The sequence below is a fragment of the Streptomyces sp. NPDC101393 genome, from assembly GCF_044767385.1.
In the GTDB taxonomy this organism is placed as follows: domain Bacteria; phylum Actinomycetota; class Actinomycetes; order Streptomycetales; family Streptomycetaceae; genus Streptomyces.
In genome coordinates, this window is the sequence record NZ_JBIWNU010000009.1 from 396,921 (window position 1) to 454,591 (window position 57,671).

Annotated in this window: 46 protein-coding genes and 1 tRNA gene (2 of these 47 cut by a window edge); 25 read left to right on the forward strand and 22 right to left on the reverse strand. The window is 71.5% G+C overall.

Annotation, left to right across the window (positions count from 1 at the left end):
- The 3 genes from ACIRQ7_RS28825 to ACIRQ7_RS28835 form a co-directional block, all read left to right on the forward strand.
- Nucleotides 1-662, forward strand: partial view of a carbohydrate ABC transporter permease gene (locus ACIRQ7_RS28825; RefSeq protein WP_404265553.1) — the 3' portion only. It extends 340 nt beyond the left edge of the window; 662 of the gene's 1,002 nt are visible here — the last part of the coding sequence; its start codon lies off the left edge, out of view; the stop codon is at nt 660-662.
- A 2-nt stretch (nt 663-664) separates the two neighbouring features.
- Nucleotides 665-1,549: a carbohydrate ABC transporter permease gene (locus ACIRQ7_RS28830; RefSeq protein WP_404265632.1), complete on the forward strand. Its 885-nt coding sequence runs from the start codon at nt 665-667 to the stop codon at nt 1,547-1,549.
- A 134-nt stretch (nt 1,550-1,683) separates the two neighbouring features.
- Nucleotides 1,684-2,781 (forward strand): radical SAM/SPASM domain-containing protein, encoded by a 1,098-nt coding sequence (locus tag ACIRQ7_RS28835; protein WP_404265554.1) that lies wholly within the window; start codon nt 1,684-1,686, stop codon nt 2,779-2,781.
- Here the strand turns inward: ACIRQ7_RS28835 and ACIRQ7_RS28840 are convergent.
- From ACIRQ7_RS28840 to ACIRQ7_RS28850, 3 genes are all read right to left on the reverse strand, one after another.
- Nucleotides 2,778-3,566, reverse strand: coding sequence for a mevalonate kinase (locus ACIRQ7_RS28840; protein WP_404265555.1), 789 nt, complete (start codon nt 3,564-3,566; stop codon nt 2,778-2,780). The genes ACIRQ7_RS28835 and ACIRQ7_RS28840 overlap by 4 nt on opposite strands.
- Before the next feature lie 245 nt (nt 3,567-3,811).
- Nucleotides 3,812-4,306: an NUDIX domain-containing protein gene (locus tag ACIRQ7_RS28845; protein WP_404265556.1), complete on the reverse strand. Its 495-nt coding sequence runs from the start codon at nt 4,304-4,306 to the stop codon at nt 3,812-3,814.
- 50 nt (nt 4,307-4,356) lie between these two features.
- Nucleotides 4,357-5,427, reverse strand: a complete 1,071-nt coding sequence (locus ACIRQ7_RS28850) for an NAD-dependent epimerase/dehydratase family protein (protein ID WP_404265557.1) — start codon at nt 5,425-5,427, stop codon at nt 4,357-4,359.
- Between the two features lie 175 nt (nt 5,428-5,602).
- On the opposite strand from ACIRQ7_RS28850, the gene ACIRQ7_RS28855 reads away from it, so the two are divergent.
- Nucleotides 5,603-7,390, forward strand: coding sequence for a hypothetical protein (locus ACIRQ7_RS28855; RefSeq protein ID WP_404265558.1), 1,788 nt, complete (start codon nt 5,603-5,605; stop codon nt 7,388-7,390).
- A 99-nt stretch (nt 7,391-7,489) separates the two neighbouring features.
- Here ACIRQ7_RS28855 and ACIRQ7_RS28860 read toward each other — a convergent pair whose 3' ends face one another.
- The 3 genes from ACIRQ7_RS28860 to ACIRQ7_RS28870 all read right to left on the reverse strand — a co-directional run bounded on the left by ACIRQ7_RS28860 (nt 7,490) and on the right by ACIRQ7_RS28870 (nt 9,841).
- Nucleotides 7,490-8,365 (reverse strand): glycosyltransferase family 2 protein, encoded by an 876-nt coding sequence (locus ACIRQ7_RS28860; protein WP_404265559.1) that lies wholly within the window; start codon nt 8,363-8,365, stop codon nt 7,490-7,492.
- A gap of 34 nt (nt 8,366-8,399) precedes the next feature.
- Nucleotides 8,400-9,230 carry an MFS transporter gene (locus ACIRQ7_RS28865; protein WP_404265560.1) on the reverse strand — a complete coding sequence of 277 codons (831 nt, stop codon included), beginning with the start codon at nt 9,228-9,230 and terminating at the stop codon, nt 8,400-8,402.
- 538 nt (nt 9,231-9,768) lie between these two features.
- A tRNA-Arg gene (locus ACIRQ7_RS28870) sits at nt 9,769-9,841 on the reverse strand.
- Between the two features lie 303 nt (nt 9,842-10,144).
- Between ACIRQ7_RS28870 and ACIRQ7_RS28875 the strand changes: the two genes are divergently transcribed.
- The 7 genes from ACIRQ7_RS28875 (at nt 10,145) to ACIRQ7_RS28905 (ending at nt 20,482) form a co-directional block, all read left to right on the forward strand.
- On the forward strand, nt 10,145-12,160 hold the full coding sequence (locus tag ACIRQ7_RS28875) for an ATP-binding protein (protein ID WP_404265561.1): 2,016 nt from the start codon (nt 10,145-10,147) through the stop codon (nt 12,158-12,160).
- A gap of 791 nt (nt 12,161-12,951) precedes the next feature.
- On the forward strand, nt 12,952-14,727 hold the full coding sequence (locus ACIRQ7_RS28880) for a GTPase (protein ID WP_404265633.1): 1,776 nt from the start codon (nt 12,952-12,954) through the stop codon (nt 14,725-14,727).
- A gap of 341 nt (nt 14,728-15,068) precedes the next feature.
- Entirely contained in the window at nt 15,069-15,725 is a 657-nt protein-coding gene (locus tag ACIRQ7_RS28885; protein ID WP_404265562.1) for a single-stranded DNA-binding protein, read from the forward strand.
- Between the two features lie 237 nt (nt 15,726-15,962).
- A complete protein-coding gene (locus tag ACIRQ7_RS28890; protein ID WP_401470105.1) occupies nt 15,963-17,360 on the forward strand; it encodes an LAETG motif-containing sortase-dependent surface protein in 1,398 nt (465 codons plus the stop codon).
- 301 nt (nt 17,361-17,661) lie between these two features.
- A complete protein-coding gene (gene ettA / locus ACIRQ7_RS28895; RefSeq protein WP_404265563.1) occupies nt 17,662-19,326 on the forward strand; it encodes an energy-dependent translational throttle protein EttA in 1,665 nt (554 codons plus the stop codon).
- A 5-nt stretch (nt 19,327-19,331) separates the two neighbouring features.
- Nucleotides 19,332-19,766, forward strand: coding sequence for an acyl-CoA thioesterase (locus tag ACIRQ7_RS28900; RefSeq protein ID WP_401470111.1), 435 nt, complete (start codon nt 19,332-19,334; stop codon nt 19,764-19,766).
- Nucleotides 19,763-20,482: a hypothetical protein gene (locus ACIRQ7_RS28905; RefSeq protein ID WP_404265564.1), complete on the forward strand. Its 720-nt coding sequence runs from the start codon at nt 19,763-19,765 to the stop codon at nt 20,480-20,482. Before ACIRQ7_RS28900 ends, ACIRQ7_RS28905 begins: the two co-directional genes overlap by 4 nt.
- Before the next feature lie 69 nt (nt 20,483-20,551).
- On the opposite strand, the gene ACIRQ7_RS28910 is transcribed toward ACIRQ7_RS28905, so the two are convergent.
- On the reverse strand, nt 20,552-20,956 hold the full coding sequence (locus ACIRQ7_RS28910; protein ID WP_401470117.1) for a globin: 405 nt from the start codon (nt 20,954-20,956) through the stop codon (nt 20,552-20,554).
- Between the two features lie 272 nt (nt 20,957-21,228).
- Here ACIRQ7_RS28910 and ACIRQ7_RS28915 point away from each other — a divergent pair, with 272 nt between their 5' ends.
- Complete coding sequence (locus ACIRQ7_RS28915) at nt 21,229-22,242, forward strand: methyltransferase domain-containing protein (RefSeq protein ID WP_404265565.1); 1,014 nt, start codon at nt 21,229-21,231, stop codon at nt 22,240-22,242.
- Between the two features lie 47 nt (nt 22,243-22,289).
- On the opposite strand, the gene ACIRQ7_RS28920 is transcribed toward ACIRQ7_RS28915, so the two are convergent.
- From ACIRQ7_RS28920 to ACIRQ7_RS28950, 7 genes are all read right to left on the reverse strand, one after another.
- Nucleotides 22,290-23,738 (reverse strand): FHA domain-containing protein, encoded by a 1,449-nt coding sequence (locus tag ACIRQ7_RS28920; protein WP_404265566.1) that lies wholly within the window; start codon nt 23,736-23,738, stop codon nt 22,290-22,292.
- Between the two features lie 60 nt (nt 23,739-23,798).
- The gene (locus ACIRQ7_RS28925; protein ID WP_404265567.1) at nt 23,799-25,121 is read right to left on the reverse strand and encodes a VWA domain-containing protein; all 1,323 of its coding nucleotides are present in this window, start codon (nt 25,119-25,121) and stop codon (nt 23,799-23,801) included.
- Nucleotides 25,122-25,342: 221 nt separating this feature from the next.
- Entirely contained in the window at nt 25,343-26,971 is a 1,629-nt protein-coding gene (locus tag ACIRQ7_RS28930) for a PP2C family serine/threonine-protein phosphatase (RefSeq protein ID WP_404265568.1), read from the reverse strand.
- A 1-nt stretch (nt 26,972) separates the two neighbouring features.
- Entirely contained in the window at nt 26,973-29,609 is a 2,637-nt protein-coding gene (locus tag ACIRQ7_RS28935) for a tetratricopeptide repeat protein (RefSeq protein ID WP_404265569.1), read from the reverse strand.
- Complete coding sequence (locus ACIRQ7_RS28940; protein WP_404265570.1) at nt 29,606-30,931, reverse strand: hypothetical protein; 1,326 nt, start codon at nt 30,929-30,931, stop codon at nt 29,606-29,608. Before ACIRQ7_RS28940 ends, ACIRQ7_RS28935 begins: the two co-directional genes overlap by 4 nt.
- Before the next feature lie 131 nt (nt 30,932-31,062).
- Nucleotides 31,063-32,070, reverse strand: a complete 1,008-nt coding sequence (locus tag ACIRQ7_RS28945; RefSeq protein ID WP_404265571.1) for a glutamate ABC transporter substrate-binding protein — start codon at nt 32,068-32,070, stop codon at nt 31,063-31,065.
- Nucleotides 32,071-32,095: 25 nt separating this feature from the next.
- Entirely contained in the window at nt 32,096-33,448 is a 1,353-nt protein-coding gene (locus ACIRQ7_RS28950; protein ID WP_404265572.1) for a hypothetical protein, read from the reverse strand.
- A 310-nt stretch (nt 33,449-33,758) separates the two neighbouring features.
- Between ACIRQ7_RS28950 and ACIRQ7_RS28955 the strand changes: the two genes are divergently transcribed.
- On the forward strand, nt 33,759-34,451 hold the full coding sequence (locus tag ACIRQ7_RS28955; protein ID WP_404265573.1) for a FadR/GntR family transcriptional regulator: 693 nt from the start codon (nt 33,759-33,761) through the stop codon (nt 34,449-34,451).
- Nucleotides 34,452-34,499: 48 nt separating this feature from the next.
- On the opposite strand, the gene ACIRQ7_RS28960 is transcribed toward ACIRQ7_RS28955, so the two are convergent.
- The 6 genes from ACIRQ7_RS28960 to ACIRQ7_RS28985 all read right to left on the reverse strand — a co-directional run bounded on the left by ACIRQ7_RS28960 (nt 34,500) and on the right by ACIRQ7_RS28985 (nt 41,223).
- Entirely contained in the window at nt 34,500-35,492 is a 993-nt protein-coding gene (locus tag ACIRQ7_RS28960) for an N-acetylglucosamine kinase (protein ID WP_404265574.1), read from the reverse strand.
- Nucleotides 35,483-36,736, reverse strand: coding sequence for a 6-phospho-beta-glucosidase (locus ACIRQ7_RS28965; RefSeq protein ID WP_404265575.1), 1,254 nt, complete (start codon nt 36,734-36,736; stop codon nt 35,483-35,485). The genes ACIRQ7_RS28960 and ACIRQ7_RS28965 overlap by 10 nt, the downstream gene beginning before the upstream one ends.
- 8 nt (nt 36,737-36,744) lie before the next feature.
- Nucleotides 36,745-37,647 (reverse strand): carbohydrate ABC transporter permease, encoded by a 903-nt coding sequence (locus ACIRQ7_RS28970; protein ID WP_404265576.1) that lies wholly within the window; start codon nt 37,645-37,647, stop codon nt 36,745-36,747.
- A 6-nt stretch (nt 37,648-37,653) separates the two neighbouring features.
- Entirely contained in the window at nt 37,654-38,607 is a 954-nt protein-coding gene (locus ACIRQ7_RS28975; RefSeq protein WP_404265577.1) for a carbohydrate ABC transporter permease, read from the reverse strand.
- Nucleotides 38,608-38,619: 12 nt separating this feature from the next.
- Nucleotides 38,620-39,960 carry an ABC transporter substrate-binding protein gene (locus ACIRQ7_RS28980; RefSeq protein ID WP_404265578.1) on the reverse strand — a complete coding sequence of 447 codons (1,341 nt, stop codon included), beginning with the start codon at nt 39,958-39,960 and terminating at the stop codon, nt 38,620-38,622.
- Nucleotides 39,961-40,026: 66 nt separating this feature from the next.
- Nucleotides 40,027-41,223: an ROK family transcriptional regulator gene (locus tag ACIRQ7_RS28985; RefSeq protein WP_404265579.1), complete on the reverse strand. Its 1,197-nt coding sequence runs from the start codon at nt 41,221-41,223 to the stop codon at nt 40,027-40,029.
- Nucleotides 41,224-41,594: 371 nt separating this feature from the next.
- On the opposite strand from ACIRQ7_RS28985, the gene ACIRQ7_RS28990 reads away from it, so the two are divergent.
- From ACIRQ7_RS28990 to ACIRQ7_RS29005, 4 genes are read left to right on the forward strand one after another with little or no spacing between them, the layout of a single operon-like run.
- Nucleotides 41,595-43,433 carry a YwqJ-related putative deaminase gene (locus tag ACIRQ7_RS28990; RefSeq protein ID WP_404265580.1) on the forward strand — a complete coding sequence of 613 codons (1,839 nt, stop codon included), beginning with the start codon at nt 41,595-41,597 and terminating at the stop codon, nt 43,431-43,433.
- Between the two features lie 29 nt (nt 43,434-43,462).
- The gene (locus tag ACIRQ7_RS28995; protein WP_404265581.1) at nt 43,463-43,909 is read left to right on the forward strand and encodes an SUKH-3 domain-containing protein; all 447 of its coding nucleotides are present in this window, start codon (nt 43,463-43,465) and stop codon (nt 43,907-43,909) included.
- A 16-nt stretch (nt 43,910-43,925) separates the two neighbouring features.
- Nucleotides 43,926-44,306 carry a YwqJ-related putative deaminase gene (locus ACIRQ7_RS29000; protein WP_404265634.1) on the forward strand — a complete coding sequence of 127 codons (381 nt, stop codon included), beginning with the start codon at nt 43,926-43,928 and terminating at the stop codon, nt 44,304-44,306.
- A gap of 6 nt (nt 44,307-44,312) precedes the next feature.
- On the forward strand, nt 44,313-44,912 hold the full coding sequence (locus ACIRQ7_RS29005) for an SUKH-3 domain-containing protein (protein ID WP_404265582.1): 600 nt from the start codon (nt 44,313-44,315) through the stop codon (nt 44,910-44,912).
- Between the two features lie 129 nt (nt 44,913-45,041).
- Here ACIRQ7_RS29005 and ACIRQ7_RS29010 read toward each other — a convergent pair whose 3' ends face one another.
- On the reverse strand, nt 45,042-46,130 hold the full coding sequence (locus tag ACIRQ7_RS29010) for a mechanosensitive ion channel family protein (RefSeq protein ID WP_401470170.1): 1,089 nt from the start codon (nt 46,128-46,130) through the stop codon (nt 45,042-45,044).
- A 298-nt stretch (nt 46,131-46,428) separates the two neighbouring features.
- Between ACIRQ7_RS29010 and ACIRQ7_RS29015 the strand changes: the two genes are divergently transcribed.
- The gene (locus ACIRQ7_RS29015; protein ID WP_401470173.1) at nt 46,429-46,974 is read left to right on the forward strand and encodes an HNH endonuclease; all 546 of its coding nucleotides are present in this window, start codon (nt 46,429-46,431) and stop codon (nt 46,972-46,974) included.
- Nucleotides 46,975-47,055: 81 nt separating this feature from the next.
- Here ACIRQ7_RS29015 and ACIRQ7_RS29020 read toward each other — a convergent pair whose 3' ends face one another.
- A complete protein-coding gene (locus ACIRQ7_RS29020) occupies nt 47,056-50,082 on the reverse strand; it encodes a beta-N-acetylglucosaminidase domain-containing protein (protein ID WP_404265635.1) in 3,027 nt (1,008 codons plus the stop codon).
- Between the two features lie 601 nt (nt 50,083-50,683).
- Between ACIRQ7_RS29020 and ACIRQ7_RS29025 the strand changes: the two genes are divergently transcribed.
- The 7 genes from ACIRQ7_RS29025 to ACIRQ7_RS29055 all read left to right on the forward strand — a co-directional run.
- Complete coding sequence (locus ACIRQ7_RS29025) at nt 50,684-50,953, forward strand: hypothetical protein (protein WP_401470176.1); 270 nt, start codon at nt 50,684-50,686, stop codon at nt 50,951-50,953.
- Between the two features lie 6 nt (nt 50,954-50,959).
- Nucleotides 50,960-53,083: a 4-alpha-glucanotransferase gene (gene malQ, locus ACIRQ7_RS29030; RefSeq protein ID WP_404265583.1), complete on the forward strand. Its 2,124-nt coding sequence runs from the start codon at nt 50,960-50,962 to the stop codon at nt 53,081-53,083.
- A 113-nt stretch (nt 53,084-53,196) separates the two neighbouring features.
- Entirely contained in the window at nt 53,197-54,933 is a 1,737-nt protein-coding gene (locus ACIRQ7_RS29035; protein ID WP_404265584.1) for an alpha-L-fucosidase, read from the forward strand.
- Nucleotides 54,934-55,005: 72 nt separating this feature from the next.
- Nucleotides 55,006-55,248: a hypothetical protein gene (locus tag ACIRQ7_RS29040; RefSeq protein ID WP_404265585.1), complete on the forward strand. Its 243-nt coding sequence runs from the start codon at nt 55,006-55,008 to the stop codon at nt 55,246-55,248.
- Nucleotides 55,249-55,502: 254 nt separating this feature from the next.
- Nucleotides 55,503-56,483: an acyl-ACP desaturase gene (locus ACIRQ7_RS29045; protein ID WP_404265586.1), complete on the forward strand. Its 981-nt coding sequence runs from the start codon at nt 55,503-55,505 to the stop codon at nt 56,481-56,483.
- Nucleotides 56,484-56,653: 170 nt separating this feature from the next.
- Nucleotides 56,654-57,619 (forward strand): DMT family transporter, encoded by a 966-nt coding sequence (locus ACIRQ7_RS29050; RefSeq protein WP_404265587.1) that lies wholly within the window; start codon nt 56,654-56,656, stop codon nt 57,617-57,619.
- A gap of 29 nt (nt 57,620-57,648) precedes the next feature.
- Nucleotides 57,649-57,671 carry the 5' portion of a LysR family transcriptional regulator gene (locus ACIRQ7_RS29055; protein WP_404265588.1) on the forward strand. It continues 964 nt past the right edge of the window, so 23 of the gene's 987 nt are visible here — the first part of the coding sequence; it begins with the start codon at nt 57,649-57,651; its stop codon lies off the right edge, out of view.

The following is a 57,671-nucleotide window of genomic DNA, read 5'->3' on the forward strand; positions in this document are numbered from 1 at the left end:
TCGTCTGCGTCGCCGCCACCATGACGTTGGCAATGTTCGCCGCCCTGCTGATGCGCCGGGTTTCGCCTTGGGTGCGGATGATGATGGCCGGTGTGCTGGTGGCCGTATGGGCCATGCCGATCATGGTCGCGGCGTCGATCTTCCGGTGGCTGACCGACGCGGACTACGGCATCGTCAACTGGCTGCTCGGACTGCTGCCGGGGCTGGACTTCAGCAAACACAACTGGTTCAGCAACCCCTGGGAAGGCTTCGCGGTCATCGCATGTGTGGTCGTCTGGGGTGCCGTCCCGTTCGCCGCCATCACCCTTCAGGCCGCGCTCAGCCAGATCCCTCCGGAGCTGGAGGAGGCAGCCATGGTCGATGGCGCACGCGGTCTGCAGCTGTTCCGTCATGTCACCTTCCCGGTCATCAAACCGGCGCTCGTGCTGGTCACTTCGCTCTCCGCGATCTGGGACTTCGGCGTGTTCAACCAGATCTGGCTGATGCGCGGCGGCCAGCCCGAGAAGGAGTACTACCTGCTGGGCGTCTACTCCTTCATCGAGTCCTTCGCCGTCAACCGCTACAGCACGGGGGCGGCCATCGCGGTGATCACGGTGCTGCTGTTGCTGGCCGGCGCCGTCGTCTACGTACGCCAGATCCTGAAAATGGGAGAGGCCGAGTGAACATCGCCCCCGGCCCCCGGACGCAGGGCCGACCGGGACACGGCCCCCTGGCGCGCGGTCCGCGCTCACGGCGCCGCCGTCTCGGCGCCAACCTGCTCGGACTGCTCTTCACCGCCGTGATGGCGTTCCCGATCTACTGGATGCTGCTGACCGCCTTCCGGCCCGCCGAGGAGATCCACCGCACCCCACCGACGTTCTGGCCGCAGGAGCTGACGCTGGCACACTTCCGCAGGGCGATCGGCACACCCACCTTCTGGGACAACGTGGGCGCGAGCGTCTTCGTGGGCGTGGGCACCGTGCTGGTCTCCCTGATCATCGGCACCCTCGCCGCCTTCGCCCTCGCGCGATTGCGCTTCGCCGGGCGAAAGGTCTTCGTTCTGGTGATCCTGGGCATCCAGATGATCCCCCTCGCCGGGCTGATCATTCCCCTCTACCTGCTGCTCAGCGAAGCCGGGCTGACCGACAGCCTGGTCGGCGTGATCCTCACCTACCTGGTGTTCATGCTGCCGTTCACGGTCTGGCTGATGCGCGGGTTCATCGCCGGTATCCCGGTGGAGCTGGAGGAAGCGGCGATGACCGACGGGTGCTCCCGCTTGGGCTCCTTCCGGCGGGTCACTCTTCCTCTGCTGGCCCCGGGGCTCGTGGCCACATCCATCTACGCCCTGGTGCAGGCGTGGAACGAGTACGTCCTCGCCTATGTGCTGCTCTCCAGTAACGACAAGCAGACACTCAGCATCTGGCTGGTGTCCTTCCAGACCAGCTTCGGTACGGACTACGGCGGACTGATGGCGGGCGCCACCCTCACTGCGCTCCCCGTCGCGGTCTTCTTCGCACTCGTCCAGCGCCGGGTCGCCGCGGGGCTCGCGGCCGGGGCCGTCAAGGGATGACCGCGAGGACCACGCTCGGCGGCCCCCACAAGGGGCCCCCGTCGTCCGGGGTCGATGCTGCCCGAGGGCCCCCACCAGGCCGGCCCGGGCCCGCGCGGACAAGCTCCCCATTCCCGAACCCGCAGGAGATCACCGTGACATACGACCGTCTGGACCTGGTGTCCAAGCTGTACCAGCCGTCGGGCTGGCCCCGGATCCTCGAAGCGGCTTCCGGCTCGCCGTCCAGCGGACCATTGGTGGTAGATCTCGACCCCACGACCTTCTGCGACTTGGCGTGCCCCGAGTGCATCAGCGGGAAGTTACTCAATCAGGGACGCTTCACACCGGAGCGGTTGGCCGAACTGGCCCGGGAACTGGTGGACATGTCCGTCCACGGGGTAGTGCTCATCGGCGGCGGTGAGCCGCTGGCGCACCGCGGCACCCGTACGGTGCTCCGTGTCCTCGGCGAGGCCGGTATAGCCATCGGCGTGGTAACCAACGGAACCCTGATCCGGCAGAACCTGCCCGAACTGGCCGAATTCGCTTCCTGGGTACGGGTGTCCATGGACGCCGGAACGAGTGAAACGTACCGGCTCTTCCGCCCGGACCGTAAGGGCCACAGCGTTTTCGACAAGGTGGTCAGCAATATGCGGCTGCTGGCCGAGCACAAGAAGGGCGCGCTCGGATATTCCTTCCTCGTGATGACCCGGAAGGAGGGGGACGGTGGTGTCGTGAGCAACCACCAGGAGGTGTTGCGTGCTGCCGAACTCGCCCATGACATTGGGTGCGACTACTTCGAGACCAAGGCGATGTTCGACGACGGCCACCACGTGGTGCAGGTTCCGGCGGAGATCATCGCCTCCGTCGAGGAACAGCTCCATGAGGCAGCGAAGTGGGAGAGCGAGTCATTCCAGATCGTCAACTCCTCGACCCTGACCTCACTGCGGTCCCGGGTCGGCCCCGTCCAGGAAAAGGACTACCACCGCTGCCGGGTGGCGGAACTGCGCACCCTCGTCACCCCGTCAGGCGTGTACGTGTGCTCCTACCACCGCGGCAACGACGGTGCCAAGATCGGCGACGCGGTGACCGACAGCCTGGCGGAGATCTGGCAGAACTCCGACCGCGGCATCGTCGACCCGAGCCGGGACTGCCGATTCCACTGCGCGCGCCACCGCTCCAACCTCGCACTCGGAGAGATCGGCGCGGGAACGGTGGCGCCGGAGCCCGGCAGCGACTACGACCCGTTCATCTAGTACGAGCCACTGACCCCGTCAGCGTTCGCCGCCACCCGGCCGGTCCTACCGGCCCGTTGCTCCTCCGCGATCTCTGGAGCGAGCCCCTCAGCGGCCCGGGTGGGAATCACCCGGGCCGTCGTGTGCCCGCGGCGAAGCGCGTGGCGGAGGTCCCTGACCATCGCCTCTTGATCTGACACCTGGCAGACCCCGACGAGGGCGCCGCCTCCGCCGGCCCCGCTCAGTTTCAGCGGCAGGCCGACGGAGTGCAGGGCCACCTCCCGCAACTCCTCCAAGAGCGGCGTCGACATCCCCTGCAGATCCCGCATCGCAGCATGGGCGTTGCTCATCGCGGCACCGAGGCCGGCGAGATCGTGGCCGCGGATGGCCTCCCACACCGCCGCAGACGCCACATCGGCTCGCACCAGGTACTGCGCGAGCCGCCGGTCGCCGACCGCCAGTTGCTCACGCACGGAGCGAATATGGTCACTTGTGTCCTTCCGGGTGTCCGAGTCGACGACCACGATGGCCCAGTCCGACGGGAACTCCACCCGGCTGCCGATCTCCGGAAGCCCGGTCGCTCGGCCTTCCAGCAGCAGGGCGCCGCCCGCGATGACCGCGAGATGATCCATCCCGCCGCCGTTGAAGATCGCGAATTCGAACTCGTAGGACCATTGCGCCAGCGTGCGCGCACTCACCCGGGCCCCTGGGGCGCAGGCGTCGGTGAACGCCCGGAACAGCGCCACGATCAGCGCGGTGGAGGACGAAAGCCCGCTCGCGGCGGGAGCGGTACTGCGTACGGCCACCGCCGGTGCCTGCGGGGCGAGCCCCGGAAGCCGCTGCCGCAGGAACGCCCACACCTCGTCCGGCCAGCCCCCCGGCCCGCCGGCGCGCTCTGCGGCACCGGAAGGCCGAGAGACGGGAGGGCGTATGGCGACCGACGTCGTCAGCTCCAGGGCAAGGCTGACCGATCTGCCGCCCAGCCAGTCGAGATCCTCACCCGACAGGCAAGCCCGGCACGGCACTACCGCGTGTCCTGCGCTCTCCGTCATCACCTGGCCTGGAACCTTCCGGTCGAGTGGAACGCCTGGAACATCTCCAGGACCACGGTGGTGGGCGGGTGCAGTGGGGCGGGCGGGTTCGCCAGATCACGGAATTCGGCCTGAGTCACCTCGTCCAGGCCCAAGGAGAGCTCGCCCGACCAGTGGCGCGCAAGGAAGCACAACGCGAAGCAGTGGGTGACGTCCCCATTGGGGTAGGTGAGCGTGTGGACCTGCGGATCGGAGAGCGAACCGAAGGCGACCAAGTCGGTCCGCTCGACGCGCAGGCCGGTCTCCTCCGCGAGTTCGCGCGCCGCCGTACCGGCGAAATCGCTGCCTTCCTCGCAGGCCCCGGCCGGCAGCTCCCACACACCGGTGTCGGCGCGCCGCTGGAACAGGCCACGGCCGGACTCGTCCAGTACAAGGACCTGGGCGCCGGGGACGAGCAGCAACCGGCTGCCCACGTGTTGACGCACGGACCAGAGGTAGGAGCCGACATAACTCACCTGAGTGTCACCCTTCGTGGTGCCCTGTCCCGATTTCCAGGAGCAGGCTGTCATGCGACTGCCCCGGTCAGCCAGCCCGGCACCGCCTCCGGTGTGGCCGTCAGCCAGCGCACATATCGCTCCACGCCTTCCCGCACAGCGATCCGCGGCGTCCACCGCAGCAACTCACGGCACCGCTCCGTCGCGGCGAAACCGCCCAGCGGATCACCCTCGGGCCGGGGGGTGGTGATGAAGTGGGATCGCGGGAAGTGAGGGGCGATGAGCTCACCCACCTCACGCACCGAAGTGGGCACTCCTGTGCCCACGTTGACGGTCTGACCGGCCATTTTTTCTTCGACCAGCGCCAGCGCGGTGGCAGCGGCGATGTCCTCGACATGGACCAGATCCCGCACCTGCACCCCGCCGCCGTTCAGCTGCATCGGGCGGCCGAGCCTGGCCTGCATCGACAGCCAGGCCACCATCCACGAATGGCTGCCGGGCTTGGGGATCTGCGGGTCGCCGTATACGGAGAAGTAACGCAGCACCGCGTACTCGGTGCTCTGCGCGGAACCGAGCAGAAGCCGCGTCTGATGCTCCGCCCAGAGTTTGGAGTTCGCGTAGACGGAAACCGGAAGCAGTTGCTGTTCCTCGCGGAATTCCTGGGGCCCACGTACGCCGGGGTCGCCGTCGCCGTAAACGGCGGCCGACGACACCAGCACAAGTCGGCGGACCGCGGAAGCAGCGGTTTCCTCAAGAACCACCTGAGTTCCCTGTACGTTCGCCCGGAAGGCGATGTCAGGTCGCCGGGTACACGCGGCGACGTCCGCATAGGCCGCGGCGTGCACGACGTAGTCAGCATTCGAAACCACTCGGCGCACGGTGTCCCGGTCGCAGATATCCCCGACCACCACATCGGCGCCCAGTGTCTCCACACCGAACAAGCTGTGCGCCGATTCCGGATAGGCGTCCAGGCGGTCCAGCACCGTCACCTCGGCAGCGGAAGCGCGTAATAAGGCCACCAGCCTGCTTCCCACCAGGCCGGCGCCGCCGGTGACCACCACCCGGGCGTCACGCAGCTTTTCCAGCCGTTTGGCGACGGCTTCCTGACTCTGCGTTCCGACGCCATTTGCTGTCTCGGACATGGAAATCCTCTCCTCGCAGATGAGCGCGCCCGATCGTCCGGGTCAGCATGCCGTTCCCGGAATGTCGGAACCAGAGCACCATTTCGGCGGTCTTGCGGTGCTCATGTCGACGGTCGTACTGTCCAAAACCACCTGGTGCTGCATTGACGGTGCCGTTGAAATGGCCGGAGGAATGATGACGCGATATCGCTTGAGCGGCGCCGTGATGACCCACCCGAAACGTCTCGCGGCTGCGGAGGATCTGGCCCGTGCGGCGCCGCCCGGCGCGTTACGGGTCGTCATGGACCCGGACCCGGGCGGCAAGCCGTCCGTGCTGCGCACGGCGTTGTCCGCATGGTCGGCGATCGAGGACGGCGCCACACACCAACTCGTCGTCCAGGACGACATGATCCTTTCCGACGCCTTCTTCGACCGGGCACGGCTGGCGATCGAGGAGATGCCCGATGCCGCACTCGCACTTTTCGCGCTGTGGGATTCGCGTAACGGAGCAGCGGTGCGGTTCGGAGCCATGGCGGGAGCGCGCTGGGTGGGCGCGGTCAATGAGTACTTCCCGTGTGTGGCCATCATCCTGCCCAGGCAGGTGGCCTCCGGCTTCGTGGACTACGGCAGGCGCCGGCTTGACGCCTGGCCGGATGACATCCTGATGTACCGGTACTTGCGCGCCAACGGCATCCCGTCGTACGTCTCGGTCCCGAACCTCGCTGAGCACGAGGACCACGGAAGCATCTCCGGCAACGCGTTCCGCGGGCCGCGCCGTTCGGCGTGCTTTCTGCCCGATGGCGCCCCAGGCCGGGCCGGGGGCCTGCTGACGGGTCTGACGGTGCTCCCGTTCTTCAAACATGGTGTGGCGCAATGTGCGGTGCGCGTTGAAGATCCCGGGCCACGGCGATGGCTTCATCTCAACTGCGAGCAGTACCTCGAAGGCTCCGGCGTGCGGGTGGAAAGGTATCTGTCGGCCAACCTCCGAATGTCCGAAGCCGTCACCTCACGCGACGCCAAGGGCGCCTGGCTCACCGCCTTCACCATGGGATTCGTGCATCGGCGCAAGGCGCACCGATGCGATCCCTCGGATGCCGGAGGCGGAGCGCCCGACCCGGCCGTACTCGCCGAGGCGATGGCGACAGTGGGACCCGGAGGCATCAGCTACGCCCAGAGCGAGGATCACATCACCGAGGTGCGGGAGGAGTTGGCACGCATCACCGAATCCGCTGCCGAGGCGGGCATGGCCGCGGCTGCCCGGCCGGGAGCAGCGCGGAGCGCCGTCCGCCCCATCCGGGTCGGGGTGCGCGGCTCCGCGACGCCTGTGGGCGAACACCTTCTCCGGGGCCTCGCGGACCGTGGCCACCAGGTCACGGTCCTGAACCCGGCCCGCGGCACGGCACCTCCGGCGGACACGCCGGCCCTCGACGCGCTGATCGACCTGAGCTCGCTGAGCGGCAGTGGGGGGCAGCCAGGAGCACCGAGCGGCGGCGGCATCGCCGTCGACATCCGCGCCGGGAGCGTCGGCGCGGGGACCCATGACCTGTACGTGGGCGACCTGTACGGTCCGGGCTGCTCGCCGTACTCGCGGATCGGCCGCATGGTGTGGGACGCCCTGCGCAGTCAGCCGCTGACCATCGACGGCAGCCCCGGTGATCTGCTGAGTCCCCTGCACATCAGCGACCTCGCCGACGCGCTGTCACTGATCCTCCGCGTGCCCCCCGAGCACCGTGCGCTCTCACTTGTCGGTGGCAACGCCTACACGGTCGCCGAGATGGCCGAGGCGGTCCGCAAGGCTGTCCGGCCGGTGCCGCTGGCCGGCGGGCAGTCGGTACCGGCCGACGCGCCCCGTCGCAGACCGGAAGCGGCGGCGGACCGGCCCGCCCCTCCGGGATGGGAGCCCACGACCGGACTGATCTACGGCCTGCACACTTTTGCCCAATGGCTGGCCTACGAGGGAGGCCAGCTCGTCCCGGACGTGTAGCGGCCCCACGTCGCGCCTCTCCTGGCCCGGTCCCACCGCGGCCACCCGCTGCATCCGGCCCACGGGCGGCGGGCCGGGTACAGCGCGGCGGGGGTGTCTTCAGATGATCGGCGGACGCCCCAGCTTCGTCATCCGCCATACCGTGGCCCACCGCATCGGTTTGCGGCTTCCGCACGGGTTACGCACGCCCTCGATGAATCCGCCGGCCCATGCCCGCAGCCCTGCCACCGACCGGCTCCGGGCGGCTGTGAGCAGCGCCCATACCCCCAGGTAGATGGGGACCAGCAGGGCCGGGAGATGCCGCTTCGCCAGCCACACGCGATTTCTGGCCACCATGCGGTGATAGACGGCGTGCCGTGTCGGTGAGGTCCAGGGGTGCTGCAGGACGACCTCCGGCGCATAGCGGACCCGCCAGCCGTCGTCCAGGGCCCGCCATGCCAGGTCGGTTTCCTCGTGGGCGTAGAAGAACTCGTCGGGCCAGCCGCCGATCCTGTCCAGCATCGGCATGGACAGGGCGTGTCCACCGCCGAGGAATGTCGTCACCAGTCCGCCGTGCGCCGGATCGCCGACACGCAGCCGGGGGACGTGCCGACGCTGGGTACGCCCCCGCTCGTCGGCGATGCGGAAGCTGACGATCCCCAACTCGTCGTCGCGGTCATAGAGTTCCGTCAACCTGGTGAAGACGTCCGGGCTGATCAACAGCCCGTCGTCGTCCAGGTCGACCACCACATCCACATTGCCGAGCCTTCGCAACTCGTCCAGGGCCGCGTTCCGGCCACCGGAGACCCCCAGATTCTCCGTCAGCTCCACGCCTGTCGTGCCGTCAGGCAGCGGCGGAAGCGGGGCGCCGTTCCCGACGACAACGACGTGAGCCGCCGCGGTGTCCTGCTTGGCGACCGAATCGAGCAGCGCCCGCAATTCATCGGGACGGTTCCCCATGGTCAAGATGGCGACGCCTAAGCGCAGATGACGCACAGATGAACTCCGTTCTCGATAACTGTCTGCGATGCTAACCGTCGGGGACGCGAAGCAACGACCCGTGGCCCTGATGCTGCGTCAGTTCCGTTCCGCGGGAGGATCTTGGGTGGTTCGGTCGGCCCGCCGGCTCGTGGGCTCGGGCAGGAAGAACATCAGGGCCCACATCGCGGCGAAGGTGCCCCCACTTACCAGAGGACGCCGGTGAACGCCTCGCGGTTGACCGGGTGGGCGTGCCCCTCGGTGCAGGGGAGGCGATCAGCACCACGGTCGGTGCGGACAACAGCATGCCGGTGAGGTCCAACTGGTCGGCCTTCGTTGCCGTCGACTCGGGTACGAACCTCCGCCCGAGGACCGGCACGGCGAGGCCGACGGGCACGTCGGCCGGGAAGACCGGCCGCCAGGACAGCCTGAAAAGATCCATCTGGGTGAGCACACCGCCCAGAACCGGCCCCAGATCGGAGCCCATCGACAGGGCCGCTCCGTACAGGCCAAAGGCACTGCCGCGCCTCTCGCCGCCGAAGGTGACGTGGAGAGTGGCCAGGTCTACGGAACCATGACGGCGACTGCGGCGCCTTGAAGCACGCGGGCGGCGATCAGTACACCGGGGCCGGTGGCGGTGCCGCGCAGCAAGCGAGGCCAGTGTGAACAGGGCCGTGCCGATCAGGAGGACCTGACGCCGGCCGTATATGTCGCCGAGCCTTGCGCCGGTGATCAGTCCGACGGCGACGGTCAGTGACCAGCCGGCGGTCAGCCACTGCATCGCGGCCTGCCCGGCGCCGGTCGACGCCTGGATGGAAGGCAGCGCAGTGAGGACGACCGACTGGTCGAGGATGTCCATGAGTTCGGCGACCAGGACGGCCACGAGGGTGAGCGAGCGGCCCGGGCATTTCCGGCGACGAGCCCGGTACAGCGTGCGCCAGAGACTCGGCGGTGTGCTGCGGCTCATGGCCGAGCACGGGGGAAACCATGGGGGATTCCTGATGCAAGGAATCGGGGAGCCCGCCGTCAGTCGCGTCGGGCCCGGCGAACACGGAACCCGGGGCAGACGGCAGAGCTGCACCCGGGGAAGACAGGAACTGCGGAGGTGGGTGACGCAACTCAGGCCGGCGCGACGTCCGCCCCCGGACACGTTCGACGACTCAGAACGTGGGGAACACGGACCGCTCCATGGCCTGCGGGATGCGAAGTCAACTCAAGATCGCCATGGAGGGAACAGGAGCCGGCGGGCATACCGAAAACCTCGGGACGTTTCCGGGTGGGACAGCCGCCGAAACCCGCCCCGGACCGCCTCCAGCCGGACAGCCCCGGCCGATCCGGCCCGCTCCGCGACACGTGTGCGAAGGCCAGAAAATGGCCCCTGACCAGCAAAAAGACCCTCCCGGAGGAGGGTCTGGCGTGGGCGCCCCCGGCAGGACTCGAACCTGCGGCCAAGTGCTTAGAAGGCACCTGCTCTATCCACTGAGCTACGGGGGCCGGGCGGTGGACGTGGATCACGGACCGCGGACAAGGATAGGGGTCCGGGTGCCTCGTCCCGGTTGCTTCACCTCCGTGGCACGTTGTGGAGGTTCCGTGAAGCGGTCCCGATAATCGCAGGCAGGTACGAATCCTGCACCGATTTTGACCTCTCGCGCGGCGGGTGTTGTGCACTCGTTATGCCTGCGCCCCACTTGTCGCGTACGTCCCATGCGTCACTGATCCCGTTCTGTGGGGATTTTAGTGGCGCACACTAGGGGTTATACGCTTCAAAAACCCAACGAAGTTGGGCATTCTGCACATGTGGCGACCTTGGACGTACGACCCCGACTCATCGACGCACTGTCCGTACTGCGCGACCGCGTCGACGCCGCACGCTTTCCGCTGCCACTGAGGGGCGCCGCTCGGGCCCGGCGCAGCCGGGTCGAGCTGCTCGCCCAGCTCGATGACTATGTGATGCCCCGCCTGCGATCGCCCCGGGCTCCGCTGCTCGCCGTCATCGGCGGGTCCACCGGGGCGGGCAAGTCCACGCTGGTCAATTCGCTGGTGGGGCGGCGCGTCTCGGAGGCCGGGGTGCTGCGGCCCACGACCCGTACGCCGGTACTCGTATGTCATCCCGACGACCATCACTGGTTCGCGGGCCGGCGCGTGCTGCCGCAGCTCGCCCGCGTGTGGGTGCCAGGTCAGGACGGCGGGGACGATCCGCAGGGGATGGACGGTCTCGACGGGACGGACGGTCTCGACGGGATGGACGGAGCGGACGGTCTGGGCGGGGGGTTCGCGGCCGGGGGCTCGGCGTACCGGGTCGGCGGGCGGTACGGGGGCCGACGGGCGCGAGCGGGGCGCGAAGCGGGCGCACGGGCGAACGAATTCGGCCAGGGCGGCCAGGGCGGCCAGGGCCAAGGGGGGCGGGTCGGGCCGGGGTATGGGCCGGGCCCCGGCAACGGATACGGGGACGGGGACGTCCAGGGCGGATATGGGAGCGGCCACGGGGGTGTGCCCCGGAAAGCGAGCGGGGCCAGTGGCTGGGCCGGTGACGGCTTCGGCGGCTACGACATGTACGCGGCCGACGACGAGGGCGGGAGGGGCGCGGGCGGCGAGCCGGGGATGCCGACGGTGCGGATCGAGACCGACCCGGCGCTGCCCAGCGGACTCGCGCTGCTCGACGCCCCGGACATCGACTCGCTGGTCGCCGGCAACCGTGAACTGGCCGCCGAGCTGATCTGCGCCGCGGACGTCTGGGTGCTGGTCACCACCGCCGCCCGGTACGCCGACGCGGTGCCCTGGCATCTGCTGCGCACGGCCAAGGAGTACGACGTCACGCTGGTGACCGTGCTGGACCGGGTGCCGCACCAGATCGCCACCGACATCTCCGGGCGCTACGCCGAACTCCTCCAGCAGGCCGGCCTCGGCCACGTCCCCCGCTTCACCATCCCCGAACTCCCCGAGTCGGCCGGCGGCGGCAGCGGACTGCTGCCCGCCACCGCCGTCGCCGCGCTGCGCGCCTGGCTGGAAAGGCACGCCCAGGACCCCGTCGCGCACGCCGCGGCCGCCGACCGTACCGCCGCAGGCGTCATCGCCTCGCTGCGCAGCCGGATGCCCGCGCTCGCCGGTGCGGCCGCTGCCCAGCACGCCGCCGGACTCCGGCTCGCCGGCCGGGTCGAGGAGGCGTACGAGGAGGCGGCGGAACGCGTACGGCGGGAGGTCGCGGCGGGCGAGGTGCTCTCCGGGGACGCGCGTGCCCACTGGCGCGATCACGAACTCGGCGGCGGGTCGGACGAACTGCTGGACGCGCTGACGCACGGACTGACGTCCCTGCTGTCCTGCGCCGTGGAGGAGGCCGACGAACGGGCCGCCGACGCCTGGCGGCGCGACCCCGCTGCGGCTGAGGTGGCGCTGACGGCAGCCGCGGGCGCCAGGGGCGCGGCCGGCCGGCTGGGCGTGATCGTCCGGCGCTGGCGGCGCTGCCTGGAGGAGCTCGCCGAGGAGGAGACCCGCGAGGCGCGAGCCGGACAGGCCGGCGAGCGCGCGGGCTCCGTCGAACCGGAGGAGTCGGCGGCGCTGCTGGCCACCGCACTGCTCGGCGGGCGCCGGGCGCGTACGGCCGGGGAGAACCTCGCGGACCTGCTGGGCGCCCAGAGCGCGCTGCGGCTGTGCGAGCGGGGCAGCCGGCTGCTGACCACCTACCTGGAGCGCGCGCTGAACACCGAGCGCGAGCGGCGCCTGGCGCCGCTGGACCAGCTGACCGTGCCACCGGACCAGCAGGCCGCGTTGATCGCCGCACTGTCCGTACTGCAGAAGGAGAAGGTGTCGGGGTGACCGCTTCTACGAAGGGTGCGGAGCGCACGGAACACGCGGCGGACACCGAGCACGCGGCGGACACCGGACACGCGGCGGAAGCGGAACGCTCGGCGGAAGCGGAACACGCGGCCGGAGCGGACATCGCGACGAACGCGGAACGCGCGGAGTGCAGGGAGCACGGGGAACACCAGGAACACAGGGAGTACGCGAGGGGCGTGGAACACGCGCCGGGGGCGGAGCACGCGCGCGTGGCGGAGCCGGTCGGGCATACGGAGCATGGCGAATGCCGCGGGCAGCACCCGGAGCCGGCTGAGCCCGAGGCCTCGGCCGGGTCCGTGGACGCAGGGGGCGACGCGGGGCACGGCCACGGCTCGGGAAGCGGTACCGGCACCACTGCCATGGGAGTGGAGCACGCCGGGCGTCCGGAGGGGCGCGGCGGGGCCTGGGACGACGGATTGATCGCGCGGCGGGCGCGGGTGGGGGACCTGCCCCGGGCCGGGAGCCGTCGCCGGGTGCCTGGACCCGATGTGGACCTGGACGTGGCCCTGGACCTGGACGCAGCCCTGTTGGGCCTCGACCTGGGCCTGAGCCGGGGGGCGGGGACGGGCGGAGGCGCGGAAGCGCACGCCGGCGCAGCGGCAGACGCGGAAGTCGACGTGGATGTCGATGTGGATGTGGATCTGGCCATGAGCCTGGGGGTGGTTTCCGGTGGTGCCGCGGTGGCGACGGGGGCACGTCGGCAGGGGGGACCGGGGGCAGCCGCACGCGGTCGGGCGGATGCGAGCCGGTTCGGGGGTGCGGGCGGGCGGATGCGGGCGGACGGGCGGCGGGCCGTGGGTGACGAGCTGCGGCCGCGGCTGGACGCGCTGCGGGAGCTGATCGCGCTGTCCCGTACCCGGCTGGACGGCGAGACGCTGGCAGAGGCGGGCAAGGTGCTGGATGCCGCGGACGAGCGGTACCGGCTCTCCGGCGCGCACACCGTCGTGGCCCTCGCCGGCGCGACGGGCAGCGGGAAGTCGTCGCTGTTCAACGCGCTGGCGGGGGTGAACCGTTCGCAGGTGGGCGCGCGCCGGCCGACGACCTGCGAGCCGGTGGCCTGTGTCTGGTCGGAGGACGGGCCGGGCGCCGAGGGGCTGCTGGACCGGCTGGGGGTGCCCGTACGCCGCCGTCACACCCCGGTGGACGCCACCCCCGAGCTCCGCGGACTCGTCCTGCTCGATCTGCCCGACCACGACTCGGCGGACAACGGCAACCGTGCCGAGGTGGACCGGCTGCTGGAGCTGGTCGACGCGGTCATCTGGGTGGTGGACCCGGAGAAGTACGCGGACGCGGTGCTGCACGAGCGGTATCTGCGGCCGTTGGCGGGCTACGCCGAGGTCACCTTCGTGGTGCTCAACCAGGTGGACCGGCTGCCTGGGGACGCCGCCGACCAGGTGGTGGACGACTTGCGCCGGCTCCTGGACGAGGACGGGCTGGCCCTGGGCGAACACGGTGAGCCGGGCGCCGCGGTGCTCGCGCTGTCCGCGATGACCGGGGCGGGCGTGGCGGAACTGCGGGAGTCGCTGGGCCAGTTCGTCGCCGAAGGGGGCGCGGCGGACCGGCGGCTGGTGGCGGACGTGGACGCGGCGGCCGAACGGCTGCGGTCGGTGTACGTGGCCCAGCGCGGGGTCGGGCTGACGGAAGCGGCCCGCGGGGAATTCGACGACCGGCTGGCCGAGGCGGTGGGCGCGGTGGCCACCGGGCGCGCGGCGGAACGCGACTGGCTGCGGCACGCGGACCGCGCCTGCGGCTCCCTGTGGACGCGGCTGAGCGGCAGGCGGATGGGGCGCCGGGCCGTCGAGGGACATGTCGGGAGCGGGCGTACATGGGGCGGACGGGCCCGGGGCGTGCGGACGTGGGGAGGGCGCACACCGGCCGACCGTGAGGGAGGGGGGAATCCGGCGACCGGGTTCACCGGGGCCGGCGGCGACTTCCGAGGCGGATCCGCCGGTGCGGGGCAGGCGCTCGCCTTCGTGGACGGTGCGGATGCCGGTGCGGCGGTGGACGGGCGGGCCGCGGCGCGGCCCGTTGTCGAGCAGGCCGTACGGGCCGTGGCGGGTGAGGCGGCGCGCGGGTTGCCGGCGCCGTGGGCGCAGGCGGTGCGGGAAGCGGCGGGGCGTGGTGCGGAAGGGCTGCCGGCAGCGCTGGACGAAGTGGCGGCCGATGCGGAGGAGTTCCTGCGGGAAGGACCGGCCACCAAGCCGGGGTGGTGGACGGGGGCCGCCGCGCTCCAGGGGCTGATGTTCGTGCTCCAGGTGGTCGGCGTGCTGTGGCTGCTGGGGGAGGTCACCGGGGTCACCGACGGAACGGAATGGCTCTCCGCGCTGCTGCCCACGGTCGTGGGTTCGGTGGGCGGCCCGGTGCTGGCGTGGACCTGCCGGGTGGCGGCGCGTGGTCCGGCACGGCGGTACGGGCAGGACGCCGAGCGGCGGCTGCGGAGCACCGCGGCGGGCTGCGGGCGGGCCCGGGTCCTGGAGCCGGTCGCCGCCGAGTTGCTGCGCTACCGCGAGGTGCGGGAGCAGTACGCGGTGGCGTCCGGTGTGTGAGCGGTACGCGGTGGCGTCCGGTGTGTGAGCGGTACGCGGTGGCGTCCGGTGTGTGAGCGGTACGTGGCGGTGTCCGCGTGTGAACGGTCGGCTCGGGTGGCACCGCCACGGCGCCCCTGCCCTCCCGTCGTTCGGCCCCAGCCGGTCGCCTCCCGCCGTTCACCCTCCCGCCGTCCGCCTTCCCGTCGTTGATGCCTGCCCCTCCCGGGTGACGGAGTTGTCCACATCTGCCGTCCTGTCCACAGCCCGCCGCGGGCTTCGCCGGATCCGTGCAGCATGGGATCACTGCGCGGCGGAGCGAGCCGGCAGGGGGAAGCGAACGAGTGGGGGAGGCGGGTCCGTTGAACGACACGATGGTGACGCTGGTGGGGAACGCGGCAACGGCGGTCGAGCACCGGCAGACGGCGGCGGGTGTGCCGGTGGCGAGGTTCCGGCTGGCGGCGACGTCCCGGCGCTGGGACAAGGTGCGGGAGTGCTGGACCGACGGCGGGACGAGCTTCTACACGGTCCGGTCCTGGCGGACGCTCGCCGACAACGTCGCCGCGTCGGTGGCGGTTGGCGAACCCTTGGTGGTCCAGGGGAGGTTGCGGGTGCGGGAAGGGGAGCAGCCACCGGAGAAGGGCGGGCAGCGCTGGTTCGCTGCGGAGGTCGACGCCGTGGCCATCGGCCACGACCTCGCGCGAGGCACCTCCGCCTTCCGCAGGATCGTCCGTGCCCGTACGGAGCCGCTGCCGCCGCATGCGGAGCCGCTCCCGCCGCAAACCGACCCGGGCCCGCCGGCCGCGGAGGCGCGGTCCGGGCGCCCGCCCTCGCCGCCGCTGAGGGCCGGGACGGCCGGTGCTGTGGCGGGCATGGGGGCATCCCGCCCCGCACCGCCGTTGGTTGTCGTGCCGTCATCAGCGGCCGGAGGGCCATCGGGCGCCATGGAGCCCGCTGTTGCCGGGGCGGTCGTGGTGCGCGGCGCGAGGGATTCGCCCCAGAAGGTGCCAGTGCCCTGAAAAGTTCCGGTGCGCACCTCGGCGATTTGTCGATAATCCCAGGTCAGGGTGCCCGTATTCGGTAACGATTGCGAGTCGGATCGCTTATGGGATGCCATTACTGGGGACCCTGGTGCGCCCGCTCCATAAGATCCGACGAGTACTCACGGGGGCTGACTGGTTCGGCTGTTGAGTTCTTTTGGATCATTTCGGCGAGGCATCCTCCCCACTGTTCCGCCTCGCCCAGAGGGGAAATTCATGCTTTCGATGAAGAGGCGGGGCGCAGCCCGCCTTGCCGCCGCGATCGTGGCCTCGGGCCTCGTCGCGGCGGGTGCGATAGCCACCGCGGGGACTGCCGCGGCGGACGAGACGACCCCGGCACACGGGGGCGCCACCGCGACGCTCGGCGGTCTGAAGACCTTCGACCAGGCGGTCGTGCACGCCGACGGACAGAACCAGCGCGTCGGCGCCGGTCTGTTCGAGATGTCGGTCGACAACGGCGGCACGCTCCAGACGTACTGCATCGACATCCACAACCCGACGCAGCAGCAGGCGAAGTACCAGGAAGTGCCCTGGAGCGCCTCGTCGCTGCACAACAACGGTGACGCGGGCAAGATCCGCTGGATCCTGCAGAACTCCTACCCGCAGGTGAACGACCTGGCCGCGCTCGCCAAGAAGGCCGGTGCGGGCGCCCTCACCGAGAAGACCGCGGCGGCCGGCACCCAGGTCGCGATCTGGCGCTTCTCCGACCACGTCAAGGTGGACGCGGTGGACCCGGCGGCGGAGAAGCTCGCCGACTTCCTGGAGAAGAGCGCGCAGAACGTCGGCGAGCCCAAGGCGTCGCTGACGCTGGACCCGCCGGCCGTGTCCGGCAAGTCCGGCAGCCGTCTCGGCCCGGTCACCGTGCACACCAACGCCGACAGCGTCACGGTCTCCCCGGCCGCCGACGTGCCGTCCGGTGTCAAGGTCGTCGGCAAGGACGGCAAGCCCGTCACCAGCGCTGCCGACGGCACCCAGCTGTTCTTCGACGTGCCGGCGGGTGCCGCTGACGGCAGCACCTCGCTGACCGCCCAGGCCGCCACCAAGGTCCCGGTCGGCCGTGCCTTCACCGGCATCGGCGAGCACGCCAAGAGCCAGACGCAGATCCTGGCCGGCTCCAGCGAGTCGACGGTCTCCGCCGCCGCCTCGGTCTCCTGGAAGAAGCAGGGCGCCATCCCGGCGATCACCGCCGAGAAGAACTGCTCCAAGGGCGGCGTGGACGTCACGGCGAGCAACAAGGGCGATGAGGCGTTCCGCTTCCAGCTCTCCGGCAAGGACTACGAGATCGCTCCCGGCAAGTCGCAGACCGTGACCGTGCCGGTGGCCGAGGACCAGCCGTACCAGATCACGATCAAGGGTGAGGGCGGCTTCAAGAAGTCCTTCTCCGGGGTCCTGGACTGCAAGACCGCCGGCAGCGGCGGCGGCAAGCCCTCCTCGGCGCCCAGCCCGGCCTCGGTCGGCGGCTCCACCGGTGGTGACAACGGCGGCGACCTCGCCGAGACCGGTTCCAGCAGCGCCACCCCGATGATCGCTGGTATCGCGGTCGTCCTCGTCGTGGTCGGCGGCGGCGCGGTGTTCTTCCTCCGCAAGAAGAAGGCCGGCACTCCCGCGCAGTAAGCAGCAGTAAGAGCAGTAAGCAGGAATGAGCAGAGCCTGGCCCCTGGGTGCGTTCGCGCCCAGGGGCCAGGTGCGTTCAGCGGGGGGGGGCGTGACCAACCGTGACAGAGAGTGACCGAACGGGCATCGCGGCGGCCGTTTTCGGGGCTGAGCAGCGGCTCTCTGACCTACTCGTTTCCTCCAGAGCGCAGCTGTACGGCAAGATGGGTGTATCTGCCTTCGCGCGGCCACGCCGCACCATGGCCCACGCGGCGGAGCCGCACACAGACCTGATAGATCCAAAACTGCCGGACGGTTTCTCTTGGCTGAGTACATCTACACGATGCGCAAGGCGCGCAAGGCGCACGGCGACAAGGTCATCCTCGATGACGTGACGCAGAGCTTCCTGCCTGGCGCGAAGATCGGTGTCGTGGGTCCCAACGGCGCCGGTAAGTCCACGGTGCTGAAGATCATGGCCGGTCTTGAGCAGCCGTCGAACGGTGACGCGTTCCTGTCGCCCGGCTACACGGTCGGCATGCTGATGCAGGAGCCCCCGCTCGACGAGTCGAAGACGGTCCTGCAGAACGTCCAGGACGGCGCCGCCGAGATCATGGGCAAGCTGCACCGCTTCAACGAGGTCGCCGAGCTCATGGCCACCGACTACTCCGACGCGCTGATGGAGGAGATGGGCAAGCTCCAGGAGGACCTCGACCACGCCAACGCGTGGGACCTGGACACCCAGCTGGAGCAGGCCATGGACGCCCTGGGCTGCCCGCCCGGCGACTGGCCGGTGAACAACCTCTCCGGTGGCGAGAAGCGCCGCGTCGCGCTCTGCAAGCTGCTGATCGAGGCGCCCGACCTGCTGCTCCTCGACGAGCCCACCAACCACCTGGACGCCGAGTCCGTGCAGTGGCTGGAGCAGCACCTCGCCAAGTACCCCGGCACCATCGTCGCCGTCACCCACGACCGGTACTTCCTCGACCACGTCGCCCAGTGGATCTGTGAGGTCGACCGCGGCCGCCTGCACGGCTACGAGGGCAACTACTCCAAGTACCTGGAGACCAAGCAGACCCGCCTCAAGGTCGAGGGCCAGAAGGACGCCAAGCGCGCGAAGCGTCTGAAGGACGAGCTGGAGTGGGTGCGCTCCAACGCCAAGGGGCGCCAGGCCAAGTCCAAGTCGCGTCTTGCCCGTTACGAGGAAATGGCCGCCGAGGCCGACAAGATGCGGAAGCTGGACTTCGAGGAGATCCAGATCCCGCCGGGCCCGCGCCTGGGCTCGATCGTGGTCGAGGTCGAGAACCTCAGCAAGGCGTTCGGCGACAAGGTCCTCATCGACGACCTGTCGTTCACGCTGCCGCGCAACGGCATCGTCGGCATCATCGGTCCGAACGGCGCGGGCAAGACCACGCTGTTCAAGATGCTGCAGGGTCTGGAGAACCCGGACTCCGGCTCGATCAAGATCGGTGACACGGTCAAGGTCAGCTACGTCGACCAGAGCCGCGCCAACATCGACCCCAAGAAGACCCTGTGGGCCGTGGTCTCGGACGAGCTCGACTACATCAACGTCGGCCAGGTCGAGATGCCCTCCCGGGCGTACGTCTCGGCGTTCGGCTTCAAGGGCCCCGACCAGCAGAAGCCGGCCGGTGTGCTCTCCGGTGGTGAGCGCAACCGCCTCAACCTGGCGCTGACCCTCAAGGAGGGCGGCAACCTGCTCCTCCTCGACGAGCCCACCAACGACCTCGACGTCGAGACCCTGTCGTCGCTGGAGAACGCGCTGCTGGAGTTCCCCGGTGCGGCCGTGGTCATCTCCCACGACCGCTGGTTCCTGGACCGCGTGGCGACGCACATCCTCGCCTACGAGGGCGACTCCAAGTGGTACTGGTTCGAGGGCAACTTCGAGTCGTACGAGAAGAACAAGATCGACCGGCTCGGCCCGGACGCGGCCCGCCCGCACCGTGCCACGTACAAGAAGCTGACCCGGGGCTGAGCGCCGTGCGCCACCTGTACTCCTGCCCTCTGCGCTGGTCGGACATGGACGCCTTCGGCCATGTCAACAACGCGGTGTTCGTCCGCTACCTCGAAGAGGCGCGGATCGACTTCATGCGTCTGCTGGCGCCGGGGGACGGCAGCCCGTCGTTCACGGGCGGCTCGGTCGTCGCCCGGCACGAGATCGACTATCTGCGGCCGCTGGTCCACCGGCACGCCCCGGTGGACATCGAGGTGTGGGTGACGAAGATCAGCGCCGCGTCGATGACCGTCGCGTACGAGGTCAAGGACGCCGGCACGCTGTATCTGCGGGCCTCGACCATCGTCGTCCCCTACGACTTCGAGAGGGAGCGTCCCCGCCGCATCAGTGCGGAGGAGAAGGCGGGCCTCAAGGAGTACATGGACGACGCGTCGCATCAGGAGGGGGCCGTCGCCGTATGACGGCGCTCCGTCTGGCCGATGCCGGGGAGGCGGCGGATCTCGCCGCCTTCCTGGCCCGGCTGATCCACTACGACCGCGCCGCCGCGGTACGGCTCCAGGCCGGCGGCGGCGTGCTCGCCGTCTTCGGCCGCCCGCCGTCCTTCGAGGTGCTGGCGATCCGCACGGCCCGCCTCACCGACGACCTCACCCTGGACGTCACGGTGTCCGCGGGTGAACTCCTCGAAGGCGTCGAGGAGTCGGCAGATGTGCTGACCGTGCCCGCCGCGGTCACCGGCCCCCCGTGGGCCGGGCTGCTGCCGCCGCGCGGCGGCTGGCAGCGGGTGCCGGGACTGCCGGCGCCCGAGGCGCTGGTGCGCGCGGTGGCCGGTGCCGTCGCCGAATTCCGCGCCCGCGATGAGGCGTTGCCGCCGCAGCACCGCACCCGCAGCGAACGGGACCGTATCGGCAACGACATCTGGTCGCGCACCCTCGGCGACACCTCGCTGCCGCTGCGCGCCGTCCACGCCGCACAGTCGCTGGGCTTTCTGCGTCCCGCCCGCGCGGGCGTCCTGGCGGGCGCGGGCAGCTCCGCGGCTGCCCCCGGCCCGCAGCCGCCCAGCCTGCTCGCCGCCGGCGGCTGGCTGCGGCTGAGCACCGCCTACGGCTCGATCGCCGTGAGGACGGGCGGTCCGGCAGGTCTCACGGGCCTCTCGGGGCTGACGGTCACACCGACCTGAGCCCGCGCGGAGCCGGCCCTCAAGGGGCGGCCCCCCGGCCCACTCCGGCCAACGCCGGTCACTGCCCGGTCAGTCGGCGGTGTTGACCATCGAAGCGGCCGCGTACGTCAGGTAGTTCCACAACGTCGTCTCGTGTTCCTCGGAGAGTTCGAGGGAGTCCACGGCGTCCCGCATGTGGTGCAGCCACGCGTCGTGCGCTGCGCGGTCGACGGTGAACGGGGCGTGCCGCATCCGCAGCCGGGGATGGCCGCGGCCGTCGCTGTACGTACGGGGACCGCCCCAGTACTGCATGAGGAACAGCGTGAGGCGCTCCTCGGCCGGGCCCAGGTCCTCCTCCGGGTACATCGGCCGCAGCAGCGGGTCCTCGGCGACTCCCTGGTAGAAGCGGTGCACCAGGCGGCGGAAGGTCTCCTCGCCACCGACCTGTTCGTAGAAGGTCTGCTCCTGAAGCGTGCCGCGCGGAATCTTGTTCACCCGTCCATGGTGTCAGACGCTCCGGCCGAGGACTTCGGACCTAGGGCCGACAGACCCCAGGGCCTGTGTTCACACTCCCGCCGTCTGCCCGGAGGGCAGGCTCCAAACGGCGTCCGGTGCGTGCGAGCGCAAGGCGGAGGGTCCACCCGGTACCGGGGTGATCCCGGCAACGCGGCGAGCGTGCGTGCCGGACGCCGCGGAGCAGGCGGGAGTGTGCCGACAGGCGCTGGGGCCAGAGGGCAGATGAGGGGCCGGCGCGGGACAGTGGAGGCATGAGCGGTGGCACGGAGGCGGACCGGGCCGGTGCGGCGCGGGACCGGCTCGTCCGGCTGATCACGCAGGGCGGCGGTCTCACCGACCCGCGCTGGCGGGCGGCCTTCGCGCAGGTGCCGCGGCATCTGTTCGTGCCGTACTACTACGAGAGCGTCGCCGAGGGCTACGAGCGGCTGTCCGCCGACGACCCCGATCCGGTGCGCCGGGCCCGCTGGCTGCGCGGCGCCTATCGCGACGGCCCGCTCGCGATCCGGGTGCGTGCGGGCCTGCTGTGCTCGTCCAGCAGCCAGCCGTCGCTGATGGCGCAGATGCTCGAAGCGCTCGGTGTGGAGGACGGCTGCCGGGTGCTGGAGATCGGCACGGGCAGCGGCTACAACGCGGCGCTGCTCAGCCACCGGCTCGGCGACCGGCAGGTGACCACGGTCGATCTGGAGACGGACATCACCGCGGCCGCCCGTGCCCAGCTCGCCGCGGCGGGCTACCGGCCGGCGGTGGTGACCGGGGACGGCGCGCTGGGCTGGCCGCCCCGGGCGCCGTACGACCGGATCATCGCGACCTGCGAGCTGTCGTCCGTGCCGGCGGCGTGGGCCGGGCAGTGCACCGGCGGGGCGACGATCCTGGCGCCGCTGGCCACCGGGCTGATCGCGCTGACCGTGGCGCCCGGTGGCGGGCGGGCGGAAGGGCGGTTCCTGGCCACCCCGGCGTACTTCGTTCCGCTGCGGGGGAGCGGGCGGGGGCCGGTGGCCGCGCCGGTGGACGGGGCGGGCCACGGGCTGCCGTGCGAGGCGCTGCAGGACGGCCGGTTCCAGTTCCTGCTGGCGCTCGGGGCCGGCCGGCTGCTGCCGCAGGAGGCGTACGAACTGTGGCGGCGCGAGCGGCGGCCGGCCCGGGACCGCTACGGCGTGACGGTGGAGGGGGACCGCCAGTGGGCGTGGCTGGAGCGGCCGGACGGTCCGTATGCCTGGGAGCTGGGCGGGGCGGGCGAAGGGGGCACCGACGCGTCCGGGGCGTGACCGGTGTCGGTCACGCCCCGGGCGAAGGGCTCGCGGGCCCGGGTGGGTCAGCCCCGGCGGACGGTCAGTGTCGTCCAGGCGCCGACGTGCACCCGGTCGCCCTCGTGCAGCGGCACCGGCACATACGGCTGGACCGGGTCCTCGGCGAGGTTGATCGTCGTGCCGTTGGTGGAGTTCTGGTCGACGACCGCCCAGCTGCCGTCCTGCTGCTGCACCAGCAGGGCGTGCTGGTGCGAGACGCCCGGGTCCTCCGGGGTGCGGCCGAGGTCGACGTCCGGGGCCTCGCCGGTGCTGTTGCGCCGGCGGCCGATCGCGATCTGGCCGTTGGCGAGCGGCAGCACCTGCTCGGGGGAGTACGCGGGCAGGTTGAGCCCCGCGGCCTCCGGGCCGCTGCGGCCCATCATCGCCATGAAGTACTCGCGGTCCGGCGCGATGGCCACGACCCAGCCCGCGCCGACCACCGGCGGCGGACCCTGCGGCGGCGCTGCGGGCCCCTGGCCGGGACCGCCGTTCCACTGCTGCTGGTCGGGCTGCGGCGGCGGCCCCTGATGCGGCGGCTGCTCGTAGGGGCCGGGCTGCTGCTCGTACGGCGGCTGCGGGGACTGCTGCTCGTACGGGCCGGGCTGCTGCGGCGGGAACGGCGCGGGCGGCTGCTGCTGCTCGAACGGTGCCTGCGGGCCGGGGCCGGGCGGAGCCTGCGCGGGCGGGGCGGCGGACTGCGCGCTCGGGGGGTTCAGCGTCCAGTCGTCGCCCTGCTGCTGCGGCGGGCCGGGCTGCCCGGGGCCGGGCATGCCGGGAGGCGGGCCGGGCATGCCGGGGTATCCGCCGGGGCCGGGCATGCCGGGCGGCGGACCCTGCTGCGGCTGCTGCTGCGGGGGCTGGTGCTGGGGAGGCGGGAAGCCGTAGCCGTCCTGGCCGCCCTGGGGGCCGGGGCCGGGCATGGGCGGCGGGAAGCCATAGCCGTCCTGGCCGCCCTGGGGGCCGGGACCCGGCGCGGGCGGCGGGAAGCCGTAACCGCCCTGGCCGCCGGGCGGCGGGCCCTGCTGGCCGGGGGGCGGGCCCTGCTGACCGGGCGGCGGGGCGTAGGAGGTCGAGGAGTGGGTGAGGAAGTTGTAGCGGCAGTTCTCACAGAACGGCGCCATCGCCGCACGCGGAGTACCGCACTGCGGGCACAGCTCGGGCGGCGCGGACTGCGCCGGGCCGGGGCCGGGCGCGGGCGGCGGGAAGCCGTAACCGCCCTGGCCGCCCTGAGGGCCGGGACCGGGTGCCGGGGGAGGCGGCGGGAAGCCGTAGCCGCCGCCCTGACCACCCTGTGTGCCGGGACCGGGACCGGGGCCTGGCGCGCCGGGCGGCGGGCCGGTCGGTGCGCTGGGCGGCGTGTTCAGGAATCCCTCGGGCAGGGAAGGCGGCGGGGGAGCTGCGCCCGCCATCCGGAGGCCGCACACCTCGCACCATTCTTCGGCCACCGACTGGTGGCCGTTCGGGCAGGTCGGCATGTCGGTTCTTCCCCCTCCGTACCGTGGATGCTGGGTGGTACTTGTCGTGGTCAGCGGTGCTTATTTCGTCACGCGAACGGTCTTCGTCGAGCGCGTTTCGAGGGTCATCTCGTCCGCGTCGGACACCCTCGCCTTCAGTCGCACAGTACCGGTCGCCGCGTCGACGACGTCCACCACCTTCGCAAGCAGTTTCGCAGTCTCCTCATTGCCGGAGGCGTTCGCCAATTGCACCGCGCGGCCGTATTTGGCGGTCGCATCATCCGTATTGCCCGACTTGACCGCTTCCACTCCCTCCTGGATGGCCCGCAGCAGTTCCGCCTGCCCTGTGTAATGCGCCACCTGTGGGTTGATCGACGTCGCCGCGGCGAGGTCGTCCGTCCATACGGCGCGTACGAGCCCGTGCGCCAGCGTCTGCGGCGTCGAGCCGTCCGGGGCGAGGATGATCAAGGAGACGCGGGCGGCCAGCATTTCCTGGCCGACGTCGGCGTCCGGCACCCGCACGCACAGGTGGTAGTCGCGGGACTCGTCGCCCCAGGAGCCGGTCGGGTAGTCGCCGAAGCGGGCGCCGGAGTCCGTGCGGCGGTCGGTCAAGTCCTCGATGGTGGGCGCCACTTGCTTCACGAAGACGACCTCGGCGCCCGCCGGGGTCCACAGCCGCAGGCTGACATCGGCCACCTCCTTGCCCATCGCCTTTTCCATCATCTGCGTGAAATCGGCGGTCAATCCGGCCGGATCGGCAACGATGTCGGCCGTGCCGAGCAGCGCCGAGGCGATGCCGGTGACCTCTTTGACCTCCCAGTCCGTACCGACGCCGCGGGTGTCGCAGGTGAAGCGCCCGGCGCAGGCGTCCAGGGCGGCCCGCAGCTCCTCGGCCGACTCGTGCTCGTTCCGCCCGTCGGTGAGCACGATGCCGTGCCGGATGGAGACGTCGGCCGACGACAGCAGTGCGCCGGCCAGCCGCAGCCAGTTGCCGATGGCGGTGCCGCCCCCCGCGCTCAGCTTGCGCAGCGCCTCCTTGGCCCGGTCGCGGGTCGCCGGATCGGCGACGGCCAGCCGGCCGCCACCGGGGTAGACCTCGGCGGCCCGGTGTGTGCCGGCGACCACGGCGAACCTGACGCCGTCGCGCACCGTGTCGATGGCGGCGGCCGTCGCCTCGCGGGCGCCGCGCATCTTCGTCGGCGGGTGGTCCATCGACCCCGAGCAGTCGACCATGATCACCACGCCGGCGTCCGGGGCGCCGCTCCCGCCGACGAGTGCCGGCCGGCCACCGGTCGCGGTGACCGTGACGATGGCGTTCACCTCGCGCCCGCCCTCGGGGAGATGGACGTTCTGGTACACCTCGGCCGAGAAACGCGGCACATGCGACTTGGAGAAGTTGGCCATCTGTTCCGCTCCTTGGGCTCCGTAAGGGATCAATCGCAAAGCCGGACAGCAGGACAACCGGGCAGCCGGGCAGCCCAAGAGGGCGCCCCGCCGTCCCTTCCCATTGGCGCGGCGCACGGGGACGTCACACGCCGCCCCCGCTCGGCGCACACCGGTGCTCGGCACGCACCGGTGCCCGTGCGAGGGGCAGCCGGTGTCCGGTGCGTCCGGTGTGCCGCCGGTCAGGCCGCGCCTGTCCGCCCCGCGGGCGCGGGGAACGGCACCAGGGCCACGGTGATGTTGTCGTGCCCCCCGCTGTCGAGGGCGTAGGTGACCATGCTCCGGGCGCCGTTCAGCGGCTCGGTGGGCGCGTCGAGCGGCAGCACGGCGGCCATCTGCTCGGCGGATTCCGCGTAGTTCCACAGCCCGTCGGTGCACACCACCACCACACCGGGACCGTCCGGCTCGAAGGACTGGGTGTGCGGCTCGACTTCGTAGGCGTCCGCGCCGAGCCAGCCCGTGATGGCGTGCGCGCGCTCATCGGCGAGCGCCTCCGCCTCGGACATCAGATTGCCCGCGACCATCTGCGCGGCCCAGGAGTCGTCCTCGGTGAGGCGTACGGGCGCCGCCGTGCGGTCGTCGGGGATCCAGTAGGCGCGGCTGTCGCCCACCCAGCCGATGGTCAGCAGCCCGCCGCCGACCACCGCGCCGACGAAGGTGCAGGCGGGGGCGTTCTGCCGGCGGTGCTCGTCGTGCGCCGACGCGGGGTCCTCCGCCAGGACGTCGACGGCGGCCGAGGCCGCCATGATCGCGTCGTGCATGGCCTGCCGGGGGTGGGCGCCGCCCGGCAGGGAGGCGCGCAGGCTGACGCCCGCGGCCTCGGACGCGGCCTGCGATGCCTCGTCGGGGCGGGTCGCCGAGGAGACGCCGTCGCAGACCAGCGCGACCAGGGCGGGGCTGCCGTCCGGCAGGGCGGTGGTGGCGAGGGTGAAGAAGTCCTCGTTGCGGTGGTGCCGGTGGCCCTTGTCGCTGACCGCGGCGAATCCGGACAACTCGCGTTCCATGTGGTCCCGTTCCCGTGGCTGTGCGTGTCCGCAGTGCTCGCAGTACCCGTCGGCGTCGACGGCGCCGGTCCCGCAGGCCGTGCAGGCACGGGTGCCGTGGGCGGGGGTGGCCGCCGTGGGCGTGCCCTGGGCCGGCGCGTCGGCGACCGGGCTCCCCGGTGTCCCGGGGGCCCCGCCCGCGGCGTCCGCGACGGCCTCGTAACCGGCCACCCGCGGGTCGGCGGGCCCTTCGGCCGGCTGGTCGGCGGGCTGTTCACCGGGCAGGTCCGCGGCCGAGGCCGTCGGGGCGTGCCCGGGAACGGGCGGTGAGCCGGGCTCCACGTACGGGATGCGGGTCTGCGGATCCGGCGGCGGCGGGCCTGCCGGGGCGGGGGGTGCGGGCACCGCGGGGACCGCCGGCGGTCCGTCCGGGCGCGGCGGGATCGCCCCGCCGGCCGCGGCAGGCACGCCCGCCGCCGGTCCGCCGTACGCGGGCGGGGCCGGCGGGGCGTTCGGCACCAACGGTGCGTCCGCTTCCGGGATGTGCGCCGGCATCGGCGCGGGCACCGGCGGATGCACCGGAGGCGCCGACCGCGGTGCCGCCGCGGCGTCCGGGGACGGTGCGTACGCGGGCGGCGGCAGCGGCGGCGGGGGCGGCGGCCCGTACGCGGTGGGGCCCGCGCCGCCGGGCGCGGCCGCCGGCTGCCCCGGCCCGTCGGACGGCAGCGCCGCCGCGCCGAGGCCGGTGCCGCACCGCCCGCAGAAATTGTCCCCCGCGTCGAGCGGCTCGCCGCAGCTCGGACACCTGGACGGCCCAGTCACACCCATGTCACACCCACGTCCTGGGGCGGAAGCGGTTGGCCCGTTCCACCAGCTCGATCCTTTCCTCGCCACGCTGCGCCAGCCGCGCGAGCAGGCGGTACGACTCCTCCAGGCCGAACCGCAGGCTGCGCTCGTCCAGCGCGGTGCCGAGCAGTGCAGGCCGCTGTGGCGGGTTCTGCCCGCCGTCCGGCCGGGCACCGTGGCTACCGGAGAGTACCCAGTCGAGGGCGGTGCCCCACACCTCGGTCGTCAGTTGTTGACGCCGCTCGGCGTCCAGGCCGAAGTCCGTGAGGTGCTCGACCTGTTCGGCGGCGGCCCGCAGATCGTCCGACAGCGCCTCCGTGGGGGAGCGCTGCCAGAGCCGGGCGCGGAGCGCCGCGATCCGTGCCGCCGTGTAGTGGATGGACGATTCCGGGACGGACTCCAGCACCTCGACGGCGCCCGTCCGCTCACCCGCCAGCAGCCGCACCCGGGCGAGCCCGAACGCGGCGCTGACGAAGCGGTGGTCGGTCGTCCACACCATGTGGTAGTAGACGGCGGCGTCCTCCAGCCGCTCCAGCAGTTCGGCGCAGACGGCCAGCGCCAGCTTCGGTGCGGGCTCGCCCGGGAACGTGTCGTAGACCGCGTGGAAGCAGTCCACGGCGGTGGGGTGGTCGCCGGCGTCGAGCGCCACCAGACCGCGGGTCCACAGCACCCGCCAGTCGGCGGCCCATGCCCCGCCGTGCACGGACGCGAGGTCGTCCAGGGCGGTCAGGGCCGTGCCGGCCGCGCCCGTCTCCAGGTGGGCGCGTACCTCCCGCAGCCGGATCGCGAGCGAGTCGACGGGGACGGAGCGCAGCGCGGCGACGAGTTCGGCGGGCGCCGTGGTCATCAGGCCCGCGAGGAAACCGGCGTTGGGGTCGCCCGGGTCCACCCGGGGGACCGGGAGGGCGAGGACGGCGGCGGCGGTGTCCAGGGGGCGCAGCACCGTGCCGCCCGGCGGTGCGGCAGCCGCAGTCGCAGGCGCCGCCGCGGCCGTCCCGCCCCCCTCGGCCGTGCGTGCCTGCTGCGCCGGGATCGCCGCCCGGCCGGGTGCGGTGCCGGCCGCCCCGTGCCCGCCAGGCGGCGTCCCGGCGGCGAGCGCCGCCCGCTTGCGCCGCCGGGCGAACGGTCCGAAGCCGCCGGCGGGCGCCACCTCCCGGGCGCCCAGCCGCGAGCTGGGCCCCTTGGCGGGGGTCAGCAACTCCGTTTCCGTCGCGCGCAGTTCGCCGCCGAAGACCGTGGAGTGCGCCGGCCGCTGCTCGCCGGTCTGCAGGGCGACCACTTCCCGCAGCACACCGGTCAGCTGCTCGGCCATCTCCTCGGCCGAGGAGAAGCGGCGGTTCCGGTCGAGGTCCGTGGCCCGCACCAGCAGCCGGTAGAAGGACTCGTAGGTGCGGAACACCTCGATGTGGGCCGGGTCGGGCAGCTTGTCCGCGTAGACGCTGGTGTAGCCCTGGAAGTCGAAGGTGAGGACGGCGAGGGCGCGGGCGACGGTGTAGAGGTCGGAGGCGACCGAGGGGCCCAACTCGGCGATCTCGGGCGCCTGGTAGCCGACCGTGCCGTAGTAGACGCCGTCGTTGTCGTCCATCCGGCACACCGCGCCCATGTCGATCAGCTTGAGCTGGTCGTTCTGCTGGATGGCGTTGTCGAGCTTGAAGTCGCAGTACAGCAGGTTGCGGCTGTGGAGATGGCCGAGCGCCTCCAGCGCCTCGATGCCGTACGCGCACGCCTGCTCGACGGGCAGCGGGATCCGCCGCCCCTCGGGTGTGCAGGAGGCGTTGGCGATGTCCTTGAGCGATTTGCCGCCGACGTACTCCATGACGATGTATTCGTCGCGGCTGCCCGTCGCGCGGTGGAGATGCTCGACGAAGTTGTAGATCCGCACGATGTTGGAGTGCTCGATCTCGGCGAGGTGGCGCCGCTCGGACTCCGACACCGCCAGCGCGTCCTCGTCGCCGGTGTCCAGCAGGCCCTTGAGCACCACCCAGCGGTCGGACACCTTGCGGTCGGTCGCCAGATAGATCCAGCCGAACCCGCCGTGCGCCAGGCAGCCCACGACCTCGTACTGGTCGTGCACGACGTCACCGGCCCGCAGCTTGGGAACGAAGCTGTAGGCCTGGCCGCAGTGGGTGCAGAAACCCTCGGTACGGCCCCTGTTCCCCTCGCGGGCCCGCCCCACCGGCGCCCCGCAGTCGCCGCGGCTGCAGAATCGCCGCCGCTCGGGGACCTCCGGATTCTCCAGCACCGCCGCCGGCGGATCGGGCCGTGGCACCTGCGGCACCGACACCAGCCCGGCGCCCAGCCGCCCGCGCGCCGACCCGGGCCCCGAGGACGGCCGGGAGCCGCTGCCGGAGCTGCGGCCCGAGGCGGACACCGCCGACACGCGCTGCGGCTCGCCGCCGGTCGGCGCGGGCGGACCCGGCGCGCCGGCGGGGTGGGTGGCCGCCGTCGCGCCCGCGAGCGCACGGCTGGTCAGCTCCGTCGGCGGCGAGGACAGCAGCCCTTGCGGCGAGACGACCGGCGCGAGGCCGCACTCGTCGCAGTAGAGCTCGCCACCGCCGACGTCCTCGTAATGGCCCTCGCACTCCCGCCGCTGGCAGTGGCCCTCGGCCTGTTCCGTCACGATTCCCCCCTGCGGTCCGCCTGCTGTGGCACGAATGCCTCCGCCGCCGCCTGCTGATAGCGCCACACCGCCTGCTCGGCCACCCGCAGATCGCAGGGCGCGCTCCACAGCATCCGGCGGGCCGCGTCGTACCGCTCCGTCAGCAGCGGATCCTCCGCCATGCCGTGCCGGGCGACCTTCGCCTTGTACGCGTCCAGCCGGCCGCGCAGCTCGGCGCGCACCGCCAGCGGCGCCGTCACGGCCGTCAACGACTCCCGGGCGCGCTGGAGTTCGTCCTCGGCACGGTCCTCCAGGCTGTCCAGCAGCGGCGACAGGCGGTGCCACTGGGAGCGCCTGCGGTAGTCGGCGGCCGCGGCCAGCTGCTCGTGCAGTGCCGTCGACGGGCCGCTGACCGCCGGCACCTCCGTCGCCGCGATCTTCGCCAGCACCTCGCCCCGGGCGTGCCGGGCCTCGGTCAGGGTGCGGTCGGCCCGGGAGAGGATGTCGCGCAGCTGCATCAGCCGCCGCTCGGCGTCCTGCCGTACGTCCAGCACCGCTTCGACCTCGCGCCGGATGTCCTCCAGTGCCCGCGCCGCACGGTCGTAGCGCCCGGTGTCCGGACGGCCCCCGCCGGGCGCGGAACTCCCCGTCGAGGACGACACCCAGAAGGCCAGCGGGTCCGCGATGACCTGGCCGCGCAGCCGCGCCAGCTCGTCCGTGATCTCCTCCAGGTCGTCGCCCGCCGGATGCTCCCCGGGGCGGACCCCCACCGAATGCGCCAGCGAGCGGGTCCGGCGCAGCTCGGCCGCGAGCAGATCGATCCGGGCCGGCAGCGCCGACCACACCGAATCGGCCGCGACGATCATGTCCAGCGCGCGGGCGTAGAGCCCGTTCATCCGCGCGACGAGCTCCTCCAGGCTGAATCGTTCAGTCAGCCGGGCGGGGCCGCCCTCCGGGCCCCCGCCGGCCACCGCTGAGCCCGCGACCGTCACCCCGCTGCCGCCGAGCAGTTCCGACAGCTCCGCCAGGTCCTCGGCCGAGGGCCAGCGGCGTCGCGCGCGCACCTCACGCGCCGCCTGGAGGGCTCCGGAATAGGCGTCGAAGTACGTCCAGAGGACCGTGATGGACCGGTCGGTGGCGGCCCAGCGCTCCTTGGTGGTGCCGGCCAGTTCGGCGCCCTCCAGGAGTCTGCGGCCGGCGTGGTCCTGCAACGCGAGCAGCGACGTCTCGATCGCCTCGAACTCCGCGCCGAGCCGCGCCAGGGCGCGATCCACCTCGTCCCGGCCCAGCACCGGGGCGTCGGGCCTCCCCGCGGAACCGGGGAGGGGTCCAGGGGCCCCCATCGATCACCTCTCCAATACGCGTACGGTGCACGGCGGTTGATGCGCTCAGGATGCTGCTTCGGCGTTCCGTTCCGTCCATAGTGGCCGAATCCGGCCGGTCTGTGGGGCGATCGGGGCCGCGGGGCGACCGATCAGCCTTTGGAGGCGTACTGGGCGGCGGGCGGTTCGGTGACCGCGAGTCCGTCCTTCGCCAGCCACCGCTTGCGGGCCGCCTCCCAGCCCCCGCCGTCACGGTAGGTGTCCAGCACCTGATTGACCCGCGCCACCAGATCGGTGTCCTCCTTGCGCATGGCCACGCCGTACGGCTCGACCGCCGAGCCCTCCGGGTACCTCTTCACCTGCACCGTCGGGTCCTGTGCGGCCTGTGCCGCCGCCAGCGTGTCGTCCGTGACGACGGCGACCGCCTCGCCGAGCTGGAGCCGCACCAGGCAATCGAGCTGGTTGGGCACCTGCACCAGCCGCGCGCCGGGGAGATGCTCCTTGACCCACTTGCTGCCGGTCGACTCCTCGGCCGCGCACACCTTCTTCCCCCGCAGGTCGCCGGCGCTGCCGACGGGCGTCTCCTTGCCGGCCAGGATCTTCTGCTGCGCCCCGAAATACGCGGTGGAGAAGGCCACTTCGCTCTGCCGCCGGCAGTCGATCGTCATCGTCCGCACCACCATGTCGATGTCGTGTCCTTTCAGCGCGTCGATGCGGTCGTTGGTGGCCACCGCCTTGAACTCGACGGTGAAGTCCGCCCCGAAGATCTCCTTCACGAGGGTCCGGGCCAGTTCGATGTCGAAGCCCTGCAGCTGCTTGGAGGCCGGGTCGCGGTAGCCCCAGTGGTAGGTGTTCTGGTCGACGCCGATGACGATCTTGCCGCTGCGCGCGATGGCCCGCACCGCCGGACCGTCCTCGGCCGACGGGTGCTGCAGGCTGCGCGCGGGGTTCTTCTCGTCGCACCCCGGGGCGAGGGGGATGTCCCGCTCGGGGCCGTGCGCCTGACGGACCGGACGCGGCCGGTCCGGGCGCCCGGGGCCTCCCGGATCCCAGCCGCCCAGCGTGATCATCAGCACCGCGGCGGCCACGGCCAGCGCGGCCACCCCGGTCCGGGCCGGAGTCAGGGCGGCCCGCAGCGTCGCGTTGCCCCGTATCGGCATCCTCATCTCCCCTCACCCGGTCTTGTCATCGGTACTCCGACACCCGGCGGCCGATGCCCCACACCGCGCTCGCGGCGCCGAGCAGGGCGAGGACGACGGCGCCCCCCACCAGCCAGGGCAGCCCGCTGGGCCCGCCGCCCACCGCGGAGTCGAACTCGTGCTGTTCGCCGGCGCGGGCGGCGTTCAATTCCTTGTCCACGGTGGCGGAGTAGGTGCCGTTCGTCGCGTCCTGGCCGATCGTCCTGCCGAGGTCGGCCCGGTGCTCGGCCTGCCACTTCGCCACCAGTGCCACCGCCCGGCGCACCGGCTCCCGGCCGTCGCTGTCGGCGAGCGCCAGGGCCTTGCCCAGCTTGCTGTCCGCGGCGGCCCCGCCGGTTTTGGCGGGCCCGTAGAGGTCCTTCATCTGCGCGGCGAAGGTGGCCTCGTAGAAGTCGCCCTCGTCGGAGGTGTTCCTCCGCTCGGCCTGCACCGAGCTGCGCGCCACCAGCCGCAGCGTCTCGGCGCCGCGCGCCTGCAGCGCGTCGATCCGGGCCTCGTTGATGGCCTGCAGCGAATCCACTCCCGTCGCGCGCGAGGCGAGGAGCCCGGAGCGGGCCGCCGCGCAGCCCGCCGCCAGCCACAGGAACAGCACGACGGTGGCCGCCGTGGCACCCAGCAGCCCCGGATTGAAGAAGCGGTGGGTGCGGCGGTAGAGGCGCTGCTGCGCCCACAGCAGGGCGCCCACCGCGAGCAGGCCGGCGGCCATCGCGAACCAGGGCCAGCCGTTCGCGGAGCGGTAGTCGCCGGCCAGCCGCTCGGTGACGCTGTCGTTGAGCCCGCGGGCGGCCGGCAGCAGCTTGGTACGCATCTTCTCGTTCGCGTACGTCAGATAGGCACCGCCCAGCGGCAGGCCTTGGCGGTTGTTCGCCCAGGCCCGCTCGACGAGCGTGGCGTACCGCGGAAGTTCCTCGCTGATGGTGGCGATCCGTTCGCCGGCCGCGCTCCGGGGCCCGGCCTTCGCCGAGGCCCCCACCAGGAGGGTCGACAGCCGGCGCAGGTCCGACTCGTAGTCGTCGCGGGTCGCCCTGCGGGTCGTCGCGTCGGACAGGAAGTTCTCGGCGGCGGCGGTGTCGACCCCGGCCAGCAGCCGGCCGATCTCTGCGGCGTTCTCGCTCAGCTCCTGGCTTTCCCTGACGCCTTGGCGTACCGCGTCCGACCGGTCGGACACCTGGACGGCGCTGACCGCCCCGAACACCAGGACCAGCAGGGCGAGCAGCGCGCCGATCACCCGCAGCCGGCCCGGTTCGGTGGTGGCCGCGGCCCGCAGGTCGTCCAGCCCCTCGGCCCAGGCGGCACGGCGTTCCGGCGCGGGTGTGCGGCTGGTCGCTACGGACGTCACAGAACCTCCCCCTCGTCACTCGCCGCCGGTCCGCCCCGCACGCGGCGCTGCTGGGGCGCACCGGGACCGGTGCACGGGCAGCAGTATGTCCGCAGTCCCCGGTCAGCACACCGCGTTTGGCGCGATCTTGTGCCGATCGCGACCCGCGGTGTGACGCCCCCCACACCCCCTCACGCGTGCATGGTGCATCCGGTTCCCGCGCGGGCGGGGGAGGGCGGCAGGCGGGCGGACCGTGCGGCATTCCGGTGGGCGGCACTACAGTTGCGGCAGAGACCAGACGACAGGTGACCTGCCGATCGGGAGTGAGCGCGTGCAGACGGTCCGCAAGGGCAGGGTGTCGCTGGTGGAGTCCGCGACCGATGAGATCCGCGGCCAGATCGTGACCGGCAACTGGCCGGTGGGCAGCCGCATCCCGCCCGAGAGCGCGCTCTCCGAGACCCTCGGCGTCAGCCGTGCCTCGGTCCGCGAGGCCGTCCGCTCGCTCGTGCACTCCGGTCTGCTGGAGCCCCGGCAGGGCGACGGCACGTTCGTGATCTCCGACGACGACAGCGCGGTCGCCCTCCGCCGCCGTCTCGAACGCGCCGAACTCAGCCATGTCACCCAGGTCCGCCAGGGCCTCGACGTGGTCGCCGCCCGGCAGGCCGCCAAGCACCGCACGGACGCCCAACTCGCCGGTATCGAGGACGCGCTGGAGCGCCGCCGGGCCGCGCTCACCGCGCACGACAGCGAGGCGTTCACCGCCGCCGACGCCGACTTCCACGTCCTGGTCGCCGAGGCCAGCGACAACCCCGTGCTCGCCGACATGTACCGCTCGCTCAGCGCCGCGCTGCGCGCTGAGCTGCGCCGCGCCGCCTGCCTGGACACCGCCACCGCCGCCCCCACCGACCCGCACTCCCGCCTCACCGACGCCATCCGGGACCGCGACCCGCAGGCGGCCGTGGACGCCGCGGTGCTGCTGCTCGCCGGGCACGTACGGGACCTCGCCCTGCCGCTGGACGACTGAGCCGGGACGACCGAGCCGGGCGCCGGCCCCCGGCGCCCGCCGCACCCGCTACCCCCAGGTGCCCCGCAGCCGCTCGTACGCCGCCGGGTCCGCGCCGCCCGCCGCACCCGCCCGGTCCAGCGCGTACAGCGCCGCACCCAGCACCGGCGGCGCCGTCACCACATGGGGCACCGCCTTCGGCGCGCGCTCGGCCAGCAGCTCGGCCACCCGGTCGTGCAGCAGCGGATGCCGGGCGGCCAGCACCCCGCCGCCCAGCACCACCCGGGCCTGCTCGCCCAGCAGGTCCAGCCGCTCCAGGGCGACCGACGCCAGCAGGACGACCTCCTCCGCCTGCCGCGCGACGATCGCGCGGGCCACCGGGTCACCGGACGCGGCGACCCCGAACAGCACCGGCGTCAGCTCGTGCCGCCGCCGGGACTCGATGCCCTTGAGGTGGAACGCCTCGATCAGCTCCGGCATGGTCGCCAGCCCGAAATGGGCGGGCAGCGCACGCGCCAGGTCGCTGTGCTCGCCGCGGCCGTCCTCGGCCCGCGCCGCGTACCACAGCGCCTCGTCGGCGAGGAACGAACCGCCGCCCCAGTCACCGGAGAGCCGGCCGATGGACGGGAAGCGCGCGGTCGCCCCGCCGTGCCCGAGGCCCGCGCAGTTGATGCCCGCCCCGCACACCACGGCGACCCCCACCGGTTCACCGGCGTCCGGCAGCCCGGCCCGCAGCAGCGCGAAGGTGTCATTGCCGACGGTCACCTCCCGCCCCCACCCCCGGCCGGCGATCTCCGCCGCCAACCCGGCCTCCTCGACGGGCAGATCGGCGTTGGCGAGATACGCGGAGACATGGTCGACCGGGCCCTCGGCCCCGGCCTGCCGCAGCGCCGAGGCCACCAGCGGCGCCAGCACGTCCACCGCGCGCCCGGCGCCCACCAGCGGCGGCTGGAACCCGCCGCCGCGGGCCGCCCCCAGGATCCTTCCGTCCGCGCCCACCAGGGCCACGTCCGTCTTGCTGTTGCCCGCGTCGATGGCGAGCGCCGTGCCGGTCAGGCCCACGTGAGGTGCTCCCGGTTGTGCGCGATCAGCTCGTCGGTGAGCCGGTCCGCGAGGTCGATCTGGCCGATCAGCGGGTGGGCGAGCAGCGCGTCGTGGACCCGGTCCCGGCCGCCCTTCAACGCCGCCTCCAGCGCCAGCTGTTCATATGCCGTCACGCCCGCGACGAGCCCGGCGAACAGCGGCTCCAGCGGCCGCTGCGGCACCGGCTTCGCGCCCGCCGCACCCACCGTCGCCGGCACCTCGATCACCGCGTCGTCCGGCAGGAAGGGCAGCGTGCCGTTGTTCAGGGCGTTGACGACCTGGACGTCACCCGAGTCCCGCAGCAGCGACGACGTCAGCGCCACCGCCGCCTCCGAGTAGAACGCCCCGCCCCGCTTGCCCAGCAGCTCCGGCTTCTCGTCCAGCGCCGGATCGCCGTACATACCGAGCAACTGCTGCTCGATCGCCGCGACCTCCGCCGCCCGGGACGGCTTGCTGCGCATCTCCCGGACGACCTCGTCGTGCCGGTAGTAGTAGCGCAGGTAGTAGGAGGGGACGACGCCGAGGCGCTCCACCAGCGAGCGCGGCATCCGCAGATCCGCGGCGACCGCGTCCCCGTGCTCGGCGAGCAGCTCGGGCAGCACATCCTTGCCGCCGACGCGTACGGCGCGCTCCCAGGTCAGGTGGTTGAGGCCGATGTGCTCCAGCTCCACCTGCTCGGGGCGCACGCCCAGCAGCTTGGCGAACTTCCGCTGGAATCCGATCGCGACGTTGCACAGTCCGACGGCCTTGTGGCCGTGCGTGAGCAGCGCCCGCGTCACGATGCCGACGGGGTTGGTGAAGTCCACGATCCAGGCGGCCGGATTGCGCCGCCGGACCCGCTCGGCGATGTCCAGCACCACCGGGACCGTCCGCAGCGCCTTGGCGAGGCCGCCGGCGCCGGTCGTCTCCTGCCCGACGCAGCCGCACTCCAGCGGCCAGGTCTCGTCCTGCTTGCGGGCCGCCTGCCCGCCGATGCGCAGCTGGAGCAGGACCGCGTCGGCGCCGTCGACCCCGTCCTCCAGGTCATGGGTCCAGCGGATCCTGCCGGGGTGGCCCTGCTTGGCGAAGATCCGCCGGGCGAGGCTGCCGATCAGCTCCAGCCGGTCCGCCGCCGGATCGATGAGAACGAGCTCCTCCAGCGGCAGCACCTCGCGCAACCGCGCGAAACCGTCGATGAGTTCGGGGGTATAGGTCGAGCCGCCGCCGACCACTGCGAGCTTCATGTACGGGTTCAGCCCTTCACTCCGGTGAGCGTCACGCCTTCGACGAAGGCCTTCTGCGCGAAAAAGAACACGATGATGACCGGGGCCATGACCAGCAGGGTTGCCGCCATGGTGAGATTCCAGTTGACGCTGTGCGCGCTCTTGAACGACTCCAGGCCGTAACTGAGCGTCCAGGAGGCGGGGTTCTGGGCCGCGTAGATCTGCGGCCCGAAGTAGTCGTTCCAGCAGTAGAAGAACTGGAAGAGGGCGACCGCGGCGATCCCGGGCTTCGCCATCGGCACCACGATCCGCAGCAGCGTCCGCAGCTCCCCGCAGCCGTCCACCTTCGCCGACTCGATGTACTCCTTCGGGATGGTCAGCAGGAACTGCCGCAACAGGAAGATCGAGTAGGCGTCGCCGAACGCCATCGGGATGATCAGCGGCCACAGCGAGCCGGCCAGATGCAGCTGCTGCGCCCACACCAGGTACATCGGCACCACGATGGCCTGCGGGGGCAGCATCATCGTGGAGATCACCAGGATCATCGCCGTACGGCGGCCGCGGAAGCGGAACTTGGCGAGCGCGTAGGCGACCGGCACCGCCGAGCAGACGGTGAAGAGCGTGCCCAGACCCGCGTACATCACGGAGTTCTTCCACCAGTCCAAAAAGCCCGGTGTCCGCAAGACCGTGAGGTAGTTCGACCAGTTCCATTCGTGCGGCCACAGCTCGCCGCTCATCGCCTGGTCGTCGCTCATCACGGATGTCAGGAAGACGAAGACGAACGGCAGGACGAAGAACAGCGCGGCGGCCAGCGCCACGGCGTGCACGGCGACCCAGTGCAGCATCCGCTTGCGCCGGGCGCGCGCCGCCGGACCGCCGTCGGTGCCGGTACGGGCCGGTGCGGTGCGCGCCGGGAGAGTGGTGGTGGTCATATCGGATCAGTCCTCCGCCGGGAGCAGGCCGGCGCGCTTGCGCATCAGCAGGGTGGTGACGGCCATCGCGATGACGAACAGCACGAGCGAGAGCACGCACGCCGCGCCGGTGTTGAAGTTCTGGAAGCCCAGGGAGTAGACGAGCTGCGGGACGGTGAGGGTGGAGTGGTCCGGGTAGCCGGGCTGGATCACCGAGCCGGGGCCGATGGAGACACCTGAGGCGAGCTTTCCGGCCACCAGCGCCTGGGTGTAGTACTGCATGGTCTGCACGACGCCGGTGACCACCGCGAACATCACGATCGGCGTGATCGCCGGCCAGGTGACGTAGCGGAACTTCGCCCAGGCGCCGGCCCCGTCCAGGTCAGCGGCCTCGTACTGCTCCTTCGGCACGTCCAGCAGCGACGCCATGAAGATCACCATCAGCTCGCCGATGCCCCACAGGGACAGCATGACCAGCGACGGTTTGGCCCAGGCCGGGTCGTTGAACCACTCCGGCGCGGAGATACCGACCGCCCCGAGGATCTTGTTGACCGGACCGCTGCCGGGGTTCAGCAGGAAGACGAACGCCACGGTCGCGGCCACCGGGGGCGCCAGATACGGCAGATAGAACGCCGTACGGAAGAACCCCACCCCCGACTTGATCTTCGTGACCAGGATGCCCATGCCCAGCCCGAACGCGACCCGCAGCGCGACCATCACCACGACCAGCCACAGCGTGTTCCACAGCGCGGGCCCGAACAGCGGCATCTGCGTCAGCACGTACGTCCAGTTCTTCAGGCCCACGAAATCGGGCTGCTCGATCTGGTTGTAGTGCATGAACGAGAAATAGACGGTGGCCAGCAGCGGATACCCGAAGAAGACCGAGAAGCCGATCAGCCAGGGGGAGAGGAAACCGAGCGTACGCAGCCGCTCGCGGCGGTGCTTGCGCCGCAGCGCGGGCGCGGGATTGGTGGATGCCATGGCAGTTCTCCGTCAGTTCTCGGACTGAAGGTTGTCGGCGTCGATCTGCGCATCGAGCGCGCGCAGCCCCTTGCCGAGATCGGGGACCTTTCCGGCCTCGACGTTGTACGAGAAATCCTGCAGCGCGGTGACGTACTGCCCGCCGTTGACGGACGGCGGGAGCGCCGTGCTGTGCGGATTCTGTGCGATGTCGATGAAGGCGCGGAACGTCGGATCGGTGTCCAGCTTCGGTGAGGCGAGCGCCGCCTTCGTCGACGGCACGTTATGGATGGCATTGGCGAACCGCACCACCTGATCCGTGTTCACGGTCAGGAATTTCACCAGTTCCCAGGCCGCGTTCTGGTGTGTGCTGCTGTGCGCGATCCCGGCGACGGTCCCCGTCAGATAGCCGCGCCCGTACTTCGCGGCCTGGTCGTCGGGCACCGGCATCGGCGCCGTCCCCCAGTCGAACGTCGCCTTTGACTCCTTCAGCATCAGACCGCGCCATTCACCGTCCATGTGCATGGCCACCTTCTGCGTCAGAAAGGCGTTCTGCGAGGACATCTCGTCACCGAACGCCGTCCGGAACTTCTCCAGCGGGCGGTAGCCGCCCTGCGCCGAGACCAGCGCACGCTGCGTCCGGAAGAAGTCCTTCGTCTTCGGGTCCTCGGCCAGCCGCGCCGCGCCGTCCTTGCCGAAGTACGTGGGCCCCCACTGCCCGAACAGCCGGTCCGGACTGTTCTGGTAGAGCCGGAAGTTGGGCATGATGCCCACCCGCTCGTACGACCCGTCCGTGCGCCGCGAGGTGAGCTTCACGGCGTCCCGCTGCAGCTCGGACATCGTCCGCGGCGGCCGCGTGATTCCGGCCTTCTTGAACGCGTCCTTGTTGTAATACAGCCCGAACGAGTCGGCGAGCAGCGGCAGCGCGCACTGCGTCCCCTCATAACTCGTGTAATCCAGCAGGGTCTTGGGGAACACCTTCCCCTTTTCCACGCCGGTCTTCTTCATGAACGGATCCAGATCCGCCCACATCCCCGACGAGCAGTACTGCCCCACATTGTTCGTGGTGAACGACGAAACGACATCGGGCGCATCGTCCCCGCCGGCCCGCAGTGCCTGGTTCATCGTCGCGTCGGAGACATTCCCGACCGACTTCACCGTGATGTTCGGATGCAGCTTCTCGAAGCGGGCGATGCTGTCGTCCACCGCCTTCACCTCGCCCGCCTGCGACCAGCCGTGCCAGAACTTCAGCGTGACCGGCTTCGTCGGATCGTCCCGGTCACTTCCGACGCTCGGATTGGCGCAACCCGAAACGACCAGCCCGGCACCGGCCAGCGCCACGGCCAGACCGGTGCGCATGCGCGAGAGCGGCATGGCGTACTTCCTTTACGACGGGGGAAATGACGGCAGGGGTGGCGCGGGGACGACGTCCGGCCCGCCTCACGCGGTGTCGAACACCGCATCACGCGCCTCGGCGAGCGCCGTCCGCAGCGCGCCGATAAGAATCGGATTCCCCCCGATATCGCTGATCCGCAATTCCGGCCGCGGCAGCGCCAGGCCGGTGAACTCCTCCTCGACCAGCACCCGCAGCGCCTCCCCGCCGGCCTGCGCGACCTCGCCGGACAGCACCACGAGCTGCGGGTCCACCACGGCGACGACGGCCGCGAGCCCGGTCGCCATCCGGCGCGCCACCTCGGCCCGCACCGCGTCGATCCGCAGCGCCTCCGCGACGGTGGTGACCTCCGGGTGCCCGTACTCCTGCGCCAGCTCCACCACACTCGGCGACCCGATCAGCCGCTGGAACCCGCCACCGCCGTCCGGCCGCGCCGCGCTGCGGTCGCCGCCCCGGGCCAGCGGCGCTCCCGGCAGCGGCATGTACCCGATCTCGCCCGCGCCCCCGGTGGCCCCCCGCAGCAACTGCCCGCCCAGCACGATCGCGGCGCCGACCCCCTCGTCCGCCCAGACCAGCACGAAGTCGTCGAAGTCCTGCGCCGCCCCGTCGTACTGCTCGGCGACGGCCGCCAGATTCACGTCGTTCTCGATGACGATGGGCGTGCCGAGGACCTCGCCCAGTTCCTCCTTCAGCGCCCGCGAGTGCCAGCCCGGCAGATGCGGCGCGTACCGCAGCTCACCGGTCTGCGGGTCCAGCGCGCCGGGCGTTCCGATCACCGCCCCGTGCAGCTGCTCGCGCCCGAGCCCCGCCTTGGCGAGCGCCCCGTCCACCGCCTTCGCCACCAGCCGGGCCGTACGGTGCGGCGCGTCCTCGTCCACGGCGTCGGTCCCGACCCGCTCCTCGCCGAGCAGCTGCCCGGTGATGTCCGCGACGCCGGCGGTGATCCCCCACTGGTCCACCGCCAGCGCCGCGACATGTGCGACCACCGGATTGACCTCGTACAACTGCGCGCTCGGCCCCGGCCGCCCGGTCACGTTCCCGGTCGTCCGCACCAGCCCCGCGGCCTCCAGCCGCCCCAGCAGCTGCGAGGCGGTCGGCTTGGACAGCCCGGTCAGCTCCCCGATCTGCGTACGGGTCAACGGCCCCTGCGCCACGAGCAGGTCGAGTGCCGCCCGGTCGTTCATGGCCCGCAACACCCGCGGCGTCCCGGGCGTCCCGTGTGCTCCCTGCCCTGCTGCGGCCATGCCCGCCACCCCGTTCTTCGACGGCCGCTGCCGCGCGCCATCATCTGTTAAGAAACCTTCCAATCGATGAACAGGAACGTAGATCCGCGGTCAGCTCCCGTCAATGGGTTCAACGACCGACTTCGCCCCCGACCCGAACGGCCTCACGGTCCGGCGGGGCGCCCGCTCCCCTTCGGTATTGCCGCGGGCGCCTCCTGCGCCTGCGCTCACTCCGGAATGCGGCCGCCCCCAGCAGGCGGTCGTCCGCCCGGCTGCCGCGGGCGAGCCTTTGCGGCCCGCGCCGAGGGCACGCCTGCCGAGCCAGGAACCGAACTGGTGGGCCAGACGTCTGGCTCGGTGGTTGATCATGATCACCGGGGGAGGGGGTTCGTGTGGGTGTTGTGCTGCCCGGTTGGGCGGATGAGGTTCTCGACATCATCGGGGTGTCGTGGCCGAATGTGGATGAGGACGATTACCGCGAGATGGCGACGGCCATGCGGGAATTCGCCGATGACATCGACGACGGCAGGAATGAGGCGCACACCGCCATCCAAGGCCTGGTGGGCTCTGCCGGCGGCTCGTTGGCCATCGAGGCGCTGAACGCGCACTGGGGAAAGATCAACGGCAAGCATCTTCAGGGGCTGGCCGACTGCGGGCGGATGGCTGCCACCGCTATGGACGGCGTGGCGGTCCTCATCGAGGGGGCCAAGATTGCCGCTCTCGTGCAACTGGGCATCCTCGCAGCAGAGGTGATCGCTGCTCAGGCGGCGGCTCCTTTTACCCTCGGACTGTCCGAGGTCGGCGCTCTGGCCGCGACTCAAGCTACTCGCGTGATGGTCAAGCGCCTCTTCAAGGAGGCCTGTCAGGCGGTTGCCGAACAGGTCATCAGCATGGCGCTGACCCCCGTTGAGGAGGCTCTGGGCGCCATGGTGGGCGACCTCGTCGTCCAGCTGGGTGCCAACGCCCTCGGGGTTCAGGACGGTGTGGATCTGGGACAGACCGCCAAGGCGGGCAAGGACGGCTTCGGCCAGGGTGTGCAGGACGCGAAGGACTCCGCGAAATCCGCTGCCGAGAACCCGATGGAGCTGCTCAGCGCGGGTGGCAGCCGTGGTTCGGGTGGCGGAGGTGGCGCCGGTAGTGGTGGCGCCTCCGGCGGTAGCGGTGGCTTCAGCTTCGACAAGAACGAGCACGACAAGGTCGTCATCGGGCTGGAGAGCGCGGCTGGCGCGTTCCGCAACAAGGCCGGCGGCAAGATCGGCCGAGCCAAGAGCCATCACGGTCGTACCCGTGGCAAAGATCCCCTTGCGGACGCCGCCAACACCATGCTGGACAAAGTCATCGAGGGCATTGAGGACGGCGTCAAGAAGACTGCCAAGCATCTCGACGACAACATGACTCGCGGCGTCAAGCAGATGGCCAAGAATCACCACGACAACGACAAGGGTCTGGCCGACCACTTCAAGGGCCTCGGTAAGGACGGTAAGACGGATCCCAAGGCGCCGAATTCCGGAGGGAGCGGCAAGGGGGGAAGTTCAGGCGCCGGGACGGATGGGCGCGGCGGAAGTTCGGGCGGTGAGCCATGGTGGCACGGGCACAGTGCAGATCAGATGCGCCATCACCGTCGTCCCCCCGTCGATGTGTCCGGTCTGGACAGGGACGCTCAAATGAAGATCCTCGGGGACGAATCCCAGAATGTGGCTGACGATGCGCGGAAGGCCAATGCGAACAACACCGTCCCCGGTAAAGATTATCGGAAGGATGGATGCGCTGGAAGCTTCCTGCATGATGGAGTTATCACCGCGCATACAAGTTCAATTCAACGTAAAGTCTCGCAGACCCAAAAGGAAATCGATGCGGGTGCGCCGGGTCCGTCAGTGCAGGAGCATCCGAAAGCGCATCCAGCGCTACAGCAGGTGCTTGACAAAATAAAAGAAGACAAAGAATCTGCAGGAGAAAAGGCTGGAGTTGGGCACGGGAATTGCGCGGAGGTTTCCCTGGTGTCTGACCGGCTGCATCAGATGGACCCAACCGGAACCAGAATCAAGACACCCGAGGATGCCCGTCAAGCGCTTGAGGGGGGTATCATGCATACCCGACAGATAGGGGATCTCAAGGAGCGAGATCCGGAAAGGGGTAAAAAGATTGTTTCCCTGAGGCATGGCGACTTTAAGCCGCCATGCAGGTCTTGCGAGCACATGCTGCCCGCGCTTGGGATATCTGCACCTAGTTAGAATGTGGGGCTGGCGTAATGCTTCCTGAGATGTCAAGGGAAAGCGTGGCGGAATGGCTGACCGTCAATGGATGGACTCCTGAAAGGGATATTTCTGAAAAGGCTGGGGAGTTTATTCACCATGCGATCCAGGAATCGAATGAGGAAGGGTGTCCCGTTGTGGCGTTCGAGGGGGTGGAGGATTTCATCCGTTCTTACGGGCTGCTGCGCCTGACGCACCCGAGCGATCCGAAAGAGAGCCTCATTATAAATCCGACTGGCGGCTACGAAGGGGACTTCAGGGAGATAGAGGAGCTCGCTCAGGAAATCGGGAAACGGCTCTTTCGGGTCGGCTATGACATGCCGGAGGGTGGGATTTTCGTTCTGGCGGAAGATGGGAGCCTCTACTATCTGCACCATACAGGTACATATTATCTCGGGGCTGACGAGTACGAGGCATTCAGTAATTGGGTGAGGGGGAATCTCCAGAGTGTCTGAATATCCTGAAGGGGGGATGGTTCCCGGCACGGCTTCGTCGCTTCTTGTGGGCGGGACGGTCGTCAGTCACACCAACCTGAGTGGCGACGGGGAGCCGAACCTGCATCCCGCAGTTCAAGAATATTTCGATGAACTTCCCATCGCACTGCGAGAGACATTCCTTGGCTACTGTGCGGAATCCGCATTGGTGTCTGATCAGCTCTGGGCGTTGGACGCCAGGAGCCCCGGGCAGGCTCCGGTCTCACTGGCAGCGGCGGCACCGCACTTCGTGGGGGCCGCCATGGTGTCGAAGATGATTCGGGAACACGGAGACCCGGACCATGGCGCGCCCACTGTGCCGTGTCGGGCCTGCCAAGGGCTCTTGGACCGCCTGGGCATTCGTTTCATAGGACCGTGATCGCTGATGGAGATGGACGCTGTGGGACTGGCAGAGCCGGAAGCGATGGCAGTGCTTGCCGAGGCCGGATGGTCCCCACACCGGGATGGCGGGGCGGGGGCACTGATGGCCATCCTCGAGACCGTGAGCACGGTCAGCACTCATGATGGCGGCACCTGGGAGTTGTTCCCCGCAGCCGAGGACGCCGTGCGTGAGTTCTACGGCGTCGGGCTTCTCCTTGACGGCGCTGGTGCGGAAGTGGCCCTGCACGGGTTGGTGATCGACCCCCGTGAGGGACGCTTTGCGCTGGAGACCCTACGTGCGTTCGGGGAGCGAGTGGGGAGCAGGCTGTTCCCCTTCGGCATTCACGGGGAGGAATCGCTGATCGCCGTGGATGAGCACAGCAGGCTCTTTCTCGTCAATCACGGCGGGTGGTGGTTCCTCGGCGAGTCCGTCCTGGCAGGGCTCACCACGCTCATCGAAGGCCGCCGTCCGCAGCGCGTCCGTGCGGACGGCACGTGGGGTGTGGTGGCGCCTGCACCACGGGTCCCATCTCCTCCTCTGCGCGTCCCTGACGATGAGGGCCGGGCGGCCGGTGACATCGAGATCAGGCGGGCCTTCGGCTGAGTGCCGTACGAACGCCCCTGCCGGCGGCACGTCCGCTGGTGCGTTGTGCCGTACCGCAAAGGCCCCGCACCGCGGGCAGCGGGCGAGGCCAGTGGGAGCGGAGCGGGCTCTTGAGTTCCGCCTGCGGGGCTACTTCCCCAGGTTCGGCGGGGGTGTGATCGGGTTCGAGGCCAGGGACTGGGGGGAGAGCGGGTTGTTGAGGGCGGAGGGGGCCGCCACGGCAGCCGTGGGGTCCGCGGCTTCCTCGTCCTCCTCGGCCGGGGCGGGGCGGGGCGCCAGGTGGATGCCGGCGTCGTCGAGGGCGCGCTTGATGCGCCAGCGGAGTTCGCGTTCGATGCCGGGGGCCTTGCCGGGCATGGTCTTGGCCGAGACGCCGATGGTGACGGTGTCGAGGTGCACCTCGCTCAGGCCGAGGACCTCCACGGGCTCCCACAGCTGCTCGTTCCACGGGTCGGCCTTGGCCATCGACTCGCCGGTGGCGGTGATGATGTCGCGGGCCTGGTCGAGGTTCTGGTCGGCGGCGATCACGACGTCGACATGGGCGGTGGACCAGCCCTGGCTGAGGTTGCCGATCCGCTTCACCTCGCCGTTGCGGATGTACCAGATGGCGCCGTTGGGGCCGCGCAGCTTGGTGACGCGCAGGCCGACCTCGATGACGGTGCCGGTGGCCACGCCCGCGTCGATCTCGTCGCCGACGCCGTACTGGTCCTCAAGGATCATGAAGACGCCGGAGAGGAAGTCCGTGACGAGGTTGCGGGCGCCGAAGCCGATGGCGACACCGGCCACGCCCGCGCTGGCGAGCAGCGGCGCGAGGTTGATCTTGAGGACGGAGAGCACGGTGAGCGCCGCTGTGCCCATGATCACGAAGGAGGCGACGCTGCGCAGCACCGAGCCGATGGCCTCCGAGCGCTGGCGCCGTCGCTCGGCGTTGACCAGGAGGCCGCCGAGCGCGGAGCCCTGGGCGGCGTTCGAGGCGCGGTTCATCCGCTCGATGAGCTTGGTGATCGTGCGGCGTATCACATGGCGCAGAACCACCGCGATCACGATGATCAGCACGATCCGCAGCCCGGAGGTGAGCCACGTCCCCCAGTTCTCCTCCACCCAGCCCGCGGCGTTGGTGGCCTTCTCCGTGGCGTCGTCGAGCGAGGTCGGGCCGTTGGAGCCGGGGGAGGCGGCGCCGAGCGGCACGAGCGCCGCCGGTGAAGCGGACCAGAACACAGCAGAACCTTCCGTGTGGGGCAGCAGGCCCGGACCGTGATGGCGTCACGGTACCGGGCGGACCAACCACACTAACGGGGCAACGGGGGTGGTTCGCGCCCGTGTTCGAGGCGCGAGGTCCCCTGGCGGCCGGAAAGAGCCGGTGTGGAGTCAGGTTCGCCACAAGGTGGCGTGATGTGGTGGAAAACACCTCGGGCCCGTTACTCGGTCATGGTGGCGCTCCGACCAGGCACCGGGGGACACTGGGGGAGATCGTCCCGGCGCGAGCCACGCGCCGCCGGCGTACAAGGAGGCACCCGTGCCGCATGTCCTGGTCCTCAACGCGTCGTACGAGCCGCTCGGCGTCGTACCGCTCCGCCGCGCGCTCATCCTCGTCCTCAATGAGAAGGCCGTAAGCCTCGAGGAGTCCGGCGCCCTGATGCACAGCGCGACCCGTGTCATACCGGCTCCGAGCGTGGTCCGCTTGAAGCGGTTTGTGCGGGTGCCCTTTCGAGGCCCCGTTCCACTGACCCGCCGGGCGCTGTTCGCCCGTGACGGCGGGCGCTGTATGTACTGCGGTGGCGTCGCAACCAGCGTCGACCACGTCATCCCGCGCAGCCGCGGAGGTCCGCACACCTGGGAGAACGTCGTCGCCGCCTGCCGGCGCTGCAATCACGTCAAGGCCGACCGCCATGTCGCCGAGATCGGCTGGCGGCTGCGCCATCAACCCGCCCCGCCGTCAGGGCTGGCGTGGCGGATCATCGGTACGGGTCACCGCGATCCGCGCTGGTTGCCGTATTTGCAACCGTACGGGGCGGACGATGCCTTGGCCCGAATCGACGCCGTATCGGTGATATCGGCCTAGATTCGGGTTTTTTGCGTCCAGGTCGGCGGGCGCCCGCTCCGGCGGGAATGCCGCGTCCGCCGGCCCCGGACGGGATGCCGGTCAGTCCGCCCGTGACGCCGGGCCCGGTTTCTTCCCGCCCGCCGGCTTCTTCCCGCCGTGCTCCTTCGCGTGCTTCTTCCCGTCCGCCCGCTTCTCGCTGACCGCGTAGGCCTCCACCGACCAGAGCGAGTAGCCGAACCGGGTGGCCCGCTTGTCGCCCTGGATGCGGACATGGCGGACGTCCTTGGCGTCCATGCGGACCGCTTCGCGGCCGCCCTTGCCGTCGCGGACCGTGGCCGCCGTGCGCCAGCTGCGGCCGTCGGCGGAGACCTGGACACGGAAACCGGCGGCGTAGGCGTCCTGCCAGTGCAGGACGATCCGGCCCAACCGGGTCGGGCGGGGGAGCGGGAACTGCAGCCAGGCGTCGTCCTCGGGGCGGGAGGACCAGCGTGTCCTGGGGTCGCCGTCGGTGGCGGCGGACGCCGGGAAACGCGCCGTCTCGTCCCCTGAGGAGGTGGCCGCACTGCCGCGCGCCAGGTCCTCTCCGCCGGTGCGCGGATAGGTGCGTACGGTCAGCGTCTGCTCCTGGCCGGCGAAGCTGACGGGGATCCGGTACGTCCCGGAGGGGGCGTCCCGGGGGATGTCGACGCCGATGCGGGTCGTGACGGTGCCGCCGCGCGGCGCGGTGACCGTCCGGGGCGCGTGCACGGTGAAGCCCTTGGGCGCCTTGACCGTCAGCTTCTCCCGTACGTCACCGGGGCGCCGGGAGTAGAGCCGGGCGTCGACCTCCGCACGGCCGCCGGGCTCCGCGTCGGTCTCCTTGCGGGACAGCTCCAGGCCGGCCTGTGGGGTGTCGTCGAACCAGGGCGTGAGGGCGTGCACGGAGGGGGCCTCGGTGCCCTTCGGCCAGGTCAGCCGGACGGCGTCGGCGCGCAGGCCGTGGGCCTTCGGCTCGGTCCAGCCGCCGGCCGCGAGCGGGCCGAGACGGCGCCAGCCCGCACCCGGTACGTGCGCCTCCAGCGAGACGGCGCGCGCCGGATGCCCCGGATCGGTCAGCGCGGTGACGGCGGTCAGCGGGCGGGCCCGCTCGAAGGGGACGGTCAGCGAGGTGGGGTCGGCGCCCTCGTTGGGCGGCGGGGAGTCGGCGCGGGCGCCCGTCCAGGCGTCCGCCTCGGTCATCGACCGCTCCAGGAAGGGCGTGAGCACGCCCTTGCCGACCGTCACCGGGCTCCGCCCGATCTCCTCCCGCAGGGCCCGCGTCGCGCGCTGCGCGGCCCAGGCGGCGGAGCCGTCGTTGCGGGCCTGTGCCATCAGCGCGTCGACGGCGTGCGCGCCCGCGCTGCCGTAGCGGGCCAACTGCTCCGACCAGGGACGGACTTCGTCGGCCAGGTCCGACGGCAGCCGCCGCGGCACCTCGCTCATGCTGCGGAACGCGGCCCGCAGCGCCTTCGCGGCCTTGGCGAGGCCCTCGTCGCCGCCCGGCCCGCCGTGGTTGACGGCGGCCTCGCGGGCCTTCCAGAAGCGGTCGATCAGCGGCCGGAGGTACGCCGACTCGGTGCTGCCGAGGACGGAGGAGGCGTCGTTGCCCGCCAGGGCGCGCACCGCGGCACGTGTCGTCGGGTCGGGGCCCGCCAGGTCGTCGACGGCCGCGTCCCAGGACTCCGAGGGGTCGTAGGCGCGCGGATTCCAGGCGTAGTCGGCGGCGGTGAACATCGGGACCCGGGAGGCCAGCGGCTGCTGCATGGCGTTGGCCAGCAGCGCGGCCGAGCCGGTGGCGACGGCCGGTTCGCGGCCGGTGTAGGGGCCGAGGAAGATCCGGTCCAGGGCGTAGTCGTTGACCGGGTAGTTGTCCATGGTCACCAGGCGGTGGCCGAACGCCTGGCGGCCGGCGGAGAGTTCACCGCCGGTGATGGTCCGCGGGACCACGCCCACGCCGGTCCAGGCCACCTCGACCCGCTCGTCCAGCGCGTCGGAGAGCGCGTCGCGGTAGTCGGTCGAGCCGTTCTGGTAGTACTCGGTCGGCATCAGGGCGAGCGGCGCCGCGTCCGGGTGCCGCTCGGCGAGATGCGCCGCGAGTGCGTTGGCCACCTGCGCCTGGGCTCTGGCGGCGGCCCGCGGTCCGGAGCCGAAGGCGTCCTCGTCGGCGGCGCAGTGCCATTCGCTGTAGCTGACGTCCTGGAACTGCAGCTGGAAGGAGCGCACCCCCAGCGCCCACATCGCGTCGACCTTGCGCCGCAGCGCCCGCCGGTCCTCCTGGGAGGACAGGCACATCGACTGGCCGGGGGCGACCGCCCAGCCGAGGGTGACGTGGTTGGCGCGGGCGCGCTCGGCCAGCGCCCGGAAGTCCGCGCGCCGCGCGGCCGGGTAGGGGTCGCGCCACTGGGCCTGGCGGTACGGGTCGTCGCCCGGCGCGTACAGATAGCGGTTCTGCTTGGTGCGCCCCATGAAGTCGAGCTGGGCGAGCCGCTGCGGCTGGGTCCACGGCCGCCCGAAGAACCCCTCGGTGGTGCCGCGCACCGCCGTGCCGGGCCAGTCGCGTACGGCCACCGAGGCCAGCTGCCGGCCTCCGCCGTCGCGGTCGGTGACGAGCCGGCGCAGGGTCTGAGCGGCATGGAAGAGGCCGTCCGGGCCGACGCCGTCCAGGGCGACCGTGTCGCGGCCCGCGACCTGGCCGACGGCGAGGCGGTAGCCGCCGGCGGGCAGATCCCCGCGGGCGGGCGCGCGCAGGGCGCGCAGCGCGGCCCCGGCCCCCTCGCCGCCGACCCGGATCACCGGCCCGCCGGCGGGCAGCGGCGCGTCGGGCGCCACCTCACGGACCGTGCGCACCCCGGCGTCGCGCAGCAGCCCGCGCAGCACGTCCAGGGCGTACGGATCGGTGTCCGGGGCGGTGACCAGTGCGGCCTCGTGGCCGAGGGGTACGGCGGCGCCGAGCTCCCGCAGCGACTGCGGGCGCGGCCAGACGGCGGGCGGCCGCTCGGCGCCGGCCGGGCGATCGGGCCGGTCAGGGGTGCCGAGGGTGGGGTCGGCCGGCGCCGCCTGGGCGCTCGGCACGCCGCCGAGCAGACCTCCGACGACCGCCGCGGCCAGGGCGGTGGTGCCCGCGACGCGCGCGCGGGCACCACCCGCCCCGCTCCTGCCGCTCCTGACGATTCGTGTGACGCTCCATACGCCCCGGCCTCGCACGGCTGCTCCTCGTCCCCGTCACTGCGCTCTGCCGGCTCGCGCCGGCGCCCCGTTCATCCGGCGCCCGGTGCGTCCTCGCGCCCGCGCGCCGCAAGCTCCCCGGCCGTCGGAACCCTGCCGCGGTGGAGAGCTGGTCGTGCTGCGCGCGGCGTGGGACCGGTGTATTCGTGCCCTCCGGTGCCCGTTCGGACGGACCTTCGCCATGAGCCCACCATTGTGGCGGTGCGGGTGTCCATCGGTCGATGGGGGGAGCGCCCCGGGCCCGGCGAAATGCTGGATTTGCCCCGACTGGCCGATGCGCTTCGCGGGCGGTGTGACCAACAGAACGTCCGCTGCGATGTCCGTTCTGTCCCCGTCCTCTGCGCCCCCGGACGGCTCATGCCGCGAAATCGCCTGCGAGGGGGATAATGTGACGTGAGTCACGTTTGCTGTCTGGATACGTCTGCGATCGTGTCGAGTGGGTAGTGCAGAACCTGTCCCACTACCGATGAACGGGAGGCCCTCCGTGGCCGCATCCGCTCAGCTGCTCCTCGACGCACTGTCCTCCAAACCGGAAGGTGCGCTCATGGAGCCCGATTTCTTCGACGGGATCTCCGATCCCGACTCCGGCCTGGACGGCGCCGGATCCTTCAGCTTCGCCGAGCCGCCCCTCACCAGCGAGCCGCCGCTCGCCGACGCCGCGCCGCTGACCAGCGAGGTGCCGATCTCCGCAGAACTGCCGCTGACCAGCGAGCCCACAGCCGCCGGCCTGGGTACGGAGTCCATGGAGGTCTGAGGACCCATGGGCCGCGCCCGGCTCGCCCGGCTGCACGGCATCGCCACGTCCTACGCCCCCTCGCCGGGGAGGACCGTCACCGTCGGTGACGACACCGTGGTCGCCGTGCTCGCCGCCCTGGGAGTCGACGCATCGACCCCGCAGGCGGTGACAGCCGCACTGGACGCACACCGAGGCCGCGCGGAGCACGCGCTGCTCCCCCCGACCGTCGTCGCACACCAGGACCGGCCGCCCGACCTCACCGGTCTCCCCGAAGGCAGCGTCCTGCGGGTGGAGACCGAGGACGGGGCGCCGCACCTGGGGGACGGTGGCGCCCCGCTCGGCCGGCTGCCCGGCGGGTTGCCTCTCGGGATCCACACACTGCACGCCCACGCACCCGACGGCCGGGCCGCTCGCGCCCATCTGATCGTCGCCCCCGAGCGGGTGCCCGCCCCGCCAGGCCGCACCCACGGCTTCCTGGTGCAGCTCTACTCCCTGCTGTCCCGGCAGTCCTGGGGGATGGGCGACCTCGGGGACCTCGCCGACCTCGCCGCCTGGTCGGGGCGCGCCCTCGGCAGCGGCTTCGTGCAGCTCAACCCGCTGCACGCCGCCGTCCCCGGCCCGCCCACCGACCCCTCCCCCTACCGCCCCTCCTCGCGCCGCTTCCCCGACCCCGTCCATCTGCGGATCGAGCACATCCCGGAGTACGCGGCGCTGTCCGGGGCGGCCCGCGCCCAGGCCGACGAGCTGGCCGGACGGGCCGCGACGCTGCGCGCCGGCGTCCTCGAACGGGGCGCGCTGATCGACCGGGACGCGGTCTGGGAGCTGAAGAAGCCGGCCCTGGAACTTCTGCGGGCGGTGCCGCTGCCCCCCGGGCGCAGGGCCGCCTACTGCGACTTCCTCGCCGAACAGGGCCAGGCCCTGGACGACCACGCCACCTGGTGCGCCATCGCCGAGCTGCACGGTCCCGACTGGCGCGGCTGGCCGGCCGCGCTGCGCGACCCCCGGTCAGCGGCCACGGCCCGGCTGGCCGGCCGGCTGATGGACCGGGTCGACTTCCACTGCTACCTCGCCTGGCTGACCGACCAGCAGCTCGCCGCCGCCCAACGGGCCGCGCTGGACGCCGGGATGGGCGTCGGCCTGGTGCACGACCTCGCCGTCGGCGTGCATCCCTGCGGCGCCGACACCTGGGCGCAGCAGGACGCGTTCGCCTCCGGGATGTCGATCGGCGCGCCGCCGGACGCCTTCAACTCCCGCGGCCAGGACTGGGGTCTGCCGCCCTGGCGCCCGGACGCGCTGGCAGCCGCGGGCCACGCCCCGTACCGCGAGCTGCTGCGCGGGCTGCTGCGGCATGCCGGGGCGCTGCGCATCGACCATGTGATGGGGCTCTTCCGGCTGTGGTGGGTCCCCGAGGGGCGGCCGCCGACGGAGGGCGCGTACGTCCGCTATGACGGTGCGGCGATGCTCGCGGTGCTGGCGCTGGAGGCGCACCGTGCGGGCGCCGCGGTGATCGGCGAGGACCTGGGCACGGTCGAACCGGGTGTGCGGGGCGCGCTCGCCGAACGCGGCGTCCTGGGCACCTCGGTGCTGTGGTTCGAGCGGGATTACGGCGGCGGGGCGGTGGCGTCCGAGTCCGCCGGTGAGCCGGTGGAGGGCGGGGAGTGCCCCTCCGAGGCGCGGATCCTGGGGCCCGAGGAGTGGCGCGCCGACTGTCTGGCCACCGTCACCACCCACGATCTGCCGACCACCGCCGCCCGGCTCAGCGGCGAGGACGTCGCGCTGCGCGAGCGGCTCGGGCTGCTGGCCGGGCCCGCGGGGCGGGAGCGTAGCCGCGCGCGTTATGAACTCACCGAGTGGATGGGGGAGTTGACGCGGCGCGGACTGCTGCCCGAGGGGGCGGGTGACGAGGAGGCGGTGGTCCGGGCCGTGCACCGTTTTCTGCTGCGTACCCCGGCGCGGATGGTCGGGGTGTGGCTGCCGGACGCGGTGGGGGACCGGAGGCCGCAGAATCTCCCCGGTACATGGGATGAATACCCGAACTGGCGGCTGCCGATCGCGGGGCCTGACGGGCGGCCGCAGACCCTCGAAGAGCTGGCCGCATCGCCCCGATTGCATGCGTTGATGCGGGAATTGTCCGCAGAGAATCTCTGAGAACGGTCTCGACGCGCACCCTTCCGGTACGTACTGCCGTCCGGCACCATGCCTTGGACACCATCCAGACATCCGACCATTCACCGTGCGTGGTCGGCGAGTTGGAGGGAACCATGGCACGCCGAACGGAACGGATCCCCAGACCCCCGACCAACCACCCCGGTCACCGCTACCGCGCCACTCGGCGGACGCTGGGTGCCCTCGCGCTCACCGCAGCCGCGGCCCTGCTCCCCGTCCAGGCGTCCCAGGCGTCCCAGGCGACGCCGACGGCCCCGGCTGCGGCCCGCGGCGGGCCCTGCGAGGGCCCCGTCCGCCCCGCCTCGCACATGGCGGTCGAGCCCTGCGACACCCCGGCCAGGATCATCGACAAGGCCGCCCATATCGTCCCCACCAAGGGCCAACTCGCCTGGCAGCAACGGGAGGTGACCGCCTTCACGCACTTCGGCATGAACACCTTCACCCACCGTGAATGGGGCTCGGGCGCCGAGGACGAGAAGCTGTTCCACCCCTCCCGGATCGATGCCGACCAGTGGATGCGCGCGTACAAGGCGGCCGGCGCCGAGCAGGTGATGCTCACCGCCAAGCACCACGACGGGTTCGTGCTCTACCCCAGCCGCTACAGCCCGCACACCGTCGAGGCGAGCCCCGGCAGCCCCGATGTCGTCGGCGCGTACGTCAAGGCCGCCCGCAAGGCCGGGCTGAAGGTCGGCATCTACCTCTCGCCCTCCGACGGCGCCGAACTCCCGCACGCCTGGCACGCGAAGTGGGTCGAGGAGATCCGGCGCAAGCAGCAGGAGGGCAAGCCGCTCAGCCTGCCCGAGCGGATGGCGCTGGCCGACGGCGACCAGGCGCCGCGCGGTCTGGGCCGCTTCGGCAACGGCAGCAAGGTCACCGAGCGCACCCTCCCCACCCTGGTCCCGGGCGACGACCGGGCCGCCGCCGTCCGCAGCGGCAAGCTGCCCACCTTCCACGTACAGGCCGACGACTACGACGCCTACTACCTCAATCAGGTCTACGAGCTGTTCACGCAGTACGGCCCGCTCGACGAGCTGTGGCTGGACGGCGCGAACCCCTGGACCGACTCCGGCATCACCCAGAAATACCACGTCGCCCAGTGGTTCAAGGTGATCCACCAGCTCTCCCCGGACACCGTCGTCTTCGCCGGGCCGCAGGGCGCCCGCTGGGTCGGCAACGAGAAGGGCATCGCCCGCGAGACGGAGTGGAGCGTCACCCCGTCCACCGACGACCCGTGGACGGTGATGGCCGGCGGCCTGCCCAACGACTCCACCGACCCCGACATCGGCTCCCGCGCCAAGCTGCTGGCGCCCACCACCAAGTACCTCCAGTGGTATCCGGCGGAGGCCGATGTCTCGCTGCGCCCCGGCTGGTTCCACCACCCGGACGAACACCCCAAGACCCCGGCGCAACTGATGGACCTGTACGAGAAGAGCGTGGGCCGCAACGCCGCACTGCTGCTGAACGTGCCGCCCGCCGAGGACGGCCGGATCGCCGGCGACGACCTCGCCGCGCTCACCGCCTTCGGCGCCGCCGTGCGCGACACCTACGGCTCGGACCTGAAGGCCGCCGGGCCCGGCCCCTACACCTTCGACCGGATCGGCCTCGCCGAGGACATCCGGCACGGGCAGCGGGTGGAGCGCTTCGCGGTGCAGGCGCGCTCCGGCGGCGCCTGGCGCACGGTCGCCGAGGGCACCACCATCGGACACCGGCGGATCCTCGCCCTGCCGGGGACGGTCACCGCGGACGCCGTACGGGTCCGGGTCCTGGAATCCCGCGGGCCCACCCGTCTCCAGCCGGTGACGCTGCACCGCAGCCGGCCCCCGGCCGGCTGAGGGCGGGGCCCCGCCCGGGGGCGCGCGGACCCCGGGCGCGCGGGGCGGCGGGGGGTCCGATACGTTGACTTCGTGAGCAACAAGGTCAAGAAGAACGCCGTGCGGGCCGGAACCATCACCGCCGGCACCGCGCTGATGCTGCTGATGTCGTCCCCCGCGTTCGCGCTCGCCCGCGACGACGGTGACGACCCGGGTCCGGGCCTGAGCGTGATCCAGACGCTCGGCCTCTACGTCGCCGTTCCCCTCGTCCTTTTCCTGATCATCGCGGGGCTGGTCACGGTCAGCGCCCGCAAGCAGGCCAAAGCCAAGGGCTGACGCCGGCTCCGGCGACGCCTGAAGGGGCGCCCATCGGTTTTCACAAACCGGTGGGCGCCCCTTTGTCATACCTGCTGAGTTTCCGGCGTTCTGGCAGGTGAAAAAGGGGTTGCGAGGCGGCTATCGAGCGCTTTTCGGCCGGTTTGACAGGGGGGCGACGCTTAACCGGACCAAACCTACGATGCCGTAACCTACGGAGCCGTAGGTCAAACCTGCGGAGTCGTAGGTCATCGTCGTCCCCCTGGAGTTCCCCCGTGACCATCGCCCCCAGCCGCCATAACGGAGAGCTAGGCCGGACCGCCTGGAGTGACGCCCAGCTGCTCTACGCGCTCGAAGAGGTCGTCGAGAAGGAACTCAACCGCCACCTCGGCGTCGCCAAGGAATGGATGCCCCACGAGTACGTGCCCTGGAGTGACGGGCGGAACTTCGACGGGGTCATGGGCGGCGAAGCCTGGTCCCCCGAGCAGTCCAAGGTCACCGACATCGGCCGGATCGCCCTGGTCGTGAACCTCCTCACCGAGGACAACCTCCCCAGCTACCACCACGAGATCGCCACCCTCTTCGGCCGCGACGGCGCCTGGGGCACCTGGGTGCACCGCTGGACCGCCGAGGAGGGCCGGCACGGCATCGTGATGCGCGACTACCTCCTCACCAGCCGCGCCGTCGACCCGGTCGAGCTGGAGCGCTTCCGCATGGCGCACATGGAGGAGGGCTTCGAGTCCGACAACGCGCACAGCATGCTGCACTCCGTCGCGTACGTCGCCTTCCAGGAGCTGGCCACCCGCATCTCGCACCGCAACACCGGCCACCACTCCGGTGACCCGGTCTGCGACCGGATGCTGGCCCGGATCGCCACCGACGAGAACCTCCACATGGTCTTCTACCGCAACCTCCTCGGTGCGGCCTTCGAGATGGCGCCCGACCAGACCATGTGCGCGGTGCGCGACGTCGTCACCGGCTTCCGGATGCCGGGCCACGGCATGCCCGGCTTCGAGCGGGCCGCCGCCCGGATGGCCATCGGCGGGATCTACAACATGCGCATCCACCACGACGATGTGCTGCAGCCCGTGCTGCGCTACCTCAAGGTGCTGGACATCGGCGGCCTCGGCCCGGCCGGTCTCGCCGCGCAGGAGGAGCTGGGGCTGTTCATGGGCGGTCTGGACGACCAGGCGCGCAAGTTCGAGGAGCGCCAGGCGGCCATCCTGGCCCGCCGGGAGGCCCGCAAGAGCGCCTGACGACGGCCGGTGCGCGCGGGGCGGGCCGCTCCCCGCCCCCGCGCGCCTGCCGCGCCACCCGGCCCATTTATTCAGTTCTACTGAAATGAATGGGCTGAATTATTCGATAGACCTGATGGGTTGCCTGCTGCCACGGTGGAGACGTCCGCATCACCGAGGGAGAGGAAACCGTGGCAGTCCTGGAGAGGGCCCGCACCCACCGCACACCGTCCGCGCAGAGCATCGGCCTGACGCTCGCCCTGACGGCGACCGTCGTCTGGTCCGGCAACTTCGTCATCGCCCGCGCCCTGCACGACACCGTCCCGCCCGTCCAGACCGCCTTCTGGCGCTGGATCATCGCCCTGCTCGCGGTCGCCCCGCTCGCCCTCCCGCAGGTCCGCACCCAGTGGCCGGCCATCCGCCGGCACCTCGGATTCCTCACGACGGCCGCCCTGTTGGGCGTCACCCTCTTCAACACCCTCATCTACGAGGCGGGTCAGAGCACCTCGGCCACCAACATGGCCATGATCGCGGCCGCCTCACCCATGATGATCGCGCTCTTCGACCTCATCGGCGGGCGGCGCCCGGGAGGCCGCGAGAAGCTCGGCGGACGCCGCGTGGCCGGTATGGTCCTCGCCCTGCTCGGCGTCCTCACCCTGGTCGGCAAGGGCTCCCCGGCCGCCGTCCTGCACCTCGACTTCGCCACCGGCGACCTCTGGATGCTCGCCGCCACCCTCGCGTTCGCCGGCTACAGCGCCCTGCTGCGCCGCCGCCCCCAGGAGATCGGCGGCCTCGCCTTCCTCTTCATGACCTTCGCGCTGGGCGCCGCGATGCTGCTGCCCGCGTACGCCGTCAGCCTCGGCGTCCAGGGCGGCTTCGCGCTCACCGCCGGCACCGTCGGACCGCTCCTCTACATCGGCGTGCTCTCCTCCGCCGTCGCCTACTTCACCTGGAACAAGGCCATCGCCCTGGTCGGCGCCGCGCGCGCCGGTGTCGTCTACTACCTCCAGCCGGTCTGCGTCGCGCTGCTCTCCCTGGCGGTCCTCGGCGAGGGCGTCGGTCTCACCCAGGTCGTGTGCATGGCGCTGATCGTCGCGGGCGTCGCCCTGGGGTCGGTGCGGCGACAGACCCCGGAGGCGGCGGACGGCAGAACATGACCGTCCCCGCGGGTGCGTACGCTGCCCGCATGGCCGACTGGGACATCAAGAA

Coding starts and splice junctions, on each gene's coding strand:
- ACIRQ7_RS28850 (WP_404265557.1), bottom strand. CDS start 5,427: ATGTCCGAGACAGCAAATGGCGTCGGAACGCAGAGTCAGGAAGCCGTC.
- ACIRQ7_RS28855 (WP_404265558.1), top strand. CDS start 5,603: ATGACGCGATATCGCTTGAGCGGCGCCGTGATGACCCACCCGAAACGT.
- ACIRQ7_RS28880 (WP_404265633.1), top strand. CDS start 12,952: ATGCGGGCGGACGGGCGGCGGGCCGTGGGTGACGAGCTGCGGCCGCGG.
- ACIRQ7_RS28890 (WP_401470105.1), top strand. CDS start 15,963: ATGCTTTCGATGAAGAGGCGGGGCGCAGCCCGCCTTGCCGCCGCGATC.
- ACIRQ7_RS28905 (WP_404265564.1), top strand. CDS start 19,763: ATGACGGCGCTCCGTCTGGCCGATGCCGGGGAGGCGGCGGATCTCGCC.
- ACIRQ7_RS28915 (WP_404265565.1), top strand. CDS start 21,229: ATGAGCGGTGGCACGGAGGCGGACCGGGCCGGTGCGGCGCGGGACCGG.
- ACIRQ7_RS28920 (WP_404265566.1), bottom strand. CDS start 23,738: ATGCCGACCTGCCCGAACGGCCACCAGTCGGTGGCCGAAGAATGGTGC.
- ACIRQ7_RS28925 (WP_404265567.1), bottom strand. CDS start 25,121: ATGGCCAACTTCTCCAAGTCGCATGTGCCGCGTTTCTCGGCCGAGGTG.
- ACIRQ7_RS28930 (WP_404265568.1), bottom strand. CDS start 26,971: ATGGGTGTGACTGGGCCGTCCAGGTGTCCGAGCTGCGGCGAGCCGCTC.
- ACIRQ7_RS28940 (WP_404265570.1), bottom strand. CDS start 30,931: ATGGGGGCCCCTGGACCCCTCCCCGGTTCCGCGGGGAGGCCCGACGCC.
- ACIRQ7_RS28945 (WP_404265571.1), bottom strand. CDS start 32,070: ATGCCGATACGGGGCAACGCGACGCTGCGGGCCGCCCTGACTCCGGCC.
- ACIRQ7_RS28965 (WP_404265575.1), bottom strand. CDS start 36,736: ATGAAGCTCGCAGTGGTCGGCGGCGGCTCGACCTATACCCCCGAACTC.
- ACIRQ7_RS28970 (WP_404265576.1), bottom strand. CDS start 37,647: ATGACCACCACCACTCTCCCGGCGCGCACCGCACCGGCCCGTACCGGC.
- ACIRQ7_RS28975 (WP_404265577.1), bottom strand. CDS start 38,607: ATGGCATCCACCAATCCCGCGCCCGCGCTGCGGCGCAAGCACCGCCGC.
- ACIRQ7_RS28980 (WP_404265578.1), bottom strand. CDS start 39,960: ATGCCGCTCTCGCGCATGCGCACCGGTCTGGCCGTGGCGCTGGCCGGT.
- ACIRQ7_RS28985 (WP_404265579.1), bottom strand. CDS start 41,223: ATGGCCGCAGCAGGGCAGGGAGCACACGGGACGCCCGGGACGCCGCGG.
- ACIRQ7_RS28995 (WP_404265581.1), top strand. CDS start 43,463: ATGTCAAGGGAAAGCGTGGCGGAATGGCTGACCGTCAATGGATGGACT.
- ACIRQ7_RS29000 (WP_404265634.1), top strand. CDS start 43,926: ATGGTTCCCGGCACGGCTTCGTCGCTTCTTGTGGGCGGGACGGTCGTC.
- ACIRQ7_RS29005 (WP_404265582.1), top strand. CDS start 44,313: ATGGAGATGGACGCTGTGGGACTGGCAGAGCCGGAAGCGATGGCAGTG.
- malQ (WP_404265583.1), top strand. CDS start 50,960: ATGGGCCGCGCCCGGCTCGCCCGGCTGCACGGCATCGCCACGTCCTAC.
- ACIRQ7_RS29035 (WP_404265584.1), top strand. CDS start 53,197: ATGGCACGCCGAACGGAACGGATCCCCAGACCCCCGACCAACCACCCC.